This window comes from Mucilaginibacter ginkgonis (assembly GCF_009754905.2).
GTDB lineage: Bacteria > Bacteroidota > Bacteroidia > Sphingobacteriales > Sphingobacteriaceae > Mucilaginibacter > Mucilaginibacter ginkgonis.
The window spans coordinates 2,820,261-2,877,931 of sequence record NZ_CP066775.1 but is presented as its reverse complement, the minus strand read 5'-3'; the positions used below and the strand labels follow the sequence as shown (position 1 = coordinate 2,877,931).

48 protein-coding genes and 1 tRNA gene (2 of these 49 cut by a window edge) are annotated in these 57,671 nt (G+C 45.0%); 29 read left to right on the top strand and 20 right to left on the bottom strand.

Annotation, left to right across the window (positions count from 1 at the left end; translation table 11 throughout):
• The 3 genes from GO620_RS13355 to GO620_RS13345 all read right to left on the bottom strand — a co-directional run.
• Positions 1–254: the beginning of a sensor histidine kinase gene (locus GO620_RS13355; protein WP_198173622.1), read on the bottom strand. The gene continues 883 nt to the left of window position 1, outside the view; 254 of the gene's 1,137 nt are visible here — the first part of the coding sequence; its start codon is at positions 252–254; its stop codon lies beyond the left edge, outside the window.
• Between the two features lie 88 nt (positions 255–342).
• The gene (locus tag GO620_RS13350; protein ID WP_157526887.1) at positions 343–957 is read right to left on the bottom strand and encodes a hypothetical protein; all 615 of its coding nucleotides are present in this window, start codon (positions 955–957) and stop codon (positions 343–345) included.
• Between the two features lie 30 nt (positions 958–987).
• Positions 988–1,233 carry a hypothetical protein gene (locus GO620_RS13345; protein ID WP_157526888.1) on the bottom strand — a complete coding sequence of 82 codons (246 nt, stop codon included), beginning with the start codon at positions 1,231–1,233 and terminating at the stop codon, positions 988–990.
• Between the two features lie 330 nt (positions 1,234–1,563).
• On the opposite strand from GO620_RS13345, the gene GO620_RS13340 reads away from it, so the two are divergent.
• Genes GO620_RS13340 through GO620_RS13315 form a run of 6 tightly spaced genes read left to right on the top strand, consistent with a single transcriptional unit; the run spans position 1,564 to position 6,699 of the window.
• On the top strand, positions 1,564–2,763 hold the full coding sequence (locus tag GO620_RS13340; RefSeq protein ID WP_157526889.1) for a DUF2252 domain-containing protein: 1,200 nt from the start codon (positions 1,564–1,566) through the stop codon (positions 2,761–2,763).
• Complete coding sequence (locus GO620_RS13335; protein WP_198173623.1) at positions 2,756–3,232, top strand: inorganic diphosphatase; 477 nt, start codon at positions 2,756–2,758, stop codon at positions 3,230–3,232. The genes GO620_RS13340 and GO620_RS13335 overlap by 8 nt, the downstream gene beginning before the upstream one ends.
• Positions 3,233–3,276: 44 nt before the next feature.
• The gene (locus GO620_RS13330) at positions 3,277–3,834 is read left to right on the top strand and encodes a YciE/YciF ferroxidase family protein (RefSeq protein WP_157526891.1); all 558 of its coding nucleotides are present in this window, start codon (positions 3,277–3,279) and stop codon (positions 3,832–3,834) included.
• A gap of 46 nt (positions 3,835–3,880) precedes the next feature.
• Entirely contained in the window at positions 3,881–4,378 is a 498-nt protein-coding gene (locus GO620_RS13325) for a CinA family protein (protein WP_157526892.1), read from the top strand.
• A complete protein-coding gene (locus GO620_RS13320) occupies positions 4,362–5,150 on the top strand; it encodes a mechanosensitive ion channel family protein (RefSeq protein ID WP_157526893.1) in 789 nt (262 codons plus the stop codon). Before GO620_RS13325 ends, GO620_RS13320 begins: the two co-directional genes overlap by 17 nt.
• Before the next feature lie 7 nt (positions 5,151–5,157).
• On the top strand, positions 5,158–6,699 hold the full coding sequence (locus GO620_RS13315; protein ID WP_157526894.1) for an FAD-dependent oxidoreductase: 1,542 nt from the start codon (positions 5,158–5,160) through the stop codon (positions 6,697–6,699).
• Between the two features lie 54 nt (positions 6,700–6,753).
• On the opposite strand, the gene GO620_RS13310 is transcribed toward GO620_RS13315, so the two are convergent.
• Both GO620_RS13310 and GO620_RS13305 read right to left on the bottom strand, forming a co-directional pair.
• The gene (locus GO620_RS13310; RefSeq protein ID WP_157526895.1) at positions 6,754–7,047 is read right to left on the bottom strand and encodes a hypothetical protein; all 294 of its coding nucleotides are present in this window, start codon (positions 7,045–7,047) and stop codon (positions 6,754–6,756) included.
• A 100-nt stretch (positions 7,048–7,147) separates the two neighbouring features.
• Positions 7,148–7,648, bottom strand: a complete 501-nt coding sequence (locus tag GO620_RS13305; RefSeq protein WP_198173624.1) for a DUF892 family protein — start codon at positions 7,646–7,648, stop codon at positions 7,148–7,150.
• Between the two features lie 230 nt (positions 7,649–7,878).
• On the opposite strand from GO620_RS13305, the gene GO620_RS13300 reads away from it, so the two are divergent.
• Entirely contained in the window at positions 7,879–8,703 is an 825-nt protein-coding gene (locus GO620_RS13300) for a phosphatidylinositol-specific phospholipase C/glycerophosphodiester phosphodiesterase family protein (RefSeq protein WP_157526897.1), read from the top strand.
• Positions 8,704–8,812: 109 nt separating this feature from the next.
• Here GO620_RS13300 and GO620_RS13295 read toward each other — a convergent pair.
• Together GO620_RS13295 and metG are read right to left on the bottom strand one after the other, a co-directional pair.
• Positions 8,813–8,884: transfer RNA gene (locus tag GO620_RS13295), tRNA-Arg, on the bottom strand.
• A gap of 105 nt (positions 8,885–8,989) precedes the next feature.
• The gene (metG, locus tag GO620_RS13290) at positions 8,990–11,059 is read right to left on the bottom strand and encodes a methionine--tRNA ligase (protein WP_157526898.1); all 2,070 of its coding nucleotides are present in this window, start codon (positions 11,057–11,059) and stop codon (positions 8,990–8,992) included.
• A gap of 44 nt (positions 11,060–11,103) precedes the next feature.
• On the opposite strand from metG, the gene GO620_RS13285 reads away from it, so the two are divergent.
• Positions 11,104–12,006, top strand: a complete 903-nt coding sequence (locus GO620_RS13285; RefSeq protein ID WP_157526899.1) for a S66 peptidase family protein — start codon at positions 11,104–11,106, stop codon at positions 12,004–12,006.
• A 48-nt stretch (positions 12,007–12,054) separates the two neighbouring features.
• Here GO620_RS13285 and GO620_RS13280 read toward each other — a convergent pair whose 3' ends face one another.
• The 7 genes from GO620_RS13280 to GO620_RS13250 all read right to left on the bottom strand — a co-directional run bounded on the left by GO620_RS13280 (position 12,055) and on the right by GO620_RS13250 (position 25,326).
• On the bottom strand, positions 12,055–13,503 hold the full coding sequence (locus GO620_RS13280; RefSeq protein WP_157526900.1) for a RagB/SusD family nutrient uptake outer membrane protein: 1,449 nt from the start codon (positions 13,501–13,503) through the stop codon (positions 12,055–12,057).
• Between the two features lie 17 nt (positions 13,504–13,520).
• Positions 13,521–16,718, bottom strand: a complete 3,198-nt coding sequence (locus tag GO620_RS13275; protein WP_157526901.1) for a SusC/RagA family TonB-linked outer membrane protein — start codon at positions 16,716–16,718, stop codon at positions 13,521–13,523.
• Positions 16,719–17,088: 370 nt separating this feature from the next.
• The gene (locus GO620_RS13270; protein ID WP_157526902.1) at positions 17,089–18,858 is read right to left on the bottom strand and encodes an ABC transporter ATP-binding protein; all 1,770 of its coding nucleotides are present in this window, start codon (positions 18,856–18,858) and stop codon (positions 17,089–17,091) included.
• A 70-nt stretch (positions 18,859–18,928) separates the two neighbouring features.
• The gene (gene frr / locus GO620_RS13265) at positions 18,929–19,492 is read right to left on the bottom strand and encodes a ribosome recycling factor (RefSeq protein WP_157526903.1); all 564 of its coding nucleotides are present in this window, start codon (positions 19,490–19,492) and stop codon (positions 18,929–18,931) included.
• Positions 19,493–19,615: 123 nt separating this feature from the next.
• On the bottom strand, positions 19,616–20,113 hold the full coding sequence (locus GO620_RS13260) for a lipocalin family protein (protein ID WP_157526904.1): 498 nt from the start codon (positions 20,111–20,113) through the stop codon (positions 19,616–19,618).
• Between the two features lie 138 nt (positions 20,114–20,251).
• Positions 20,252–22,549 (bottom strand): beta-glucosidase BglX, encoded by a 2,298-nt coding sequence (gene bglX, locus GO620_RS13255; protein WP_157526905.1) that lies wholly within the window; start codon positions 22,547–22,549, stop codon positions 20,252–20,254.
• A gap of 71 nt (positions 22,550–22,620) precedes the next feature.
• Positions 22,621–25,326 (bottom strand): DUF5686 and carboxypeptidase-like regulatory domain-containing protein, encoded by a 2,706-nt coding sequence (locus GO620_RS13250; protein ID WP_157526906.1) that lies wholly within the window; start codon positions 25,324–25,326, stop codon positions 22,621–22,623.
• 562 nt (positions 25,327–25,888) lie between these two features.
• On the opposite strand from GO620_RS13250, the gene GO620_RS13245 reads away from it, so the two are divergent.
• The 18 genes from GO620_RS13245 to GO620_RS13160 all read left to right on the top strand — a co-directional run bounded on the left by GO620_RS13245 (position 25,889) and on the right by GO620_RS13160 (position 50,925).
• The gene (locus GO620_RS13245) at positions 25,889–26,401 is read left to right on the top strand and encodes a DUF4402 domain-containing protein (protein ID WP_157526907.1); all 513 of its coding nucleotides are present in this window, start codon (positions 25,889–25,891) and stop codon (positions 26,399–26,401) included.
• A 137-nt stretch (positions 26,402–26,538) separates the two neighbouring features.
• Positions 26,539–27,375, top strand: coding sequence for a fimbrial biogenesis chaperone (locus GO620_RS13240; protein ID WP_157526908.1), 837 nt, complete (start codon positions 26,539–26,541; stop codon positions 27,373–27,375).
• Positions 27,376–27,508: 133 nt separating this feature from the next.
• Positions 27,509–35,956 carry a beta strand repeat-containing protein gene (locus tag GO620_RS13235; protein ID WP_200230113.1) on the top strand — a complete coding sequence of 2,816 codons (8,448 nt, stop codon included), beginning with the start codon at positions 27,509–27,511 and terminating at the stop codon, positions 35,954–35,956.
• Complete coding sequence (locus GO620_RS13230; protein ID WP_157526910.1) at positions 35,953–36,477, top strand: DUF4402 domain-containing protein; 525 nt, start codon at positions 35,953–35,955, stop codon at positions 36,475–36,477. The genes GO620_RS13235 and GO620_RS13230 overlap by 4 nt, the downstream gene beginning before the upstream one ends.
• A gap of 38 nt (positions 36,478–36,515) precedes the next feature.
• Positions 36,516–39,158 carry a hypothetical protein gene (locus tag GO620_RS13225; protein WP_157526911.1) on the top strand — a complete coding sequence of 881 codons (2,643 nt, stop codon included), beginning with the start codon at positions 36,516–36,518 and terminating at the stop codon, positions 39,156–39,158.
• Positions 39,159–39,195: 37 nt separating this feature from the next.
• Complete coding sequence (locus tag GO620_RS13220) at positions 39,196–39,618, top strand: DUF1810 domain-containing protein (RefSeq protein ID WP_157526912.1); 423 nt, start codon at positions 39,196–39,198, stop codon at positions 39,616–39,618.
• 55 nt (positions 39,619–39,673) lie between these two features.
• Entirely contained in the window at positions 39,674–40,447 is a 774-nt protein-coding gene (locus tag GO620_RS13215) for an HNH endonuclease (protein WP_157526913.1), read from the top strand.
• A gap of 49 nt (positions 40,448–40,496) precedes the next feature.
• Positions 40,497–41,048 carry an HpaII family restriction endonuclease gene (locus tag GO620_RS13210; protein ID WP_157526914.1) on the top strand — a complete coding sequence of 184 codons (552 nt, stop codon included), beginning with the start codon at positions 40,497–40,499 and terminating at the stop codon, positions 41,046–41,048.
• Positions 41,049–41,050: 2 nt separating this feature from the next.
• Entirely contained in the window at positions 41,051–41,368 is a 318-nt protein-coding gene (locus GO620_RS13205) for a hypothetical protein (protein ID WP_157526915.1), read from the top strand.
• Positions 41,365–42,219: an N-acetylmuramoyl-L-alanine amidase gene (locus GO620_RS13200; protein WP_157526916.1), complete on the top strand. Its 855-nt coding sequence runs from the start codon at positions 41,365–41,367 to the stop codon at positions 42,217–42,219. Before GO620_RS13205 ends, GO620_RS13200 begins: the two co-directional genes overlap by 4 nt.
• 778 nt (positions 42,220–42,997) lie before the next feature.
• The gene (gene hemC, locus GO620_RS13195; RefSeq protein WP_157526917.1) at positions 42,998–44,572 is read left to right on the top strand and encodes a hydroxymethylbilane synthase; all 1,575 of its coding nucleotides are present in this window, start codon (positions 42,998–43,000) and stop codon (positions 44,570–44,572) included.
• Positions 44,573–44,666: 94 nt separating this feature from the next.
• The gene (gene hemB, locus GO620_RS13190; protein WP_157526918.1) at positions 44,667–45,638 is read left to right on the top strand and encodes a porphobilinogen synthase; all 972 of its coding nucleotides are present in this window, start codon (positions 44,667–44,669) and stop codon (positions 45,636–45,638) included.
• A 145-nt stretch (positions 45,639–45,783) separates the two neighbouring features.
• Entirely contained in the window at positions 45,784–47,109 is a 1,326-nt protein-coding gene (hemL, locus tag GO620_RS13185; RefSeq protein ID WP_157526919.1) for a glutamate-1-semialdehyde 2,1-aminomutase, read from the top strand.
• Position 47,110: 1 nt separating this feature from the next.
• A complete protein-coding gene (locus GO620_RS13180; protein WP_157526920.1) occupies positions 47,111–47,980 on the top strand; it encodes a sensor histidine kinase in 870 nt (289 codons plus the stop codon).
• A gap of 12 nt (positions 47,981–47,992) precedes the next feature.
• A complete protein-coding gene (locus GO620_RS13175) occupies positions 47,993–48,700 on the top strand; it encodes a response regulator transcription factor (protein ID WP_200231158.1) in 708 nt (235 codons plus the stop codon).
• A complete protein-coding gene (locus GO620_RS13170; protein WP_157526922.1) occupies positions 48,700–49,224 on the top strand; it encodes a tetratricopeptide repeat protein in 525 nt (174 codons plus the stop codon). The genes GO620_RS13175 and GO620_RS13170 overlap by 1 nt, the downstream gene beginning before the upstream one ends.
• Positions 49,225–49,250: 26 nt before the next feature.
• Complete coding sequence (hemE, locus tag GO620_RS13165) at positions 49,251–50,273, top strand: uroporphyrinogen decarboxylase (RefSeq protein WP_157526923.1); 1,023 nt, start codon at positions 49,251–49,253, stop codon at positions 50,271–50,273.
• A 166-nt stretch (positions 50,274–50,439) separates the two neighbouring features.
• On the top strand, positions 50,440–50,925 hold the full coding sequence (locus tag GO620_RS13160; protein ID WP_157526924.1) for a CopD family protein: 486 nt from the start codon (positions 50,440–50,442) through the stop codon (positions 50,923–50,925).
• Between the two features lie 2 nt (positions 50,926–50,927).
• Here GO620_RS13160 and vapC read toward each other — a convergent pair whose 3' ends face one another.
• The 4 genes from vapC to GO620_RS13140 form a co-directional block, all read right to left on the bottom strand.
• Entirely contained in the window at positions 50,928–51,347 is a 420-nt protein-coding gene (gene vapC / locus GO620_RS13155; RefSeq protein ID WP_200230081.1) for a type II toxin-antitoxin system VapC family toxin, read from the bottom strand.
• Positions 51,328–51,474, bottom strand: coding sequence for a hypothetical protein (locus GO620_RS13150; protein ID WP_200230055.1), 147 nt, complete (start codon positions 51,472–51,474; stop codon positions 51,328–51,330). Before GO620_RS13150 ends, vapC begins: the two co-directional genes overlap by 20 nt.
• Positions 51,475–51,544: 70 nt before the next feature.
• Positions 51,545–52,087: a GNAT family N-acetyltransferase gene (locus tag GO620_RS13145; protein ID WP_157526926.1), complete on the bottom strand. Its 543-nt coding sequence runs from the start codon at positions 52,085–52,087 to the stop codon at positions 51,545–51,547.
• Positions 52,088–52,092: 5 nt separating this feature from the next.
• Positions 52,093–53,355, bottom strand: coding sequence for a metal-dependent hydrolase family protein (locus tag GO620_RS13140; RefSeq protein WP_157526927.1), 1,263 nt, complete (start codon positions 53,353–53,355; stop codon positions 52,093–52,095).
• A gap of 103 nt (positions 53,356–53,458) precedes the next feature.
• On the opposite strand from GO620_RS13140, the gene GO620_RS13135 reads away from it, so the two are divergent.
• From GO620_RS13135 to GO620_RS13125, 3 genes are all read left to right on the top strand, one after another.
• A complete protein-coding gene (locus GO620_RS13135; RefSeq protein WP_157526928.1) occupies positions 53,459–53,797 on the top strand; it encodes a hypothetical protein in 339 nt (112 codons plus the stop codon).
• A complete protein-coding gene (locus GO620_RS13130; protein WP_157526929.1) occupies positions 53,794–54,609 on the top strand; it encodes an outer membrane beta-barrel protein in 816 nt (271 codons plus the stop codon). The genes GO620_RS13135 and GO620_RS13130 overlap by 4 nt, the downstream gene beginning before the upstream one ends.
• A gap of 73 nt (positions 54,610–54,682) precedes the next feature.
• Positions 54,683–55,681, top strand: coding sequence for an ABC transporter ATP-binding protein (locus GO620_RS13125; protein ID WP_157526930.1), 999 nt, complete (start codon positions 54,683–54,685; stop codon positions 55,679–55,681).
• A gap of 116 nt (positions 55,682–55,797) precedes the next feature.
• On the opposite strand, the gene ilvA is transcribed toward GO620_RS13125, so the two are convergent.
• A complete protein-coding gene (gene ilvA / locus GO620_RS13120; protein WP_157526931.1) occupies positions 55,798–57,048 on the bottom strand; it encodes a threonine ammonia-lyase IlvA in 1,251 nt (416 codons plus the stop codon).
• Positions 57,048–57,671, bottom strand: partial view of a 2-isopropylmalate synthase gene (locus GO620_RS13115; protein WP_157526932.1) — the 3' portion only. The gene runs 540 nt beyond the window's last position; only the last 624 of its 1,164 coding nucleotides appear in the window; its start codon lies off the right edge, out of view; the stop codon is at positions 57,048–57,050. Before GO620_RS13115 ends, ilvA begins: the two co-directional genes overlap by 1 nt.

Sequence of the window (57,671 nt, the reverse complement as noted above, 5' to 3'; positions counted from 1 at the left end):
ACCTTTTGGCCGCTCGACACTTTTGAGATGATAAACTCCTCTTCATGCATACGGTCCTTGGGAATGATCAGAGAAATATGGCGGCCAATGGCTTCCTCTTCTGTGTGACCAAATAGCTTTTGTGCAGCTGGGTTCCAGCTTGTTATGATACCGGCAAGGGTTTTACTAACGATAGCATCGTCAGATGAAGATACAATGGAGGAAAGCAGGGCGTGCCGCTCATCACCTGAGGGGGAATGAGGGTCAACAGTCATGTTCATACATTAGGCAATAACGGAAATTTAATTCAATTGCATTTGCACAAACTTTAAATTGGCACAACAATTAGGAGTGGTGTGACTCTTAAATGTCTCCGATAAGGCCGTTAACCAACTTTTTCCATTGGGGCCCGGCTAAGCCAATGCGTGCGCTTAAGGCAACAATTGTGTTACGAATCTTGTCATGCATACCCACACCGTTATTATTTGGCATTTCGTTACGGCCATGTACACCTGCCGTTACCGTACAGCCAATACGCTTTACAATAAACGTACTCGTAGAAACTTCTTTGTAAAAATGTGCAATTTGTGCATCTGTATTATGCGGCTCGGGGATCGGCCTCACGGTAATCGTTACAAATTCCTCATCGCCTTGGGGAGACTCCAGGGTGTCTATTTGCTCTACCATTACCCATTCTAGCCCGTCACCTGCATTTGAGCCCGGTATAGGCAAGTCAATAGCTATTAGGGCGCCTTCAACAACATATCCACCCGTTGGATCACCCTGATTATTAAATAACTGAAACTTTGAAGAGCCCGGGCCCGCATAATTATGCCACTCGTTAACGTTGAATAACCGGGCGACCGATTTTTTGTAAAAATCATGCGCTTCGCTTATATCAGCAAATGTTTTCTGCGCTGTAAAGTCGGTAGCTCTGCCGTCTTCTTGTGGCGGTATCATATCTGATGCAGTCTTCATACAAACTGATGGCTTGCTGTTCCTGCTGGGTTATTGATTTTTTACCCTGCCGGATGGATCAGCGTTCCCGTGGTTATAATTCTTGCCTTTGGTAGAATCCTTTCTGTCTTGCGTAATGGTGGCGGTATCCCTTATTGCTTCGGTCCCCGCGCCAGTAACGCTTGATGTGTCCTTGCTATTGCCAATGCTTTTCTGATTGTCATTCGGGCTGCAAGCGGTAACACACATTATTGACGCTACGATTGCTGTAAATGCCGCTTTGCGATATGATTTCATCTGATGAAGATTATTTGGTTTGTATGTGACGCTCGACGTTTTGAAAGCCACACATTACATACAACCTAAAGTTGTTCAATCTGTTTTTTAATTAATTAAATTATTTAAAACGACAAGGCGAAACCTTTTTTGTAAGAAATGGTTAAAAACTACACTGACTTTTAGACCCTGAAACTCTTTTATCCTACCGGATATGTTCGTGCCGAGCCAATTTCTTAAATGATAGTAGCTGATAAGGTTTTAGTCGGTGCGATGGCTGCATTTAAATATACATATGAAATACACTAGTTGCTGTAGCTGTAGCCGTAGTACATACGGAGGAACTGAATCATGAACGCATTGCAGGAACGCATAAGATCTTTCAATGCAGGGCTATTGCCCGACATGGTGCAGTCAAAATATAAGGCAATGACCGATGACGCCTTTAGATTTTTTAGGGGGACATGCCATCTTTTTTATGAAGATCTGAGCAACGTACAACCCTTGCCGCTATCGCCGCTAAGCTGGATATGTGGCGATTTGCACATAGAGAACTTTGGCAGTTATAAAGGCGATAACAAATTGGTTTATTTCGACCTGAACGATTTTGACGAGGCCGTGTTAGCGCCATGCGGTTATGAAGTGGTGCGTATGGTTACAAGCATTTTCATCGCATTTGACCAGTTGAAGTTCGAGCCCGAAAAAGCTTCGAATATGGCGCAACTATATCTTAAAAGTTATTCGGCAACATTGGCCAGGGGCAAAGCCATCAGCATTGAACCGCGCACGGCGAAAGGGATAGTATGCGATTTTCTAGAATCGGCAGAAAAAACCAGTTATAAGCACTTATTAAAAAAGCGCACAGTAAGTAAAAAGCAGCGCATAATGTTATCGCTCAGAGATGAACGTCATTTTAAACTGGACAAGGAACTGCGCGCCGAATTGAAGGAACACATCAATGAGTGGATACAAACCAGCAGCGACGGGCCTTATAATTACAAAGTTATCGGTTGTGTTTTCAGACTGGCTGGTACGGGCAGCGTTGGCTTAAAACGATACCTGTTCTTGCTTAAAAGCACCAATACAAAAAACCATTACTTGCTGCTGGATATGAAGCAGAGTAGAAGTTCATCCGTGCAGCCTTATCTTACTACTCAGCAACTGGCTTGGCCAACAGAGGCAGAAAGGGTGATAAATATACAGCAACGCATGCAAAGCACGCCCGCATCATTACTCAGCACAACAACTTTTCGTGGCGATTCATATATCATCCAGGAATTACAACCTGTAAAGGACACCATAAAATTTAAACTGCTGGATAATTATCGCGACATGTACCAGGTGATAGATGATATGGCGGCGCTTACAGCATCAGCACAATTGCGTTGTGGCGGTATGCAGGGATCAGGTACCATTGATGACCTGATGGCATTTGGTGCAGATGAGTCATGGCAGGAAGCAGTGCTTGACTACGCCAGAAATTACGCGCTGACTATGAAAGACTATTACGCCGAATTTAAAGCTGGCTATGAAAGGGGGCTTTATGAATAAGACAGTTAATGTGATGATTGAATGTCCCAAAGGGAGCAACTTCAAGCTGGACTTTGAGCCTGAAAGCCACACTTTTCGTTTAAGTAAGGTGCTGCCTGCCGGACTTGTTTTTCCATTCGATTTTGGGATGATACCCAATACGAAAGGGCAGGATGGCGATCCGTTAGACGTGATCGTGGTATCAGAACTCGCCACTTTTCCGGGATGTATTATTGAAGTACGCGTTATAGGTGCGCTGCAAGCCATCCAAACAGAGCGCGACGGCAAGACAATGCGCAACGACCGCTTTATTGGCATTCCGATGGTGTCGCAGCTTTTCTCAGAGATTTTGGACATCAACCAACTGTCCGAAAATATTTTAAATCAGGTAGAACACTTTTTTAAAAACTATAACGATCAGGCTGGCAAGAATTTCGAGGTTATCGCCCGCCTCGGCGCAGAAGAAGCCAACAAGCTGGTTTATCAATAATAGCAACAAAACAAACACTACTATAAACATCAAATTTTAAAATCATGCCTACAAAAACAACGAAGAAAACGGCCGCAGCAGCTGCAAGCCGTTCAGAAGAAGCGGAAAGCGCTTTAAAAGAATTATTTGTCGATGAGTTGAAGGATATCTATTGGGCAGAGAAGCACCTGGCTTCAGCACTGCCTAAGCTGATCAAAGGCGCAACATCAGAAGATTTAAAGCAAACCATCTCTACTCACCTTGAGGAAACAAAAAACCAGGTGACAAGGCTTGAAAGTGTTTTTGAGTCTATTGGCGAAAAAGCAGCCGCTAAAAAATGCCTGGCCATGGAAGGTTTGCTAAAAGAGGCGACCGAACTGTTAGAAGATACAGACAAAGGCACAGAGGTGCGCGATGTAGCTATTATATCTGCGGCGCAAAAATGCGAGCATTATGAAATCGCGTCTTACGGTACTTTACGCACACTGGCCGGCACTTTAGGCTACGCCGAAGCTCAAAGCTTGTTGGACGAAACTTTAGCCGAAGAGAAAAATGCCGACAGCCTGCTTACCCAGGTTGCAGAAAATTATGTAAACGAAGCTGCAGCTTCTGAAACTGAATAGACAGATCATTAAAGCTAAGGCCTTTCGGCCTTAGCTTTTCTATAACATGGCCAACACCCGTATATTAACATGCAGCAAACTGCTTGCAGAAAAGGAACTTACTATAGCATTTGCCGAAAGTGCTACAGCAGGTTGGCTATGCTCTGAATTTGCCCTGGCGCCGGAGTCGGGCAAGGTGCTTAAAGGGGCAATAGTGTGTTACGACGCGCTTTTAAAAGAAACTATTCTTGGGGTACCGAAATCTTTGGTAGACAAATTTACGCCCGAGTCTGAGGAGGTGACCAGGCAAATGGCAGTGGGCTTATCCAAAATTATAGAGGCAGATATTTATTTGGCCGTTACCGGCCTTACAACACCCGGCGGCAGCGAGACTCCCGAAAAACCGGTAGGCAGTATTTTTTTAAATGGTCTTTTCAAAGGTCAGCCTATCGCGTTTAGACATGTCTTTTCGGGAACATGTGAAGAAGTCATCCAACGAACAATTGTTGCAGCCGCAGAATTAATTATTAGTACGATACAAAGAGAAGATGAAGCAGGAATTTAATCTCGCCAAATTTTATGATAACGCTTACGACTGGGTATTGCACTACGGCCCAAGGCTTATCGTTGGCATCCTGGTATTATTTGCAGGTTTGTGGTTGATACGGATGCTTTTAAACTGGTCGCATAATAAAATGCACCGTAAAAATGTCGACCCAACTATAAAACCCTTTTTGCTTGACGTTTTTGGTGTTGCATTACGGCTCATCCTGGTATTAGCTGTTATGCAGATAGTTGGCATACAGATGACGCTTTTCGCGACGTTGGTCGGAACCTTTGGTGTGGCTGTAGGCCTTGCTTTATCAGGTACGCTGCAAAACTTTGCGAGCGGATTATTGATACTCCTGTTAAAGCCTTTCATCGTCGGCGACAATATCATAACCCAGGGGCTGGAGGGAACAGTTACATCCATTCAACTATTTTATACGCTTGTTAAGACTTTTGATAACCGGGATGTGATAGTGCCAAACAGCAAGCTGTCGAACGAGGTGATCATCAATATAAGTCGTGAGGGAAGCCGCAGATTAGACATCCAATTAAAGTTTGGGAAAGACATTCCGTTAGCTCAAGTACGTGATGTGGTGAATAAGGCGATCGACAAATGTGAAAACGTATTGGCCACGCCCGAACGCCGCATTGGTGTAGGCGAAATACAACCTGATGGCTACCTACTCAACGTTAACGTTTGGGTTAACGCTCATGGGTTTCAGGACACCCGTCTGCAGTTGAATGAGAAGCTTTTAGAAGATCTGGAGGCAGCACAGTTTTATAAATAAACCAACCATGAAAAACTTAAAGGAAGAACAAGTGACTCCGCACGACGGGCAACAAACCAGTCCGTGGGATTTGACGCCATTACAAATAAAGGAGCACGCCTTAAATATACAAAGCCAGGTATTTGACGTAATCGTTATCGGCGGCGGGATAACAGGCACCACGACAGCATTGTTATTACAAGAAAGCGGGAAAAAAGTACTTATTGTTGATGCCTACCAGCCCGGCTTTGGTACAACCGGTGGTACAAGTGCGCACATCAATACTTTTGCAGATACCACATATAAAGAGGCAGCAGACGCGTTTGGCAATGATGGGGCAAAGCTTTTTGCTGAGGCGGTAAATGAAGGTTACGACCTCATCAAAAACCTGATAGACAAATACAGTATTGAATGTGACTATGCCGAGAAAACAGGCTATTTGTATGCTGAAGATGACGACCAGGCGAAACAGCTCGAAGATGTTTTCAACGGTATGAATGATGTTGGTGTAGACGCCGGTTACATTGACAAAGTACCTACACCGGTGCCCTATCAAAAAGCTTTGCTAATTCCCGGGCAGGCACAATTTCATCCTGTAAAGTATTTGGACGGGCTGCTCAACGCTTTTCAAAAAGCGGGCGGTGTCTTGCTGAACGGGACCATGGTTGATGGTCTTGAAAAATCTGACAATGGCTTAGTTGTAAAGGCCGGCGAAGTAGAATTTAAGGCAGCGAAAGTAGTTTACGCCACGCACATTCCGCCAAAGATCACATCATACAGCTTTAGATGCGCACCATACCGCAGTTATGTATTGGCTGTTAAACTGAAGAGCAGAACTTACCCTGATGCGCTTATTTATGATCTGCAAGAACCCTATCATTATTTTCGTACACACGAGATTGATGGCGAGCAATTGCTGCTGGTAGGTGGTAATGACCACAAGACGGGGCATGATGACCCGGAAAAAGCATTTGCCGATCTTGAAAAATATACACGTAATTACTACAACGTGTCATCGGTAAAATATAAATGGTCATCACAATATTACATTCCCGCGGATGGGTTGCCGTACATCGGCGAAATGTCTGAAGCGCCCGAAGGAGTGTACTGTGCCACCGGCTATAATGGAAATGGTATGATGCTGGGCAGCATTGCTGCCAGGATCATAAGCGACTTAATTGTTATTGGCGAAAGCAAATACCAGGAAATTTTCAGCCCGGGCAGAATCAAGCCTATTGCAGGTATTACAGATTTCATCAAAGAAAACGCAGATGTGGCGCTTCACTTTATTACAGACAGGTTTAAAATTAAAGACACAGACTCGTTGAAGCGTATTCGCAATGGAAGCGGAAAGGTTGTTGAGTTAGACGGTGAGAAGATAGCTGCTTACCGCGACGATACTGGTACCCTGCACTGTTTGAATCCTGTTTGTACGCATGCAAAATGTATAGTTGACTGGAACGCGGCAGAAAAAAGCTGGGATTGTCCATGTCACGGAGCCCGTTTTGATATTGACGGTAAAGTATTGACAGGACCGGCCGACCGCGACCTGGAAAAGCTGGAGATATAGGTTGAAACAAAAAATCCCGCTCAAAGCGGGATTTTTAATCTTCAAAATTCTTAATTAGGCTGTAGCACTCGGCTCGTCAGCATCCTGGGCATCGTCGTCTAAATCTGCGTCATCAAGATCGGCGTCTTCTACATCGTCATCATCGTCTGCAAAATCTCCGTCGTCGTCAAGCGTTTCATCTTCAGTGTCATCGTCAAGCGCGGTGTCGTCCTCATCAACTAAGTCATCGTCCTGATCAAGGGTATCATCCTCGCCCGGTTCGTTGAGGTTGTTCGTTGTTGAATCATCATCATACGCAGAAGCAAAGTCATTTTGCTCTTCTAACGCCGTTGCATTTAATGTTTCCATGGTTTTGATGTTTTTGTTTGATAAGTCAACACATCAATAGGCGCAATGTTTACCTAAATTTTCTTTTTTAGAAAAATTTTATCACAAGGATATAAAATTATTAATCCCGCAAAAAACGCTGGTTGATGACGGTCATTAATTTACGGTCGTCATTTGCAAGGTCTATATTCTCTTTTAGCAACTGGATGATGTTTTGATTATCCATCTTCTTCGCGATCATCATCAGTATTTTAAAAGAGCTCACTTCAAGGCTTTCCATATTTTGCATATAAAAGAGGATACTCAGATCGCGCATTATCCTATCATCCTTCTGCCTGAAAATTGTTTCATAAAGGTCATTAAGAAGGCCGCTGCTCCCCGAACGGGAAGTAGGCATGTAAGTGGCATTTAAAGCGCGGTAGATCTCCAGCATATTTTCAATTTGTTGCTGTATGTCTTCCAATGTTTCTATGGTGGCATCGCGCAGGTCTATAAAATCTGCATGATCGGCAATGGAGGGTAATTTTGCAGATATATCGAGTTTAGCCCCGTAAATTCGGTTAAGGTGTTCTAAGAAATATTCTTTTAATTGATGATTGTCCAGTTTCTCGGGTGATGGCATCTTACGTAAGTGTCTTAATATGAAGATGTTTGTGTAACACATCAAGTCTTAAAAAGATTTAATTATTATTTGCCTGAATTTATAACAACAAAGTTGCGCGTGCAGCGCTCCGCAACAAGAGCATGGCCCAATTAAACTTTATTCTTAACATAAAAGTGCTTAACACTTTATGATGGCGTAATCATTTAGATACATTGCGGCGGTAATTTCGCGTTAAATAATTACTGACGATGCAGACAGCAAGCCATTGCCCTAAGCACCTAAAATTATTTATCCTGCTTGCCCTGATGATAATCGGCCATGCCGCCCGCCCCCAAACCCCTTCTTTAGTTAATGCTTTCGCCCATAACGATTACTGGCATAAAAGACCATTATATGACGCCCTGGAGAATGGATATACGCACATTGAAGCCGATGTTTATCTGCGCGAAGGAAAATTGGTGGTAGCCCACATACTGCCCTTTTTGCATCGCAACAAAACGTTAGAGAAGCTATACCTCAAACCTTTGGCAGATTGTATAAATGGTAAAAGTACCCAGGCAGCATGCCCATCTTACCCCGTTATGCTAATGATAGACATCAAATCTGATGCTGACGAAACTTATCTGGCCTTGCAAAAGTTGCTGGAGAAATACCGGTCTGTAATATCCGGCTACGAGAACGGACAATTTGTACAGCGTAAGATCACGGTAGTGCTTAGCGGCCATAAGCCATACCGATTATTAAAGTCACAAACAGACAGGCTGGCTTTCATTGACGAAGACCTGATGAAGAGCCGGCAAGACACACTAACCCATAACATTTACCAAACCGCAAGTTGTAAATATTCTAAACTGCTTACATGGGATGGTCGCGGCGATATATCAAAGGCCGAGCGGCAAAAGCTATGTGATTTGGTGGCAGTTGCGCATCGTTTCGGTAAAAAGGTAAGACTTTGGGCATCGCCCGATAAGAAGAATGTATGGCAGGAACTGCTTAGTTGTGGCGTAGATCTAATCAATACTGATAAACTAGTAGCGCTTAAAGACTTCCTTACCTCAGGCCCAATTCAGTAGCTTACCGTTCTTTACGCAGTTTATCGCGGTGCGTGGCACCCCAGTTCGAGAGTGCCAGCAGCACATCGCCAACAAAGAAGCCCTTTCAATATTGAAAGGGCTTCTTATGTGGTCCCGACGAGAATCGAACTCATATCAAAAGTTTAGGAAACTTCTATTCTATCCGTTGAACTACGGGACCTGTTTAATGTGCAAATGTAAGAAAATGTGCGAGTTTGCAGATTTCAAAATGTGCAGATGGTAATCTAACAAGTTAATCCGCTCTTGACACTTTTGTATTTGTTTTTTATTTAATGATTGACCCGGCGACAGTTTGATTCGCTGGTGCCACGAATTCCAGTTTGCCTTCCGGATTTTCTGCCATAAGGATCATACCTTGCGAAAGGATCCCCCGCAGTTCGCGCGGTTCAAGGTTTACCAGGATGCTTACCTGTTTGCCAATTATCTCATCAGGTTCAAAATGTTCTGCAATGCCGGATACCACCGTTCTTGTATCAATACCTGTGTTGATGGTCAGCTTCATCAGCTTCTTGGTTTTCGGAACCAACTCAGCTGTCAATACTGTACCCACGCGTATATCCATGGCCGCGAACTGGTCGTAATTGATATTTTCTTTAGCAGGCTGTATCTCGTGAGTCACTTCGATTTCAGCTAGCGGTTCTGCGATGGCTTGCGCTTTGGCATTTAGCTTATCTATTTGTACTTGGATCACCTCATCGTCTATCTTTTCGAATAATAAAGCAGGCTCACCAAGTTTATGACCGTTAGCAAACTTAAGTTCACTATCAAAGGTGATCATCTCGGCAGGTAGGTTCAACATCATAAGCAATTTGGTCACAGTTTGCGGCAGGAAGGGCTGCAGGCCAGTCGCCAGGTGGCCAATCAACACCACGCAATTATGCAAGGCATCGCGCGTTGTTTCCGGGTCGCTCTTAAATGTTTTCCATGGCTCTTTTTCGGTAAGGTAGCGGTTGCCCAATCGCGCCATTTCTATTACCACTTGCTGTGCCTGGCGGAATTTATACGCTTCGAAACTAACCTCTAACTCGTCGTATAAATTACCCACAGAACTGCTAAGACCTTCATCAGTAAAATCAACGTCGTCATCGGCAGTGATCGTTCCGTCGAAATACTTATGCATAAGCACCATTACACGGTTTACAAAATTACCGAGGATGGCTACCAACTCGTTATTCACACGTGCCTGGTAATCTTTCCAGGTAAATTCACTGTCACTGGTCTCAGGTGCAATAGCTGTCAGATAATAACGCAATTCGTCGGTCTTGCCCGGGAAGTCATTGATGTACTCATGCATCTCGATACTCCAGCCCCTGCTGGTCGACATTTTGTCGCCCTCCAGGTTCATAAATTCATTTGCCGGAACATTTTGCGGTAAGATGTACTCGCCCTGCGCTTTTAACATCACCGGGAACACAATGCAATGGAACACGATATTATCCTTGCCAATAAAGTGTACCAGCTTGGTATCATTACTTTTCCAATAAGGTTCCCAGTCTTTGTTGTTATCAATAGCCCATTGTTTAGTAGCGGATATATAGCCAATTGGCGCATCAAACCACACATATAGTACCTTGCCATCTGCATCTGCCAATGGAACTTTTATGCCCCAGTCCAAATCGCGGGTTACCGCACGCGGGTGCAGGCCGCCATCTATCCAGCTTTTGCACTGGCCATAAACGTTGGTTTTCCAGTCGGAAGCATGGCCGTTCAGTATCCACTCTTTTAAAAAACCTTCATATCTATCCAACGGCAGATACCAGTGTTTAGTAGGTTTTAATACGGGCTTTTCGCCGCTCAATGCAGAGTGTGGGTTGATCAGTTCTTCCGGGCTTAATGATGTGCCGCAGCGTTCGCATTGGTCGCCATAAGCTTTTTCGTTACCACAATTAGGGCACGTGCCGATAATGTAACGGTCGGCAAGGAAAACATTGGCAACAGTATCAAAATATTGGTCAGACACCTTTTCTACAAAATCTCCTTTATCATATAGCTGCTTAAAAAACTCCTGAGCGGTCTCATGGTGCAGTTGTGAACTGGTGCGGTGATAAATGTCAAAAGAGATATCCAGTTTTTCGAAACACCATTTTATCTGCTCGTGATATTTGTCTACAATAGCCTGCGGCGTGGTGTTTTCTTTCATCGCCTGGTTGGCAATGGCGGTGCCATGCTCGTCAGAACCGCAAACAAAAACAATGTCGCGTTTTTTGAGACGCAGGTAGCGGGCATAAATATCTGCAGGGATGTACGCCCCCGCCAGGTGCCCTATGTGTTTTGGGCCGTTAGCGTAGGGTAAAGCGGCCGTAATGGTATATCTTTTATAATTTTGATCTTCCAAAGTGTTAACGCGTTATTTTAACTTGGCAAAGATAATTTATAAAAATGAGCATAAGCCCCCCGTACCTTAAAAAAGGCGACCTGGTTGCCATTATCTGCCCGGCAAAAAAGCCGCAAACACAAATGGATGATGCATTAGCGCTACTAAGATCGTGGGGATTGCGGGTGGTTTTAGGCGATACATTATCGGCCACCTGGCACCAGTTTGCAGGGGATGATGCCTTGCGCACTGCTGATATGCAAAAGTTTATAGATGATACCGAAGTTAAAGCCATTTTTGCGGCGCGCGGTGGCTATGGTACTGTGCGGATCATTGATGAAATAAATTTCGATGTATTAAAAACTAACCCGAAATGGCTTGTTGGTTTTAGTGATATAACCGTGCTGCACTCGCATGTATGGGCTAATTATGGTTTGCAAAGCATCCACGGGCAGATGCCGGTAAATATTCCGGACGCAAGCACTCGATCTTTAGAAAATCTACGAAAGGCATTATTTGGCGAAGAGCTGAGCTATCAATTTAATACCAGGGAGGCCAACCGACCCGGCTCTGCAACAGCTGAAATAATCGGCGGCAACTTGTCGCTATTGGTAAACATTTTGGCGTCGGCTTCTGATTTTGATTATTCCGGCAAAATTCTTTTCCTGGAGGATGTGGGGGAGTATCTGTACTCGATAGACCGAATGCTATACACCCTGAAACGTGCCGGCAAACTCAAACATCTGGCGGGGTTGATTATCGGCGGATTTACAGGATTAAAAGATAATGACATTCCCTTTGGCTTTACAGTTCCGCAAATCGTAATGAACCTGGTGAAGGACTATGACTACCCGGTTGCATTCGATTTCCCGGCCGGTCACGTAGACGATAATAACGCACTTATTCTTGGCCGTGAGGCAACGCTGCAAGTAAATACATCATCAGCAACATTAAAATTTAGCGCATAAAAAAGCCGCCCTGTCGGGGCGGCTTGCTCAATAGGCCATTTTGGGCAATTATCTGCCTATAAGTTTGTTATACAATTGCTCATTACCAGACATTGGCCAGATGTAAGCCGGGTCTGTAGCAGCTACTGCAGGTATACTGGCATTTTTAGATGGGATGGTGAGTTGTAAACGCCATTCATCATTCCAGCGCAAGCCCTCTGCTAAAAACTCTATATTCCTTTCCTGCACTATGGCATTGGCAAATGCGGCAGGTGTAGCAAAACTTGCAGCTGTATACACTGTACTGGCATCAGAGCGACCACGAACCGCATTAAGCAAGGCCAAAGCCTGCGCGTCTATGGTGTTTGTGCTTCTAACGCGTGCTTCTGCTAAGCTTAATAGAACTTCAGGATAGCGTATAACCGGTGCCCAGTCCAGATACGGCGAAGTGCCGGGATATTTAAGTGTGTAGCTTTTGCTGTTTTTAACAGTAATTAAAGCGCGGCGTGCATCGGTAGACTTCCACGTTGCATCTGCTAATACACCGGCGGGGTTTAAATAAAATTCAGATGAACCCAAGCCCGAAAAGTAGTCTGCCAAGGCATTTTGGCTCCCAACAGGCTCTGTAGTAGTAAATGGCATTGAGAGTATAGACTCTGTAGTGGTATAGGGCGCTTTATAAACGTTAGCTACTGCGGTTTGCATAGTATTAGCCACGCCGGTTGTTGCGGTGAAAGGCGCTGTTGCACTTACAATTTTATTGGCTTCTGTTATTACACTTGAATACTGTTGCATTGCAAGGAACACCCTGGTCTTAAACGCAATTGCGGTATTTCTATGCGCGCGTGTGGTGTTGTTGGTGGCATCGCCGTAGGTAAGTGGTAAACCGGCTTCTGCGTCATTTAGGTCTGAAACTACCTGCGCAAACACTTGTGCAACCGTTGACGGGGCCAGATCATAACTTGCAAATACAGAATTGCCTGTTAGGCGTAAGGGCACACCCGGGCTTGCGCCGTTATCCTTAGCGAATGGCGGGCAATACATATTTAAAAGTGCGTAATAAGATGCAGCCCTTACAAACTTTGCTTCTGCAATATAATTTGCAGCCAACGTTGCCCCAACTACTGACGATCCTTTTGCCGCCATGCCCTCTAAAAACAGATTGCAGTTGTTGATAGTAAAATAAGCCTGCGACCAAAGGTTCAGTACTTCAGAGCTTGTACTGTTAACAGTTTGGGTCCATGTTTGATATGCCGTAACAGAGTTAGATGTGTTGTTTAGCCAATTTTCTGCTTTAACGTCATTATAAACTTGTAAACGGCCACCATAAAATTGGCCACTGCGCATATTTGAATAAAGCCCCAGTACCTGGCTAACCACACGTGCCGACGTAGAGAACGGCAGATATTGATCATCCGCTACAACCTGCGTCGCCGATGCGGGGTATAATTTATCTTTTTGGCAAGAGTAACTACTTAGTAACGCTACGCCTATGATGAATAAAAATCTCTTTTTCATTTCTTTTAAATTAAGCATTAGAATTTAAGTGAGAAACCTGCTGTGAATGTTCTGCCATTTGCAGCTGTATTACGGTCTACACCAGGGGTGCTATTAGCTGTTCCGTTTGAACCAACTTCCGGATCAGGTCCCGGATATTTAGTTATCACAAACAGGTTATACGCAGTTGCGTATATTCTTAAGCTTTGCAAACCAATGTGGCTTAACACGGATTTTGGTAAGGTGTAACCCAGATTTACGGTCTTCAACTTTAGGAAGTCGCCTCTATATGTATTAAAATCTGTTGGGAATGACGTACCGTTAGATACGTTATCACCAAAAACAACCTTAGGAAATTTAGCCACTTGTCCGGGTGTTGTCCAATGATCTAAAATGTCTGTGGAGTTGTTCCAGAAACGCTGATCTGTCAAAGTAGCACCTGTGCCATAATACAAGTAAAACCCTAACTGAAATGTGAAGGTGGTACTTAAATCGAAGTTGCCGTATCTAAAGCTGTTGTTAAAGCCTCCGACAAATTTCGGAACAGCATTGCCATAATCTGATGCGTCTGCAGATTGATTAATTGTATTTGGCGTACCGGCAGCAGTCAAGTATGGTGTGCCGTCCAAATTATACCAGTGTTGCGTGCCGGTAAAGGTGTACTCGATCTGCTTGCCGGCAGCATTCAGGAAAATGCGGCGGCCGTTGTTTGGATCAATGCCGGCGGTTTTGATGATGTAAAGGTCGCCAACAGATCCACCTACACGGTTAATGTTTGCTGTTTCTAAGCTCGAAGTTGAATAAGTAAACTGATCTGTTCCGGGAATTAACGCTGTAATGGTGTTTTGATTAAACGCAATGTTGAAGTTAGACGTCCACTTAAATTTGGGAGTGCGAATGATGTCTGCGTTTATATTTACCTCATAACCTTTATTATACATAGAACCGATGTTTACGTAAGGGTTGCTGGCCAAACCCGCAGATGGGGCGGTAGGCACGTTAAAGATCAAACCTGTAATGTCGTTTCTGTACAAGCCAACCTCGGCTGTAACGCGGTCATTAAGGATACCAAAATCTAAACCAACGTCAGTTTTCTGGCTTTTTTCCCACCTTAACAAATTGTTGCCATTTGCATTGGGCCCCAATGTAGGGTTGCCGTTATACAAACCGCTTGAGTAAAAAGTTGTACCAGCAAAATCTGGCAACCCCGCGTTGTTACCAACAGAACCGTAACTGGCTTTCAATTTAAAGCTGCTAAATACTTTATCGGCACCAATTCCTGTCCAGAATTTTTCTTTGGTAACTTCCCAACCGGCACCTACACCCGGAAAGTAGCCATATTTGCTGTTTGACCCAAATGCAGAATACCCATCTTTACGTAAAGTACCTGTCAGGAAGTATTTCTGATCGAAGTTGTAGCTTAAACGGCCAAAGAATGAAACGAGGTAATTCCCAGTATTTTGATTGGTACCTGTACTGCTTTGTACTACGTTGACAAACCCTGATTGGATCTGGTTGAATGAAGGATCTGACAATATGGACCTTTGTAAACCGAACCCATAAACGGTAGTATTTTGCTGCTCATTACCTAATAATAAGCTTACCGCGTGCTTTGCAAAGAACGTCCTGTCGAACTGTATGGTATTGTCCCACACGTAACGCTTGTTTTGCAGGTAATTATCCGTTGCGCTGGCAGAGTTTACCTGCACACCATTACTCACAGAGAAGTTTGAGATAGGGTTAAAAAAGGTATCGTTGTTGCTATACAGATAGTCAACGCCGTATTGCGTTTTAAGAGTAACCCATGGCGCAGGGCTTACCTGTAAGTAAACATTGGCAGCGGTATGGTTTATCTCATTATTGGCCCTGTCCAAGTCTATAGCAGGCTGAGGGTTTGGATAGCTAATAGCGTAACCCGCGTTGTTCATCAAACCAATGCCTGCACCGCTTGGGTTTAAGTTGTAAGTGCCATCATTGTTATAAATACCCAGGTTGGGTGGCAGCAGAACAGCTATACGCCCAAGACCTGCTGTGGCATAGGCCTCGCCGTTTAAAGAGCCAGACGACGTTGCTGCAAGGTTAAGCTGGTTTGCATAGCTTAACTTGGCGCCGATAGTAATGTACTTATTAGCTTTATGATCAACATTAAACAACATGCCTTTGCTTTCGTAATCATTTTTTACAATCACACCTTGCTGCTTAGTATAATTAACAGATCCGTAATAAGTGGTTTTATCGGTACCTCCCGATACGCTGATAGAACTATTATACGAATGGCCTGTACGATAAACCACCTTTGTCCAGTCGGTGTTAATAGGATTGCCGTTGGCATCTGGCGTTAATGTTGTAAAGGCCAAAGCGCCGTTTGCAGCATTTGTATTATACAACCCTGCGTTAACTAAAGCCTCATTTTTAAGATTTACATACTGAAAAGCGTCAAGCACTTTTGGTAACCTGAAAACTTTTGTCATACCGGCCCATGAGTCTACGCTAACGGTTGCAGATCCCTTTTTACCTTTTTTGGTTGTGATCAACACCACACCGTTGGCTCCACGGCTACCATAGATGGCAGTGGCCGAAGCGTCTTTTAAAATAGAAACGTCTTCGATGTCATCAGGATTAATGTTCGCAAGCGCGTTGCCGCCTGATTCGCCACCGCTGAAATCGCCTGTGAAGCTTACCACCCCATCAACAATGATTAATGGCTGCGAGCTTAAAGAAATTGAGTTAGTACCACGAATGTGAAACACCGGTGGGGTGTTCAATACCCCGTTCGGAATTGTGATCTGCACACCCGCAGCTTTACCGGCTAGTGCCTGCTCAAAATTTTGAACGGGCTGCTGTGCAAGTTCAGAGCCTTTTACCTGTGCAATGCTACCCACGTTCTCTCTTTTAGATTGCCTGCCATAACCAACCACCACCACTTCGTTAAGGTCGCTGCTGCTGCCAACCAGTACAACGTTTAATGGTCGGTTGCCTTGTGGTACAATTGTTTGACTGGCAAAACTAATGTAAGTGAAAACTAAAGCATCGCCTTGCGGTACCTTAATAGAGAAGGTACCGTCCACTTTAGTTTGAGTACCGGTTTTGGTACCTTTAACAATTACACTTACTCCCGGAAGCGGTAAGCCATCGTCTTTTCCGGTAACCGTACCGGTTACCGTTCTGGTTTGGGCAAAGGCCACCTGGCCTATCAATAGCAATACCCATAAAACACTAAGTAAAGTTTTTTTCATGCGTAATTAAATTAGTTGAAATCCAATTTAGATTAAGATTTCAATAAAACAAAACCTAATACGATGAAAATATGATAATTAATGGGAGTTTAAGATAAAAATGTATTAAATTATTTAAGAAATTGGTAAAAAACTCCGACGTCAAGCTAAAAACATTAAATATGGAGCTTAAAATATGCTCTGAATTTTTAAATAATGAAATAATTACGAAAATCGCGATTGAAAAGGTAAATATTTAATCAATACCTACTTTTAAGTATGAATTTATCTAGTGGAAATGAACTTTCGTAAAACTTTGTGTGTCAATAAGTAGCGCTACCTTCATCTTTTTAAATGTCTAATACACAACTAAATGAAGAAACGGCAAATGTTATAGAACATTTGCCGTTTCTTCCAATGTATATTTTTCACCGATCTGCTGTCGCCACATGGCGTAGTACAAGCCTTTTTGCAGGAGTAGTTCGTGGTGCTTGCCCGATTCTACGATATGCCCTTTCTCCAGAACGTGGATGGTATCGGCATGCATGATGGTAGATAGCCGGTGTGCTATAAGTATCGTTATATGATCCTGCTTTTCTGAAACATCGCGGATAGTTTGCGTGATCTCTTCTTCAGTGAGTGAGTCCAGCGCCGAGGTTGCTTCATCAAACACCAAAATATCCGGCCTGCGCAATAATGCACGTGCTATGGATAAACGCTGCTTTTCTCCGCCGGAAACCTTTACGCCGCCTTCTCCGATCACGCTGTCAAGGCCTTTATCTGCCCTGGCCAACAAACTTTGACAGGCGGCACGGTGCAGTACGTTCATACACTCATCGTCCGTCGCATCCGGGCGCACGAATTTCAAATTTTCTCTAATGGTGCCCGAAAATAGTTGTGTGTCCTGCGTTACAAAACCAACGCGTTCGCGCAACTGGTCAAGGTCGATCTCGTTACTTGGCACATCGTTGTAAAGAATGTCGCCTTCAAGCGGTTGGTATAAGCCAACCAATAGTTTTACCAGCGTAGTTTTACCCGAGCCTGACGGCCCAACAAAGGCGATGGTGTCACCTGTATTGGTTTCAAAACTGATATGATTAAGCGCGTTACGGTTCGCGGTAAGGTGTTTAAATGTTACCTTTTCAAAAGCAAGTTTCTTTAGCTTCTCGATCAAGACCGGTTTTGCGGGCTTCTTATCTATCGGTATACTTAGTATACGCTGGAAGTTGCCAAGCGACACCTCAGCTTCGCGCCAGGTAAGAATCACGTTTCCTAATTCCTGTAGAGGATTGAATAAGAAGAAAGAGTAGAACAAGAAGCTAAAATATTGTCCAGGCGATATGGTAGTATTAAAGATCAGTATCAACAACACCACAACCATAGTGCTGCGAACAAAGTTAACCGTGGTCCCCTGCACAAAGCTCATGCTGCGCACATACTTTACTTTTTTAAGCTCCAGGTCAAGGATCTTGTAGGTAGTATTATTTAACCGTTCTATTTCCTGGTTCACCAGCCCAAGGCTTTTCACTAATTCAATATTACGCAACGACTCGGTAGTTGAGCCTGCCAGCGCTGTAGTTTCACCAACAATTTTTCTTTGGATGGTTTTGATCTTCCGGCTTAAGGCCATGCTGACAAAAGTGATAACTGGAATGGCCGCGAAATAAACCAACGTTACCTTATAACTTACGCTTACCGAATAGACTATAACGAAGATCATCCCGATGAAACTGATGAATAACACACTGATAAAGGAGGTGATGAACTTTTCACAATCAAGACGGACCTTTTGCAGTATGCCCAGGGTTTCACCGCTCCGCTGGTCTTCAAATACCTGAAAAGGCAGCTCAAGGGAATGCTTCAGGCCATCGGCATACATTTTAGCGCCAACTTTCTGTACGATAATGTTGGTGTAATAATCCTGCAGGTTTTTGGCGATGCGCGATACCATTGCCGCGCCAACAGCCAGGCCCACCAAGCCCACAGCACCCCATACAAATTGGTTGTATTGTAAAGTGGTGCGTTTTTCAATAAAGTTGTCGACAATACGGCCGGTGATGTAAGGGTCTAAGAGCGAGAAACCCATGTTAACGCCTGCCAACACAAGGGCAAGCACTACAACCCATTTATAGTTTGATAAGTAGTTTAAGAGTACCTTCATAAGTTTTGCAAAAATAAAAAAGGGAATGGCGCAAAGCGCTCATTCCCTTTAATTTGACATTGGGTTTATGTTAAACCGTCATGATATCTTTTTCTTTAACCTCGCTAAGCTTGTCAACTTTAACGATATAAGTATCAGTGAGTTTCTGAACTTCGCCTTCGCCGGTTTTCATTTCGTCTTCAGATACGCCTTCAGATTTTAGCTTGCGGATCTTGTCATTAATGTCTTTACGGATGTTACGTACAGATACTTTGCCGTTCTCAGCCTCAGCTTTAACCTTTTTTACCAAGTCGCGGCGGCGTTCTTCTGTCAACGGCGGAACATTAATACGGATGATGACACCATCATTTTGTGGGTTCACGCCCAGGTCGGCTTCCATTATGGCTTTCTCAATGGCGCCTAACAATGATTTTTCCCATGGCTGTACAACAATGGTACGTGCATCAGGCGTGTTTACACTACCTACTTGTGCCAAAGGAGTTGGCGAACCATAATAATCTACCAATATACCATCAAGCATAGCAGGGCTGGCTTTGCCTGCGCGTATTTTGCTCAATTCGTTATCAGCATGGTCTATCGCCTTATCCATTGCAGATTTAGCGTCGTTTAATAATGATTTTATGAGTTCGCTCATGAGTAATAAATTTTGTCAAAAATAACAAAAACTATCATTTAAGCTAAGCGGTGTTACAACTGCAGAAAAGGCAGCAGGCAATCCGGATGGGTAAGGTAACGGTTAACGATATAGGCACAAACCTTACGCATGATGGTGTTGTGAGGTAAGTTTAGCAACGTCGTAACCCTTGGCTTTGCAACGGGCTACTATTTCTTCGTGCAGTTTCTCATCCATCTCTGGCTTGCGCGACATAATGAAAAGAAACTTTTTATCCGGGTGGCCAACTACTACGTAAGAATAATCGTCTGCAACCTCTATCACCCAATAATCTACTTTAAAAGGCCACAGAAACTGTGCTTTGAACTGCCCGTTTGCAACATTCGCAACAGGGAACAACTTCGATCGGTATGTTTTAAGATCGCCATCTTTGTGTGCCTCAGTAAGTACGTTATAATAACCGTCTTTATTTAAGGTATACATTGTGGTGGTTTGCTGGGTATTCTTATCAAACATGGTTGGTATAGAGTACAGCGAATACCACTTGCCCGCAAACTTATTCAGTTCTATAACCGGTACGGGTTTGTTTGCCGGACTAAAAAACGATACCAGCGATAAAGCTATTGCAAACAATGTTTTCATAGGTAGATGGTTGATTGTTTTACTTGTAGATGTAGCGTCGGTTTGTAATAATTAACGGAATAGTATGCTGTCCGGATTTTGCAGGCACAAAAAAAGCCCCGCAGTTTCCTGCGAGGCTTAAAATAAATTATGGCGCTGTTATTTAACCCACTGTACAGATGCCTTATGCGTATCTGCTGAGTTGGTGCCTATTTCGATATTGAATTGTCCTGGTTCCCAATCGTAAACCAGTTTATTATTAAAGAATTTAAGGTCTTGAGTGGTGATGTTGAAAGTAACGTCTTTTTGCTCGCCGGGCTGTAACATGATCTTTTTAAAGTTTTTTAACTCCTTTACGGAACGGCTGATGGTGGCTACCGGATCGCCAACGTAAAGTTGTACGGTTTCTTCGCCGGACAATTTACCGGTGTTTGTTACGGTGACTGTCGCAGTAAGCGTTTCATTGCCTTTTAAATTGGTCTTGCTCAATTTAACAGGGCTGTAGCCAAATGTAGTATAGCTTAAACCGTAACCGAACGGGAATAAAGGGTCGTTAGATATATCGATATAATCTGAACGGAACTTGGCATTTCCTTTTCCGCTGAAGGGACGGCCTGTGTTTTTGTGCGCGTAGTAAATAGGTATTTGGCCTACACTGCGCGGAAAGGTTGCGGTGATCTTACCCGATGGATTATAGTTACCAAATAATACATCGCCAATGGCATTACCTGCTTCTGTACCCGGCGCCCAAACATCAAGCATGGCATCAATGTGATCATTCTCCCAGGTTAAGGTTAACGGGCGGCCGTTAAATAGCACTGCAACAATTGGTTTGCCTGTTTTAACCAGTGCACGCAATAGCTCCTGCTGCGTTTCGGGGATACTAATGTCAGAGCGGCTTGATGATTCGCCGGTCATATTGGCCGACTCGCCAACTACTGCCACAACAACATCTGCTTTCTTAGCCGTTTTCACAGCCTCGTCTATCATGTCCTGCGCGGGGCGATCGTCGCGCTGTTGCTTCATACCAAAAAACCAAGCGCGCTCATTTAGCAACGAGTCATCTGTGAAATTTGACCCGCGGGCGTAAAGTACCTTTACATCTGGGCCGGCAGCGCGTTTAACACCATCAATAACACTTACAGATTTATTAGGGTCGCCGGCGATAACCCAGGTACCCAACATTTCTGAGTGATTATCTGCCAACGCGCCAATCAGAGCGATGGTGCCCGACCTTTTTAATGGCAGCAACTGACCTTTGTTTTTCAGCAACACAAAAGAGTGTTCTGCGGTTTCTTTAGCTGCCTGGCGGTTGGCGTTTGTCAAAACGTTCTTTGCTTCGCGCTCCGCGCTAATAGATTTATACGGATTGTCAAACAATCCCAGCTTGTACTTCGCTTCGAGCACACGGCGGCAGGCCATATCGATTTCGGCTTTGGCTACCTTGCCTTCGCTTAAAGATTTTTTCAAGGTCTTTAAAAAGCCCTCGCCAACCATATCCATATCCAGGCCGGCCTTTAATGCCAGTGCCGACACTGTTTGCAGGTCGCCAAGGCCGTGGTCACTTAATTCGTTAACAGAAGTGTAGTCTGAAACTACAAAGCCTTTAAAGCCCCATTGTTTGCGCAGCAGATCTGTAAGCAGCCATTGATTGGCTGTTGCCGGAACGCCGTTAATTGTATTGAAAGAACTCATAAAACTACCCGCGCCCGCGTCAAGTGCTGCTTTGTATGGCGGCAGATAGTCCTGGTACATTTTTATAAGGCTCATGTCTACTGTATTGTATTCGCGACCTGCCTCAGCGCCACCATACAAGGCAAAGTGTTTTACACAAGCCATTACCGCGTCGGCGTTGGTCATGCTGGTGCCCTGGTAGCCTTTGATCATGGCCTTTGCTATCTGCGAGCCTAACCATGGGTCTTCGCCAGAACCTTCCGAAATGCGGCCCCAGCGCGGGTCGCGCGAAATATCAACCATTGGCGAGAATACCCAATTTAAACCTTCTGCTGTGGCCTCGCTGGCCGCGATCTTTGCAGCGCGCTCTATCAAGGGCATATCCCATGTTGCCGACATACCCAACGGGATAGGGAATATAGTGCGGTGGCCGTGAATTACATCTAAACCAAATATCAGCGGGATATGCATACGGGTGTTATTCACCGCTAACTCCTGCACCTTGCGCACCTTGTCAACACCGTACAAACCGAAGATGCCGCCAATGTTACCCGCCTTTATTCCGGCTTCGACACCATTATTTACCACGGCACCTGTAGTAGCCTGTCCGCTGGTAACCAGGTTAAGCTGGCCAATTTTCTCGTCGAGCGTCATTTTAGACATCAGTTGCGAAACGAACTGATCCATTTTATTAGCATGCGCGCCTTGCTTTTTTACCTGAGCGAAGCCGCCAAAGGTAACCACGCACAGCAGTGCCGCCGAAGTATATTTTTTGAAGTTCATAATTGGTTTTGGTTAGCTGATAAGTGTGCAAGATACAATTGGTGTGCAACTTACACAAATGCGTGTCGCTACTACAAATCCGGACTGAAGCTTAGCTTAAGACCATACGGTGTCACGCCCGGGTGGTCCAGGTAGTTGAAACGTTTGATCACATCTACACGGATCAGCTTAAAGATATTACCTATACCCACACCGCCTTCTAAATATGGTTTACTTCCCAGCGAATAAGTTCCGGTGCCGCTGGCACCACCTGTTGGGAAACGGTATAATCCAATAGAATATGCTGGGTCATTCTCTTTACGTACGCCACCGATCAATGCTTTGAATGACAAGTACTCGCGCCATTTTAAATGCTCTATCAGCGGAATTTTGTTCAGGAAAAAGCCGTTGAAGTTCTCGGTGTAGTTGATACCCGCGTAATGGTCGCTCACAAATTCCAGGTAATACATTTTGTTGTATGCATCAGGATCATATTCCAGCGACTGGTTAGCAGGGGAGATGTTCAACAGCGGGAAAGGCACCTTGCCGCCTAGGTAACCGCCCAGCAGCGTAACGTCTGCCGTGCCTAACTGAGAATAATAAAAACGCTTGGCAATGTTTAGCTGTACGTTTACGTAATTGTAATTGCTATGAAAAACATTGCTCAGGCCTTTATCTATTTGCAGGTTGATAATGGGATACTTGCTGTAAATGGTGTGGCGGTACTGCGTGCCTTGTATAAACTGCTCATGTGGCGCGTAACGCAGGTGCAAGCCAACCTCAGTTGTACTTAAAGTATTAATGACTGTGCCCGCAGGGTCGTTAAGTTGATAGATCAATGATCCTGCCGCTTGTTGATTTTGGTTTTTCAGGCTTACCTGGTAAGAGAAGTGATTGAGAAAATCCTTTACGTAGTCCAGGCGCACAATACGGGTGTATTGAAAATAATCGCTTACGCTCGACTGGAAGGAACCTAATGGTGTAGAACCGCTGGTAACAGAATTGCTTTGCCCCGGTCTGCCGATATCATAGAAATAGCTGACCTTAAAATAATCATTAGGGTATCGGTAGAACGGTGTCTTATTGAGCGAGAAGTACGTGGCAGCGTTAAATTTAAATTGCTTGTCCCGCGTTCCGTAGGCACCATAGCCCTCTAAATAGATGGTGCTATCCAACTTTGGCGTACTGCGGCCGCCTAACTGAAAACGCGAACCTTCTACCGGGCTGTGAAAATAAATATCCCCGATCTGTCCGATCTGGAAGGGACCTGTGTTAGCGTACCCGCCGGTTATGGTTGACGCCCACCAATTTAAACGCTTATAAGACTTCATAGTCTCCAGTCTGCTGATGTGCGCGTACGCGGTAGATTGTTGTTTATTAAGACTATCTGTACGGTTACGGTTCCAGAAAGCAGTATCCAATTTGACCGAATTAGCCGTTACCTGCTCACTTTTACCCTCATAAAACGCGGGGCTTCGGGGCGCGTTAAGTTTGTAATTGGTATAGTTTACCACCCTGTCGCCAAAAATGCTCAAGCCTTTGTTTTTAAATAGCCCAAAGTCGGCTTTTACGTCGCTTTTCTTTAAATAATAACGACCGTCGGGGTAGTCCTCAAAATCGAGATGCACATTTAAACTGCGCATAAAGTTGATATTGATCTGATGGTTCACATTCAGGTCGCAACCTTCGACCGCGTAGCGTCCGTTCAGTGTAACATATAACGTACCTTCAAACAACAGGTCGCCTTTATTACGGGGCGTAAAGCTTAGTTGAATAAGTTTCCCTTTATCAGTATTGATGGTGTCGGTAATAAAGAACTTGTAATAGTTGGGAGAATGATCGGCAATAGGGCTTAAAAATTGATTAGCCACAATGAAAATGTTGTTCTCATAAATGTCTATAGTGTTACCATAAAGCCTGTTGAGGTAAACGCCCAACCCGGCGGTGTCTATAAATTTAAGCACGTTGCTGGCTTTTTGAGCCGTTACGATTTCGATAGTTTTCTCGGGCTGCTTGCGGTAGAAATGTTCAGACAGCTTTTCCGATAAGTAAATAGGAATGGATGTTTGCGGCTTGCCGTTAATTTTCTGCAGTGTGTCTACCATAAAACTATATGGTCGCAAAAAGCCACTTTTTAATAAAGACGGCGGAAAGTTGTAAACCGAAAAACCTATGCGTTCATATTGATCAAACTGAAGATAATCGCTGCTCTGTGCACGGTTTAATGCCTTGTGGTCTATTACTTGTTGAATGAGTTCGACGGCAGGGTTGCCTTTATTTCTGTATGGTTGCTTCTTGCCCGATTTAACCACTACCTCTTTTAACTGCGTGGTTTTGCCCGAAAGCTTTATACTCAGCTCGTTAAGTTTACCGGGCTGGATATTTCTGGTAACGGACTGATAGCCTACCGTGCTAAAAGTCACTTTGGTATAAGAACCTGAGGCGGTCAGCCAAAACTCACCATCGTCGTTGCTGTCTGTGCCGTAGCCGGTACCGTCAAACTTAATGCTAATGAATGATAGCGGCTTGCCTGTTTTGGCATCTACTACCTTACCCTTAACAGATGTGCTGATCCCGGGCTGAGGAGTAGTGGCTGTCTGTACATGCGCGGTGTCTCTCTTAGCCGAAATGGTGTCTTTTCTGACGGTATCTGCTACCTGGGCATTGGCGACAGCTATCCGTGCAACAAAAAAAATGATAAAGCAATACTTGTACTTTAAAAGAAAACGGTGGTTGGCTAACCTATACTGATATTTTAAACGGGGTAATTTAAAATGATGATGCAAAATGATGAACAAATGGTAAATAAATAAGCTTTTGGGTAATTATCTCTGCATCGTTATCTGTTACTGTTTTGCTAAATATAGCATAAAACTTCACAACGCTGCTATCAAAGCAATTTTGTTAACCCCTATAACGCATTTTTAGCTTAAAAAGTTTAGGCAGGTTGCATCTTTTGCAACAAACTTACAGCCGGTAATATTTAATATCACAGGCCAAGGCATCAGGTAAAAAAATGGTTGCCCAATAAGTTAATAAGCGATGGTAACTTGCTCATTTTGTGGAATTTTGTCGTTTAAGGTTATGTGGAATTAAAAATTAGTAAAAATATTTTCGCCCCAAAATTCCCCATAATTCCACAGTGTAAAATATAAAAACATTGTTCAAGCTGTTATTAAGCGTGTTTTGTGTAATTGGTACAGTTATAGCCAGTTAACTATGCTTGTTCTTTATAATATAATTTCAAGGGCTTGATTTTTCACTTAGCAAATTATTTATTAACATTGTATCGTAAATAGCCTAAGAACATTTAAACAATTAATAAGAAACTATCAGATTAACACTCTTAAACAAACCAACATGAAGAAATTATTTACAATTGCTGCTTGTGCTTTCGGCCTTATTTTAATGGCTAACACGGCATCTTTCGCTCAGGCATCTGCAACTGCTACAGCTACTGCAACCATTGTTACCCCAATTGCTATTTCTAAAACTACAGACATGAGCTTTGGTAACATAGCAGTCGGTGCAACCGGCGGAACAGTAGTGTTACCTGCAACAGGTGCACGTACAGTTACAGGTGGTGTTACTTTACCTGCAACTACCGGTACTGTGGCTGCAGCGGCATTTACTGTAACCGGTCAGTCTGGTTATACTTACGCCATTACATTGCCAGGTACTTCAACTACATTGTCAAGTGGCGCAAATACCATGACTGCTGCAACATTTACAAGCAGCCCATCTGGTACAGGTACACTTACTTCGGGTACTTCAACTTTAACAGTAGGTGCTACTTTAACGGTAGGTGCAAGCCAGGCTGCAGGTACATATACATCTGCAACACCATTTACAGTTACTGTAAACTATAACTAATATTTTTAACAAGAAAAGATATCATACAAAAAAGGCGTATATTCACTATACGCTTTCTTTGTATAAAGACTATTTTAGCATAAGCAAAACGGACTAATTAAAGAGCTGACCCCGATTAACACTGATTTTTTTCTTCTATGAGATATTTCTACGCGGTTATTTTTTTAGCGCTGATAAACCTCCCCCTGGGTGTAAAAGCACAAGGTAACTTATTAATAGTACCGCGGCGTGTAGTGTTTGAGGGAGCAAAAAGGGTACAAGAACTTAATCTGGCCAACACCGGTATTGACTCTGCCCGCTTTACCATCTCTATTATTGAGTACCGTATGGAGAAAGACGGCAGTTTTAAAGAGATCACCGCTCCGGACTCTGGTCAGTACTTTGCAGATAAATTTGTCAGGTTTTTTCCGCGTTCTGTGTCTTTAGCGCCTAATGAAGCGCAAACTATAAAATTGCAGCTTGTAAATACAGCACAGTTACAAACAGGTGAGTACAGGTCGCATATTTATTTCAGGGCTGTACCTAAGATCGACAATTCGCCGATCATAGATAAATCTAAAGATTCGGCCGCGATAAAGGGTGAGATCAGCATTAAATTGCTTGCACAGTACGGTCTATCTATCCCGCTAATTATCCGCGTGGGTCAGCAAGACCTTAAGGTATCGATGACCAATCTTATTGTTAAATACCAGGATAACAAGCCGGTGCTGCAATTGGATATTAACCGCAGCGGGAATGTATCTGTGTATGGTGACATTAAGGTAAATTATGTTGCCGATAATGGTACAGTATCGTCGCTGGGAATTATCAGAGGATTAGCCGTTTATACCCCAAATGCTGTTCGGACAGTAAATATTGCGTTAGAGCCAAAATCGAATCAAAATCTTCATAAGGGAAAATTGCAGGTGATATACACCGCACAACCCGAGGCCAAGCCGCAAAAATTTGCAGAGACCGAATTGCTGCTGAAATAGCAATAGAACGCGTTTTTATTAAGCTCCTGATATAAACTGCCGGGTTAAACACCAGGCGGAATATGCCAATTACAGTCGCTATCTAAGCATTGCTATGAGTATGTGCCAACGGTTTGTGAAAGCAATTGTGCTTGTGATTACTATAATTGCAGGTATAACTGTCGACGCCCGCGCGCAGCTTTCCGGTACATTCACCATACCCGGCGATTACGCTACTATTTCTGCAGCTGTCACCGCACTTAATACCAGTGGTGTTGGCACGGGCGGTGTAACGTTCAACATAGCTGCAGGATACACCGAAACCTTATCTGCAACAATTTCATTAACCGCTACCGGTACATCGGCAAATCCCATCATCTTTCAAAAGTCCGGCAGCGGTGCTAATCCACAGATCACTTCATACACCGGAACAGCCGTGGCCAATACCAGCGGTACAACACTTGTGCTTGACGGTATATGGCGATTTGTAGGGTCTGATTATGTAACGATAGACGGTATAGATCTGGTAGAAAACGCCGCCAATACTACCAATGCCCAGCAGATGGAATACGGCTACGGCATGTTTAAAACTTCTACAAACGGATGCCAGAACAATACCATTAAAAATTGCAGTATTTCTCTCAGTGCAAGCAATAACGCTACCGCAACATCGGCTACGGGCCCGGTGCCTAATGGTTCTACAGGGATATTGATCACTAACGCCGTGTTTACCAATAGTAACGCGGCTTTAGGTATTAATACTGCTATAGGCCCAAATTCTAATAACGATATCTATTCAAATACCATTAGTAATTGCTTTAACGGGATAGAGATTATAGGTTACAACGCCACGGCGGCAAACATTCCTTACGCTGACGCCGGCAATGACATAGGCGGAAGTTCTGCCGCGACAAAAAACACGATAAGCTACAGTTACAACACGGCGGTTGCAGTCACTACCGTTTCTGCGGGGATTTTTGTATCGGGCCAGCAGGGTGTCAATATTGCCAATAATGTTTTAACCAGCGCCCTATATCCGGGATTAGTGAAGGGTATTTATCTTGGGCCCGCTGTAAGTGCGAGCGCGACTGTAAACGCAAACACTATCACAGTAAACGGCGGGAACGCGTCAACCCTGGTTACGGGAATAGAAAACGCTTCGGGAAGCACGGCTGCATCAAACACTGTTGCCATCACAAATAATAATGTTGTTAATGGCAGTTACGCTTTCAGCCTTGCTGCCGCAGGCAATTTTTATGGTATTTACAATACTTCCACGGCAGCCACATTAAGCATTCTTAATAACACTTTTACCGGTAATACTGTGGTTAATACAGGCACAAGTTCGGGCAACAATATTCCAACGCTTGCAGGCATATTTAATAATGCCGCTTGCGGTACGCTTACCATAACGGGAAATATAGTCGCAGACAATACCTTAACCAACAGTTCTACAACCGCAACCGCAGGCAGGATTTATAGTATTTACAATGGATCTGGGGTAACCACAACAATTTCTATTACAGGTAACAGCCTGGGGTCTCAAAGCCTTAGTTTATCATCCTTTAACCTTGATGGAGCCAATACTAACACCGGTACCAGTGTACTTGTCTACAATAATGGCGGCGGTTCTGCTGCAACACTTACAATTACCGGTAACAGCTTTTACAACCCCATAATATCAACTACGGTGGCCAGTACAACGGCGTTATCTTGCATTACCAGTGGGACAACCGTTGCCGCCAGCAACATCAGCAATAATGTTTTTTATAATCTTAACCCGAATATAACAGGTGCGCTTACACTAATTACCAGTTCTGCAGCTGTAACCGGCGGTACCCTTGATATCAATAGTAACAGCATATCCGGGACTTTAAGCAAAACCGCTGTTGGATCCATTACATGTATAGCCCTTACCGGAACGTCAACCGGGGGTACCATCAATCATAATAACAATAACTTCTCGAACATTACGGCCAATGGCTCGTCGGGTATTTTGGGGATAAACCTTACAGACAACAGCGCTGCTAATACCACACGCACAATACAAAACAATGTGTTTAATGCGTGGAGCAGTGCTAACACCGCTACAGGCGCACTAACCGGAATCTCGATGAGCAACAGCGGCGCATCCGGCAGTAACACACTCATAGTGCAGAACAACAGCTTTACGAACTGGACGCCGAGCGGAACAAGTGCTACAAACGGAATAGCGATGACACTTTCAGGCACGTCTAACACCGTAAATGCGTCTGTATCAAATAATACTATAAACACCATTACAAACGCCGGCACAGGCACTGTTACCGGCATAAGTGTAACATTGTCGGGCGCTACAAATGCCACTGCTTTAACGGTACAAAAAAATACAATCACAGGATTGACTAATAATGCAAACGCTGCTATAGTTGGCATTACGCTGCCAAGTGGTGTGGCAACCGCGACCGGATCCATTTTGGTTTCTTCGAATAACTTAAGCAGCTGGACAAACAGTGGTACCGGGACAACAACAGGCATCACTTCGTCAATAACCGCTACGAGCACTTCTGCCATAGTAAATTTTCAAAACAACATACTTAGTACTTGGACTACAGGTAACGGTGCTATCACCGGTATAATTGCCAACATAACACCTAACGGCAATGCGGTGACAGGAAATCAGCTTAATGCTATAAGCGGCGGCACAGGTACTATTACCGGGATCACTACAGCTGCGGGTAATCCAAATATATGGGGGAATACCATCAATGGCTTGTCCGGAACAGGTTCTGTAAATGGCATAAGCGCAACGGCAGGCGCAAGCGGTACTATACAAGAGATTTATAAAAACCTTGTATATGGCATATCTACAACCAGTACCACGTCTCAAACAGCAAATGGTATTTTGGTTTCCGGTGGTACCATAAATACCGTAAATGTTTATAAAAATAAAATCTATGACATCGCCAATACCAGTAGCGGGACGGCAACCGCGTTAGCCAACGGCATTATTGCGACCGGCGGCGCAGGTGCAGCTGCAGGTACCAGCCCGGCTACACCTTTCATCTGTAATATTTATGATAATGTAATTGGTACGATAACAGCACCGTCTGCAAGCAGCGCCGAAGCTGTAAGAGGTATAAATATCAACAACTCCTCTACCACGCAAACCAACTATAACGTTTATTTTAATAGTATTTACATCACCGGCACGTCAAGCGGGACCAATTTTGGCAGTACGGGTGTGTATGGTATCAACAATACTACTGCCAGCAGCGCGGCGGTAATATTAGACCTGAGAGACAATATTATTATTAACCTGGCGACGCCAAAAGGCACAGGTAAAACAGTAGCATTGCGGCGGAGCGGCACAACCGGCGCCGGGACGAGTACAAATTATGCTACTACCTCGAACAATAACTTATTTTACGCGGGAACGGCATCTGTAAACAACCTTCTTTTCTACGATGGTACAAATAGCTATCAGACCATCGCTACTTTTAGGGCTGGTACAAACATATCCCCACGTGAAACTGCCTCTGTATCTGAAGACGAGACCAGCTTTTTTATCAGCACTACACCATCGTCAGTTTCGTTTTTACGTTTTACGCCAACGGCGTCGCCAGCCGCAAAAAACGCGGGTGCCAACGTGAGTGGGATCACCGATGATATCGATGGGGAGATTCGCCAGGGCAATACCGGCTACATAGGCAGTAGCACAGCGCCAACCATTGGTGCCGACGAAATAATCAACGACGTAACCAAACCTGCGATAACTTATACCGCTCTTACCACACAAACCGTGTCAACCGGTATTAGCTTAACATCGGTAACGATAACCGATGCCAATGGAGTAAATACCATTCCGGGTTATAAACCCAGATTATACTATAAGCGTTCTGTCGATAACAATACTTATGTCGACAATACTTCCGCTACTAACGGCTGGAAATATGTAGAGGCCACCGGAACCACGTCGCCGTTTACTTTTAATATAGATTATACTTTGCTTTTTGGCGGCGGCACAAACGCGGGTGGTAACATTCAATACTTTGTAACCGCGCAAGATATCGCGGCTGCGCCGAACGTGCAGATCAACTCGGGCACCTTTGCTACTACACCTGCGAGTGTGGCACTGACATCATCGGCTTTTCCTTTAGGCGGAACCATCAACAGTTATAACGTTTGGTTTAATGGTACTTATAATGTGGGCACTACAGGTGGCTATACCTCGCTAACCAATACCGGTGGTTTGTTTGATCAGATCAACACCTACGGCATGTCTGGCAACGTAACGGTAAATATCACAACCGATCTTTCATCTGAAGCCGGAACAGTAGCTTTAAATGCCTGGACAGAGTCGCCTGCTTCAAGTAATTACACATTAACCATTCAGCCCGACGCGACAACTTTGCGTACCATCAGCGGCAGCGCTTCTACAGGTTTAATACGCTTTAATGGCGCAGACAGGGTAACTATAAACGGAGGAACTAGCAAAAGCCTGCTGTTCAAAAATACCTACACGGCCACTGCTACAGGTAGCACGGCTTTCACCTTTGCTAACAGTGCGGTAAGCAATACCTTAAGCAATCTGGAAGCGGATGCTTATTCCACAAACGGTGTCATTTTTTTCAGCACCGGTAATGGCACGATTGGTAATAACAATAACATAATAGATAACTGCAATATAAACGGCACAATTTCTACAAGTACATCCGGCACAGCAATTATTTCTACGGGAACGACAACCGCAGGCCAGGAAAATACAGGCAACACGATATCTAACAGCAATATTTACAGTTATCTTAATCGTGGGATTGACCTTACGGCAGGAAACTCCGGCTGGACAATCACTACAAATAATCTTTATAATGCAAGCGTAACAGCGGGCGCTTTTGCGGCAGGTACGCAATTGTATGGTATACGGGTGGCAACAGGCACCGGGTACACTATCAACGGAAACAGCATTGGCGGTACAACATCAGGTGCGGGCGGAGCTAACGCGGTTTACACTTCAACGGGCAACCTGTCTTTTACCGGTATATCGCTTACAGCTACCACAACGACAGCGTCTGTTATCAAAGGCAACGCTATATCTGCCATAAGCATATCAGCGGTACCAACAGCGGCATCGACATTAATTTTCAGGGGGATAGAAACTTCAGGAGCGAATATTACTGTTGGCGGCACATCAACTGCCGATGGAAACATCATCGGTTCTAAAACCGTAAACGGCTCTATTGCCGTTACAACTACTACTGCTACCGCTACATTTACGTCTATTTTTAACGGCATTAGCCACGCGGCCACAGGCGGCACCATTAACTACAACCAAATTGGCGGCATAGACATTAATAATGTTGGCGCGGCGCCGGCACCTTCTACAGTGCAACTCATTGCAGCTACTAGTACAACCGCACCAACGCAGATCAACAACAATATAATTGGCAGTGCAACCCTTGCAAATAGCGTAAGGGTATTGTCAACGTCCACAGCGACTACCACATCGCTGGCAGGTATCGTGCTCGCAAGTACTGTGGCTTCGCCTGTGGCGGTCAGCAACAACCGTATCGATAATATCAGCAACCTCAGTACTACCTCTTCGGGGAGTTTTACGGGTATCAGCAGTTTAACAACTAACAGCGCGGCTGTGCTTACCATCCAGGCAGATACAGTGCAGAATATTACAGCGGCTGCTAACGCAAACGCGGGATCTACTTTTTACACGGGTATTTCTGCGGTTAGTCCGTCTACCATCAGCAATAACGTGGTAAATGCCTTTACCTATCCTTCTACCGGGACTGCCGCCCAGATTGTAGGTATTAATAACGCCGGTGCTTACAAGTTTACGGTATCTAATAATACCATCAGCAGCTTGACCACATCTTCTGCTAAGGCTGATGCTACTATTGAAAGCGGTGCACCATCTTTAGCAGCTGTTGCAGGGATCGTTAATACAGCGACTGTAACCGGGCAGAATATAACAGGTAATATGATCTTCGGGTTAAGCTCAACAGCTACAAGCGCTACCGCGGTAGGCATCATTGGTATTGGCGTCTCAGGCGCGCCTGCCGGCACGCATACTATAGCCAATAACCGGGTTTACGGTTTAACCAATTCGGCTACCAGTACATCCGCAGGGTTGGTTGGTATACTTGCGACAACGACATCGGGCACCTACAACGTCTACAATAACATCATCAAACTAAGTAACGGCGCCGCGACGAACAACGTTAAAATATTCGGTATAAGCGCTGGCGGTAACTCGGCCAGCGGGCTGGTAAACTTGTACTATAATTCTGTACAGATAAGTGGTGCGCCCGGTACGGGCAGCGCTAAAAGTGCAAGCTTTATAAGGCCATTGACCAATGTAATTAGCCTGATGGATAACATCCTGGTAAATACCCGGACGGGCACCGGTCCGAATTATGCTGTAAGTAATCCGGCCGCCACTCCGGCCAGCGGATGGTCATCAACGGCATCAGATTATAACGATTTTTACGCGAGCACAGCCGCAAACCAGGGTGAATGGGGATCGGGCGTTGCCAGGACATTTGCCACCTGGAAGACATCATCCGGCGGGGACAGCCATTCAGTCAACGCGGCGGTTACATTCGTTGCCTCGACAGCAGACCTGGTACCTGACGGCAGCACCAACTGCGCCATTTATGGTACCGGCACGCCCATAGCAGCTGTCACCACAGATATCGCGGGAGCCACCCGCAACGCTACCACACCGGACATGGGTGCTTATGAATTTGTGTATACATCGACAACGGTAACATGGACAGGTAACGCGGGTACCAGCGATTGGACAAACTCACGCAACTGGTGCGGTTATGTGCCAACAAGCGGTACGGACGTGATCATAGCCAGTGGCGCAGCCATATATCCAACTTTGCCAACCGGGACTTACATTGCCCGTAACCTGCAGATACAAAGCGGTGCGTCGCTGACTATTACCACGGGTACGCTTCAGATTGCAGGCACTATCACAAATAGCGGCACATTTACAGCATCTAACACGGCGGCTACAGTAGAGTTGAACGGCTCAACCGCGCAAACCATTCCGGCAGCCACGTTCGCTACAAATACTTTAGGTAACTTAAAAACCAATAACTCCGCAGGTGTCACCCTTGGCGGTGCTTTGAGCGTATTGAGCGTAGTTTATCCAACACTTGGCACTTTTAACGCCAATGGTAACCTTACACTTGTATCGAGTGCTACCCAAACCGCCTTGGTTGACGGCACGGGCGCAGGCAGCATTACAGGCAACGTTACCATGCAGCGTTACCTGGCATCGGGCTATGGATACAAGTATTTCAGCTCGCCGGTACAGGCAGCGACTGTGGCATCGTTCTCGTCTGTCGTCGACCTGAACGCCAGTTTTCCTAACTTTTACAATTATACCGAGGCTAATGCCAATACAGGTTTCGGAACCTATACAACAACCACTAACCCATTGACTCCGTTTGTTGGCTACGCGGTAGATTTCGGTTCTGCTACAGCGGCTAAAACAGTTGCCATAACAGGTGTAGTAAATGATGGCGCATTAAGCCAAACGATCTATAACACAAATCAAACATATACGCAAGGCTTTAACCTGGTAGGCAACCCATACCCGTCGCCCATAGAATGGTCGGCGACAAGTGGGTGGACGAAGACCAATATTGATGACGCGCTTTATTACTTCGACTCGGCAAGCCCGAGCGGGGCCAACCAGTATGATGGTACCTATAGCACTTACATTGGGGGGGTGTCGAGTGATGGTATAGCTACTAATCTTATCGCATCTATGCAAGGCTTTTTTGTGCACGTGTCGGATGGTGCTTACCCTGTGACCGGCACTTTAGGCGTTACAAATGCGGTAAGGGTTAATAATCTCACTGCCTATTTCCATAAATCCAACAGCTTTAAAAGCAATAGCATAACACGCTCTTTGGTGCGGGTTACCGCGGCTTATAGCGGAGATGCTAAATCGGCGGACCCTGTGGTTGTTTACACTGATTTTGGGGCTACGCCGACCTTCAACAAGGCCCTGGACGCCGTTAAGCTGATGAATACCAACGACAATGTGCCCAATTTTTATGTACAGCGGGCCGGCACTTTAAGGCTGGCCATAAACGCGCTTTCAAAAATGGACACCGGCACAATCGTTCCGCTAAGCTTAAGGCTGCCGAAAGATGGTAATGTTGACTTTACGCTTGCTACCGCGGAGAACCTGCCGGGTGGGGTTAACCCATACCTTTACGACGCGCGCATCGGCAGGCATATCGCCTTAAAAAGCGGATCTAAATACAGCATTAAACTTGCCGCCGGCACTTACGACAATCGCTTCTTTATCACCTATAATGACAAAGACGAGAACATTGCGCCTGACGCGGATAACTTCTATGTGTACCGCAAAGATGGCCACGTTTTCGCCAACATACGTTATGTAGATAACCAGCCGGGCGACGTGTCGTTAGTAGGTATTACAGGCAATATCATTAGCAGGCAAAAAATAAACGGCAATGGCATTTATGACCTGGGTAGCCCCAAGGTGATCGGCGTTTACGTGATCAGCTTTATGTCGGGCGGAAAAATGCATGCTAAGAAAATATTTGTACCAGAATCACAATGAGAGCCGATCCAATTAAAATAATTCCGACGAAGAACGTAGCATTAGCTACGATTACGTTCTGCATGCTGATGCTATGCGCCTTGATATCTTTCGCGCAGCCGCAAAAACCGCCGCGCCCCATAAAGGTGACCATTGGCAATGCACAGGGCTTGCAGTTCGGCGCGTTTTCACAGACAGGATCAGGCGGAACGGTGCAGGTAACCTCAACAGGTAGCCGCTCATCAAGCGGAAGTATCATTTTACTTAATCTGGGATACACGTATGCGCCGGCCATTTACAATATCGATTCTGAACCCGGTGTGGTAGTGACAATTGTGAACGGCAGCGACGTAACACTTACGGGATCTGGCGGTGGCACTATGTCTTTACATTTGGGTTCATCTACCCCGACGTCGCCATTTGTGGTGCCACGTACACCCAGCCCTTACCCGGTTTACATAGGCGGTACCCTTACCGTTAATACCGGTAGTGTGCCGGGCAACTACACGGGATCTTTTAATATAACCTTTGTGCAGCAATGATCTTGATGTTGCACCTTTCTATGCCCACCCTTTAATAAATGTTTGCAAGAGATAGACGTTATCGCAATTTCTTGTTTCAAACTAAAGCGTTTGCCGCGCTAATAGCCGTTTTGCTGTTTTTTTTGCCCGATGCTAAAGCGCAGATCCAAAGCGACTATGACGAGGTACCGGTCGCTTTTAACGTTCAAAATGTTGATAATACACAGCTGAATATACTAGTAAAGGATGAGAAAGCTTACCTGCCCGTAAGCTACGTTTTCGACTTCCTGAAGATAAAGAATGTGCCCTCCGCCGACCGCGATTCGCTCACCGGTTTCTTTTTAAGCGAAGCAGATACGTACAACATCGACCGCTTGCACAGTGTGATCAATTATAAAGGCAAACCTTTTCCGGTTGTTGAGGGCGGCTTGTTTAAGTCTGCTGGGATGCTGTACCTCGAGTCAAGCTACTTTGGGAAGGTTTTCGCCCTAAACTGCAATTTCAATTTCCGTAACCTCACTATCAACGTAAACACAGAGCTGGAACTACCGGTAATGCGCGAAATGCGTTTAAATAATAGCCGCGCGAATGCCCTGAAAGTCGGCGTGGCCACCCGTGCCGACACGGTAGTTAAGCGCACCTATCCTGCGTTCAAATTCGGCATGGCAGACTGGTCTGTCATTAACTCTCAGGAAACCAACCTGGGAAATACTTCCCGGGCCTATTTAGGCTTGGGTGCAGTGGTTGCCGGCGGTGAGACTAATCTTAATTTAAATTACAGTACCGTTGACCATTTTGACAAGCGCAACCAATTTTATTCATGGCGGTTGGCTAATAATGATAATGCTGCACTGCGGCAGATCGTAGCGGGCAAGGTGTACGCCACATCAATTTCTTCTATTTACGCCCCGATATTAGGAGTAACTTTAACCAACACGCCTACTACCTTCAGGCGGGCTTATGGAACCTATACGTTGACCAATACCACCTTTCCCAACTGGATGGTAGAGTTGTACGTGAACAACGTGCTGGTCAGTTTCGTCCGTACAGATGCCGCGGGTTTGTACACCTTCCAGGTGCCGCTGGTTTACGGTTCATCGCAGATCAAGCTACGCTTCTATGGTCCGTCCGGAGAGGAGCGGTATACCGAGCAAAACATCACGATACCATACACATTTTTGCCGAAAAAAGAATTTGAATACAATGTAACATCGGGTGTGGTTGATGATGGCACGAATGCGAAGTTTGCCCGCCTTACCACAGGATATGGCCTTAGCAGCCGGGTAACGGTGGGCGCCGGTGCCGAATACACGTCGGCCAATACCACAGGTATTATTCTCGACTCTCTTAAGACCAAGAACAACGGCAACTTCATCCCATTTGCTAATGTGTCGGCAAGGGTATTTAAAAACTTGCTGGTATCGGGCGAATACGACTATAATGTGCGCACCCGTTTGGTAGCTACTTATAATCTGCTGTCGGGCTTGCAGATAGAATATAATGATACCTGGTACAAACAGGGGCAAACCGCCATTGCCAATACGTTTCTCGAAGAGCGTAAGGCTATCGTCTCCATCCCATTGCGCAGCCGCTCATTCGCTGCCTTTACCCGTTTCACCTTCGACCAGATCTTGCTGCCCGGCTCTTACTACGCCACTGCCGACTGGCTTATATCCGCCTCCGCGGGGAAGTTTCTGGCAAGTGTGAATACCTACGGTGTGTTGGTGAAAAGTTCGGCGCCATACCTGTACTCAAACTTCGCGTTTACGCTCACGCTCTTCAGGCAGTACCTGTTTACCCAGCAGGTGCAGGTAGAATACCGTAACCGCCGCATTGTAAATTTTAAAGACCAGATAGAGCGCCGGCTATGGCGAAATGGTTACATGAACTTCTCGATAGAGAACGATTTGAATGCAAACCTGCCTACTGTCGAATTAGGCTTTAGATATGATCTGCCTTTTGCGCAAACTTCGGCGTCTGTGCGGGCTAATAAGGCCTTCACCCGGTACACGCAATCGGCCAATGGCAGCATGATCTATGATGGGAAATCGGGCTATACCGGTTTTAAAAATTACACCAATGTGGGCAAGGGTGCCTTGAACGTCATCGCCTTCTTAGACCTGAACGAGAATGGTAAAAAAGACCCGGGCGAACCGCGTGCTTCCGGAATAAAGCTAAAGCTTAACAGCGGCAGGGTAGAGATCAACACCCGCGATACCAGCGTACGTATTACCGACCTGGAGCCATACATTAATTACCTGTTAGAGATAGACCCGCTGAGCTTTGAAAGTATTGCCTGGCGATTGAAGAAGCACAACTTTAGTGTCGCGGTAGACCCTAACCAAACCAAAGAGATAGATGTGCCGGTAACCATATCCAGCGAGGTATCGGGCAGGGTAAGCTTTATCGAGGATGGCGAAGACAGGGGTGTAGGCCGCGCAATTGTTGGGTTCTATAACAACGCGGGCAAACTGGTAGCCCGGACCACAACGGAACAGGACGGCTACTTTAGCTATATGGGACTGTCCCCGGGTGATTATTATGCCAAAATAGACCCCGACCAGCTGAAAGAAATTAACTTTGAATCGACGCCGGAGAAACTCGATTTCCACATCAGGCGCACCGTTGAGGGTGACACTGTGGACAACCTGGCTTTCTTACTAAGGGAACTGCCAAAGAAAACCAAGCCGGCAAAACCTTAAACGGCGAACCAATTACCAACTGCTGCGTTTACTTTTCATGGCAGCACAGTATGATCTCAATGGGTTTCTTAAAGCACAGGCTGGTGACTATGCAACCGCGTTGGCGGAAATAAAGGCCGGGCGAAAACGCAGTCACTGGATGTGGTACATATTTCCGCAGATTGCAGGCCTTGGCCACAGCGACATGGCTAAACATTACGCCATACAAAACCTTAGCGAAGCCGAAGCTTACCTGCATCACCCCACACTGGGCCCGCGACTGATTGAGATAAGCAAGGCACTGTTAGACCTGCCCGGCAGCAACGCCACCGCTATACTCGGCACGCCGGATGATATGAAACTACACTCGAGCATGACACTGTTTAGCCTGCTCAAAAACACCGACCCTGTGTTTCAACGAGTGCTGGATAAGTTTTTTAATGGTGAAAAAGACGAACAGACAGTAAGGAGGGTGGGGTAGTTCAAGTAATTAATTGATTGAATAGTTTTAAATTGTTCACTCAAAATAATCACTGATGAAAGACGGCCAATCTCTCTGGACTAAAGAACAATCCATTCTAGCTATCAACTTGTATTGTAAAATCCCTTTTGGACAGATGCACAAAGGGAATAAGGATGTTATTGAACTTGCTTCTTTGATTGATAGAAGTCCAAGTGCTGTAGCAAGGAAGCTAGGAAACTTTGCGAGTTTTGATGTCAAACTTCAACAGAGAGGAATTAAGGGTCTCGAAAATGTAAGTAAGTTAGATAGAGAAGTTTGGCAGGAATACATGCATAATTGGGACGAGCAATTTATTGAAAGTGAAAAGTTGCTGGCGGCAAAAAAGCACACCAGTGTCGAGAAATTAAATGGAATTGATCTTGATAATTTAAAAGAAGTTGAAGGTAAAGAGCGGCAGCGAATGGTCATAGTGAGAGTTAACCAATCACTTTTTAGAAAAATTGTCCTGTCAAACTATGATAATCGTTGTTGCATAACGGGATTAAATATTCCTGAATTAGTTATTGCAAGTCACATAGTACCGTGGAGTAAACATAAAACGGATAGGCTCAACCCTAATAACGGCTTGGCGCTAAATGCGCTACACGACAAGGCTTTTGATTGCGGCTTACTGACAGTTACAGAAGATTTAAAAGTAAAAGTTTCTACACGCCTTCTAAAGGGAAAAACGCTTGAAGCAATCAAAGACAATTTCTTAAAATATGATGGGGGATCAATTTTAGAGGCAAAGAAGTTTCAACCCTCTCCAGAATTTCTTAAAATTCATAACGATACATTTAAATCATAGTTCACTTATATCCGATTGACAGGTAATATTTGAGTAAATACTTTTGGAGATGATGAAAAGTCGTCCGCCACTCTCTTTTTTATTTTATGACTCACAAATTGATCGATTCGAAATTTCCAAAAGCACCCGGCAAATATTGAAATTAGTCGCAGCATTTACCAACAAATCTAATTTCAGCAAAGCGACAAGAGTATTCAAAGGACATTATAGCGATCCAATACTCTATAACAATTTGGTATTAGTTGAATCAAGACTTCCATTAATTCTCCAACATTTCGGTTTCAGAAATTTAAAGCAGAGCTGTTCGCGAATGAATTTGAGCACTATTAGCAACAATAATCCCTTACGAATACACAATGCCGTAAAAGACTTTTTTTATAAAAACGCGTTTAAGCGGCTCGCATATCATTTGTTCGTGGGGATGACATCAACAGAAGTATGGCACGGGCAGCCGACAACCACTGGGTTATCGATAATTCTTGAACGCGCCGGCAAATTTTCAGAGGTTCACATCTACAACCTAAGCCTTTTAGAAGAATTTCTTTTTAGAAAAGCGCGTATCAAAGGTAATGGAGAATTTGTTGAAATCTTTCACGTATAACCATGCCCAACATCAAACTTAACTATCTCTACCGCGACGCAGGTAATTATAAAAACTATAGTTCTGTTGTTTTTGGAAACAAAGACCAAATATCGGTCGCTTCTGTCAACCAAATTGTCAACAAATGTTTAATTGATGACGAGTTCTTTTACGCCAATGAGTGGCAAGTGCCGGACTTACATTTCGCGCAATGGGACAATGATCTTGACCATACCTTTCATGAATTTGAAAGCATAGAATTAACTGACGAACAGTCTAATTGTAACTTAGATATTAGCGAGTGGTTAAAATCTCTCCAATCCGCTATCTTAGCCCCATGAAACGCATTTGTCTTGCTGTACTTTCTTTAGTTATTCTGGCGTCGTGCTCGTCAAAAAAGCATGTGGTGGTAAATACCGTTCCGGTTGATAACAGCGTGTACGCGGCTACCAACAAGGTGTATACCCACCAGACCGACAGCCTATTGAAGATAATCGGCAACGAAAACCCGCCGATGCTGATAGACAGCACGGGCGGTACGGTGCCGGCCGAATGGGTAGGTACGGTAAACTTCGGGATGCGCAAACCTAACTATGTAATTATCCACTATACGGCGCAAGATTCGGTGCAGCAAACACTGCGCACCTTTACGCTAACCCGCACTGCCGTAAGCGCGCATTACGTGGTGGCCAAAGACGGTAAAATATTCCACATGGTTAACGATTACCTGCGCGCCAACCAGGCAGGGGTAGGCAAGTGGGGCAGCATCACTGATATGAACAGCTGTTCTGTAGGCATCGAGATCGATAATAACGGCAGCGAGCCGTATACAGGTCCGCAGATCAAAAGCCTTGTGGCGCTGCTGGTTTACCTAAAGAAATCATACAATATCCCAACTGCAAACTTTATAGGCCACCAAGATTGGGCGCCAAAACGCAAACCCGACCCGGGTCCGTATTTCCCATGGAAAACCGTAGCGCAATACGGCATAGGCTACTGGAGCGACTACATCGTAGTCCCCGCACCCGAGCATTACGACTATGTAACTGCCTTACGTTTGATCGGCTATGACACCAGCAATCTTAAAGACGCGGTGATCGCGTTTAAACGTCACTTTGTGCAAAGCGATGTTACGCCTGCTGTAACTCCGCTAATGCTAAACATTCTGTACAACGTCGCCGGTAAGTATTGAACCAGTTGATTACGAGCATCTTAACAGAAATTCTTTATGGCTTCCCGCCGGTACCGGAAAAATGTCAGTGTAACACCCTGAAACACTTGTGTTACAGTTTTTCGTCAAAAGCCACAAATCTGAAACACTGACACAGTTGTGCATCGTTGATAAACAGTAACTTACATCGCTGACAAAATAGCGTCAGATACTAATAAGTCAGTATTTGTAAGGAAACTGTCACATGTTACACCCGTCCGTCAGCTGACGGATCAGGGTTTTGGGTTGTTTGTAAGTAATTGCGGATAACACATCCCTAACCCCTCTCAAGAGGGGAGCATTAGTTTTTAAGGTAATACCATAGTTAATGGAACGGTCAATTGCAGTCAGATAATATTCCCGGGCTGTAATGTCAGCGCGCAGCTTCGGTGATAAATTGCTGCGGGCACTACGCCAGTGGGTTGAGGGCCGACGCAGCAATTTTGCAGGGCAAAGGCTTTGTGCGGCAAAAGAAGCCTTGCGCTGACTTGGCAGTTATTCACCGTTGTTTGATTTACTGGTGTTCATGAGATCGCTGCGCTTAGTTTTGGTTCTTTTGTTGCTAAGACAAAAGAACATGAGAAATTTATGTGAAATTGCTTATGTCCTTGTGATTAGTTAGCGTCAACCTTTTCCCAAAGAGAAATCTAATGAGGTCTCACCGTCAGCCCTGCCTCACAATGCAATAAAAATTATCTTACTATAAACGCAAAAACTAAATTTGTAGTCCGGATAATAATCAGGAAAAAAACTACACTCTTTGGAAAGAAAATTACTTATAGGTACACGCGGAAGCGAGCTTGCACTATGGCAGGCCAACTTTGTAAAGAACGAACTGAAGAACATTGGTGTTTCGGCCGAGCTGAAGATCATAAAAACTCAGGGCGACCGCATACTTAACCTTAGCTTCGATAAGCTGGAAGGGAAGGGGTTTTTTACCAAAGAACTGGAAGAAGAACTGATGGCCGGCACCATTGATATCGCGGTACACTCGCACAAAGACCTGCCTACCGAGCAGCCGCCCGGCCTTATCATTGCCGCGGTTTCTGAGCGTGAAGACCCTGCAGAGCTGCTGCTGATCCTGAAGGACTGCGTAGACGTTCACCAGCGCCTGTCTGTAAAATATGGCGGTATGGTGGGTACGTCATCCAATCGCCGTAAGGCACAGTTGCTGGCAATTCGCCCCGACCTGGAGATAGATGACCTGCGCGGAAACGTGAATACCCGTATTCAAAAACTGCGCGATGTTAGATATCATGCCATTATGCTGGCCAAAGCAGGTGTAAAGCGTTTGGGCTTAGACCTGAGCGAATTTATGGTTGAAGAATTACCGCCAACCGAGCTGATCCCGGCCCCGGCACAGGGCGTACTGGCCATCCAGATCCGTGAGAATGATGCCTGGTTATATGAGAAGCTGCAACTCATCAACCACCCCGATGTAGCTGAACAGTTAGCCATAGAGCGTACGATATTAAAAAGTTTCGGTGGTGGATGCCATTTGCCATTAGGTTGCTATTGCCGCAAACACGAGGGCAATTATCAGGTATTTACTTCCCTGGCAGAAGATGAAGAAGATTTTCCGGACCGATATTTCCTGGAAACACCAACGCTTGATGGCGTGGTCGAGAAGGTGCTGTCTAAATTCCAAAAAGATCGCAAGCTGCCAAAACGAGTTTTCATCTCGCGCGAGCTAAATAACCAAAGCTACTTCCGCAGGGCGTTAGAGAAGCACAACATCGAAATCGAGGCACACTCGATGATCCGCACGGTGCCGATCATCAACAGGTTCGATTCGCATATTCTACAGCACGTCGATTGGGTATTCTTCAGCAGCAAAAACGCGGTGGAATACTTCTTCAGGCTGGAGCCGGTTTTTCCGCACGAGGTTAAATTCGGGGTGATGGGTGCAGGGTCTGAAGATATGCTGCGTAAGTATGGGCACTTTGCCGCTTTTGTAGGTCAGAGCAATGACTCGGCCGATGTGGCCCGCGAATTTGCGAAGCTGGCTAATGGCAGCAACATACTGTTCCCGGGAGCGCTGAATCCTATGCGCAGTATACAAAGAGGCTTATCTGCCGATACCACAATTGTCGACTTGCCGGTTTATGAAACTGTGGACGATGAAGATGCTTCGGCATCGTCTGCAGATATACTGGTGTTTACCAGTCCGTCAAACGTAGAAAAGTACTTTGAGGGTTACCTGCTGGATAGTAATCAGCAGGTGATCGCTATTGGTAAATCAACCGGTAATAAACTTGCCGAATTAGGAATTAAATATACACTACCCTTCTCGCCCGACGAAATAGGCTTGGCAGAAGCGGTGTTTGGATTGTAAAAGAAGTCCGTGGATCATAGTTCTTGGTTCATGGTAGATAGACTACTGGTTTATGGCTATCCAGCTATGAACCATCAACTATGAACTCGAAGAAATGCTACAAAGACCAAGAAGGAACCGCAAGAGTGAAGTGATACGCCAAATGGTGCAGGAAACGCACCTGAGCGCGGCCAACTTTATTTTTCCGCTGTTTATTGTCGATGGCAATAATATAAAGACAGAAGTATTGTCTATGCCCGGCATCTACCGGTACTCGGTGGATAATCTGCTGCGGGAGATTGAAAGCTGCATGAATTTGGGTTTAAAGGCGTTCGATCTTTTCCCGAATATCGATGAGCAGCTGAAAGATAAGTTCGCTACAGAAAGCCATCGTGAAAATAGCTTGTACCTGCGCGCTATCAGCGAAGTTAAAAGACATTTCCCCGAAGCATGTGTAGTTACCGACGTAGCTATGGACCCTTATAGTAGCGACGGTCACGACGGGCTGGTAGAGAATGGCGAGATACTCAATGATGCCACTCTCGAAATATTAGGTAAAATGGCCTTGGCCCACGCACGCGCCGGTGCCGATATAATTGCACCGTCTGATATGATGGATGGCCGTGTTGGCTATATCCGCGAGGTACTGGATGATAATGGTTTTAGCGAGGTTTCTATCATGTCATACTCGGCTAAATATGCAAGTGCGTTCTATGGCCCTTTCAGGGATGCTTTGGGTTCTGCGCCTAAGTTTGGTGATAAAAAAACTTACCAGATGAATCCGGCTAATCAGCGGGAAGCGTTGATAGAAGCTCGCTTGGACGAGTCAGAAGGTGCCGACTTTTTAATGGTTAAACCCGCTTTGGCGTATCTGGATGTTATCAAACTGATTAAAGACGATACAGAGCTGCCAGTAGCAGCTTACAATGTAAGCGGCGAATATGCTATGATCAAAGCCGCTGTTAAAAACGGCTGGCTTAATGAGCAGCGTGCTATTACAGAAGTATTGATGAGTATACGCAGGGCGGGTGCAACCTCTATTTTAACGTATCACGCTAAGGAAGTGTTGGAGAATAAGTGGTTGTAAAAGCCTCACCCAACCCTCTCCGAAGGAGAGGGCTATAAAATAAAGGTTTGTCATCCTGAGTGAAAGGAAGGATCTTATGCGTCAATGCATTGCTGAATAAGATTCTTTACTACGTTCAGAATGACAAAAATTTGAATTAAAAGTATTGGAAACACAAAATAATATAAACGACATCAGCCGCGAAAAATCTGCGGAACTGTACGAGAAAGCCAAAACATATTTCCCGGGTGGGGTGAATTCTCCTGTGAGGGCTTTCAAGTCGGTATATGGCACGCCGCTTTTCATACAAAAAGGTGATGGCAGCCATTTATGGGATGCTGATGGTAATGAGTTTATAGACTATTGCTGCTCATGGGGGCCGCTTATCCTGGGCCACAACAATGCACAAGTTAGAGAAAAGGTTATAGAAGTTTTGCAGAATGGCATGTCGTTCGGTGCGCCTACTGCGCTAGAAAATGAACTCGCAGAGCTAATCCTTACAAACAACCGTTTTATTGAGAAACTGCGGTTCACCAGCTCGGGTACAGAAGCGGTTATGTCTGCCATCAGGCTGGCACGCGGTTATACCAAACGCGATAAGATATTAAAGTTCGAGGGTTGTTATCACGGTCATTCAGATTCGCTGCTGGTAAAAGCAGGCTCAGGCCTGGTTACCTTTGGCGAAACATCATCGGCAGGTATCCCAAAAGCATTTGCCGATGAAACCATCGTCGTCTCGTTAAACGACACTAACGCATTAGACGCGGCCTTTGCAGAATTTAAAGGCCAGATCGCAGCGGTGATCATAGAGCCTATCCCCGCTAATAACGGATTGTTATTACAAGAGAAAGCCTACTTACAATACCTGCGGGAAATTTGTACGCAAAACGGTACTCTGCTAATTTTCGACGAAGTAATCTCGGGCTTCCGTGTTGGTTTTGAAGGTGCAGCAGGATATTACAACATCCAGCCGGATATCATTACTTACGGCAAAATCATCGGTGGCGGTTTGCCGGTGGGTATGTATGGTTCCTCTGCAAAAATAATGGATCATATATCGCCTGTTGGTACTGTTTACCAGGCCGGTACGCTATCAGGCAACCCGGTGGCCATGGCAGCAGGTATTGCTCAGCTAAACCAGTTGCTGCAACCCGGATTTTATGAGGCGCTGAATAATAAAACAACAGCCTTTGCTAATGCCATACAGCAATATGCAGATGAAAAAGGTTATCACTTTAAAGTATATCAAATAAGGTCTATATTCTGGTTCGCGTTTACAGATGCCGAAGCTATCCGCGCAGCCGAAGAAATAAACCCGGCAAGTATGGTAGATTTTAAGGTGATGCACCGCGAATTATTGAACCGTGGAATTTACCTGGGCCCATCGGGTTATGAGGTGGGTTTTATCTCGTCTGCGCATACTGACGATGACCTGGCCAAAACCAAACAAGCTATTTTTGAAAGTCTCGACATCGTATTTAATAGCAAATAATATGAAAAGGCCTTTTGTAATTTTTTATGCACTCATCATTTATGCCATAGCAGAACTATTTTGGTGGGGTTATATGTTAGTGCGCCTGCAGCCTAACCGCTTCGGCATGATCATGGGCGAAGGGTCGGTATTTATTGTTGTGTTTTTGGTTGGTGCCATTAGCCTGCACAAGTCCATCAATAAAGAGCGCAAGTTGCAAGACCAGAAAAGAAACTTCCTGTTGTCAGTAACGCATGAGCTTAAGTCGCCCCTGGCATCTATCAAACTATATTTGGAAACTATTCAGAAGCGCAAGCTCGAACATTCCCAAATCCTTGACTTTGCCGGAAAATGTCTTTTAGATGTTGATAGGCTGAATGATATGGTGGAGAATATGCTGTTGGCTGCCAAAATAGAGAATAGCTCATACACTTTTCCCAAAGAGCAATTTAACCTGTCTATGCTGGTTGACGGGGTAGTAAACCGCTTACAGATAAACCGCTGTGATTTTAAAGAACAGCTGATCAACGCGGAGATTGAACCAAAGGTTGAGATCACAGGCGATAAGTTCGCGCTTACATCTGTGGTGACTAATCTCATAGAGAATGCTGTTAAGTATTCATCGCCATGTGCAGAGGTGAATGTAAGATTGTTTAGAAAAGATGGTGAAGTTTACCTGCTGGTTGCAGACCATGGCATAGGCATAGCCGATAATGAAAAAACACGTATTTTCGATAAGTTTTACCGTGTAGGGAGTGAGGATACCCGCAACACAAAAGGGACAGGTTTAGGTTTATACATTGTAAAACAGGTTTTAGACAAGCACCAGGCCCGTATAGAAGTTAAGGACAATGTTCCGGCGGGAAGTGTTTTCGAAGTAGTATTTGGATAACCTAACAAACACATCATGTCAAAAAAAAGAATTCTATTAGCCGAAGATGAAGAGCACCTGCTCGAGGCCATCAAACTTAACCTCGAACTGGAAGGCTACAAAGTATCTACAGCTACTAATGGCAAAAAAGCCTTACAAATATTTAAAGAAGAACGTTTTAACCTTATCATACTGGATGTGATGATGCCAGAGGTTGATGGTTTTGTAGTTGCCGAGACAATCCGACTGGAGAACTCCGAGGTGCCGATCATGTTCCTTACGGCGAAGAACACCAACGAAGATAAAATTGCCGGTCTAAAGAAAGGTGCTGATGATTACCTCACCAAACCTTTTAACCTTGAAGAGCTGATATTGCGCGTAAACAACCTGGTTAAACGCAGCCTCAAGGGTGAGGACCTTAAAGAGTTTAATAGCTATAAGATAGGTGAAAAAACTATCCATTTTAATTCATTTGAGTTAGTTAATGGCGATGGCTCTATCACCCCGCTAACTAAAAAGGAAACCATGCTGTTGAAGCTGCTGATAGAGCGCCGTAACGAGGCGGTATCGCGCGAGCAGATCTTGGAAACGGTTTGGAATTATGACGTTTACCCATCAACCCGCACCATAGATAATTTCATCCTTACCTTCCGTAAATACTTTGAACCGGACCCTAAAAACCCAGTGTATTTCCACTCTATCCGCGGGGTGGGTTATAAGTTTACAGACAGCCAGCATTAATGTTAACCAACCAGGCAAGGCTAATTATAGCCGGCGTTTTTGCTTTAATGCTGGCATTCTTTGTTTACGAACAGGTTTATCAGCTGGCCGGCGTGGCGGGCATGTTCATTGTGCTGCTTATATGGGGTTACTTTAAAGAGGGCCCTGTAGTTATGGCTGCCAAGACCTTTTACGATAAGGATTACGATAAAACAGAAAAGTTGTTACTATCTGTAAAGCACCCAAACTGGCTAAATCGTAAACGCCGTGGTTTCTATGAATTTATGCTGGGTAGCATCAGCCTGCAGCGGCAGGATTACGACTCGGCTGAGCGGCATTTCGAACTTGCCGCCCAATACCCCTTGCGGTCTGTAAATGACCATGTGGCAGCATTGGCGCATGTGGCCAACATTAGCGTTCGCCAGCATAACTATGAAAAGGCCGAAGCTTATTTGGGTCTGGCCGAAAAGCACTACGATAAGACAACGGCCAAAATGAAGGCATTGCTTGAGCGCATTAAAGCAGAAATTAAACAACACCAATAAACAAAGCGGCTTTGCTGCAACTATAAATGAACGATCTATTTTTAAAAGCCGCTTTTTCTAAACTTACCGAGCGCCCACCTGTGTGGATGATGCGCCAGGCGGGACGTTTTATGCCTCAGTACTGGGAAATAAAGAATAAATATTCTTTCCTGGAAATGTGTAAAACACCCGAAATAGCGGCTGATGTAACCATGCTGCCTGTCGATCTGCTGGATATCGACGCGGCTATATTATTTTCGGACATCCTGGTAACCGGCGAGGCCATGGGCGGGCAATTGAGCTTTACGCAAGGAGTAGGGCCCAGGTTTGCTAACCCGGTGCGCACCCAGGCGGATGTTGACGCGCTGGATACCGAAGTGGTACATAAACTGCAATATGTAGCCGACGCGATAAAAGTAATTCAGCAGAGGCTGAACAGCCGTATACCACTAATAGGTTTTGCAGGTGCACCGTTTACGGTGATGAGCTATTTGGTAGAAGGCGGATCGTCTAAAGACTTTAAGTTGACTAAGTTGATGCTGCACAACCAACCCGAACTGGCGCATCAATTGTTGGCTAAGATCGCTAAAGTAACCGCCGGATATTTAAACCTGCAGATAGCTGCCGGCGTAAATGCTATACAAATATTTGACAGTTGGGCGCAAGCTTTAGCCTGGGACGACTACAAAGAGTTTTCGCACCGTTATATCGCAGAGATCATCAGCAACCTCGATAGAAAAGATATACCGGTTATTTCTTTCTGTAAAGGCAGCTCGGTATTCGCCCCGCTGATGGCGGAAGCTAAGCCCGATGTGATCTCTATCGATTGGAACGCCGACCTGCTGGATATCAAGAAACGTTTGCCGCAAGGCATCGCGGTTCAGGGTAATCTTGACCCGCATATTTTATATGCTGACAAGGCGGTTATAAAAGACCGTATCTATCGTTTGTTTGACAGGATGAAAGGTGAGCCGGGCTTTATCTTCAATCTTGGCCACGGTATTATGCCGGACATTCCGTTCGATAATGTGAAGTATGCGGTTGACGTGATAAAGGAATACAGATATTAGTTCTTGTCATTCTGAACGCAGTGAAGAATCTTATGCGTAAATGCAGACTGAATAATCCCGATAGATATCGGGATTCGCGTTGCTCAGAATGACAAATTGTAAAATCCACTATTAGCACGTGTATCTCTACATAAAATCCATACACATCATATTTGTAGTCTGCTGGATGGCGGGGCTCTTTTATATTGTACGGCTTTTTATATACCATACAGAGGCGCAAGCCAAACCTGATGCCGAGCGCATAATCCTTTCCACGCAGTTTGAATTGATGGAGCGAAAACTGATGAATATCATTACTACGCCGAGTATGCTGCTTACACTGGCTGCTGGTATAGCTATGTTATTTATAGCTCCTGCATGGCTGCAGCAACCATGGCTGCACATAAAATTGGCTTTCGTTGGCGGACTGATTGTTTACCACATCATCTGCATCCGTAAAATGCAGCAAATGCGACGGGGCATTTACACCTGGACTTCAACCCAACTACGCATCTGGAATGAAGTGGCAACGTTGTTTTTGTTTGCCATAGTGTTTCTGGCAGTGATGAAAAACGCTGTGAACTGGATCTATGGTGTGGTTGGCCTTATCTTACTGGCCATGATCTTGATGTCTGCGGTGAAGATATATAAGTATTTCAGGCTGAAAAGATAACGCTACAGTTCAATAAGCTTCACACCGCTGTTTTCGGCAATGAACCTAAAGTCTTTGTCGTCCTGTAAAAGGTAAGCGTCGTTCTTAATTGCAAATGCCGCAATCAAACAGTCGTTAGGCTTTCTTATAGTTATGCCCTTTTTTCTTAATATTCGGAAAATTTCTGCCGCATCTTCGGCCATTTCGTAAGGGTCATCAGCCATGCGTACTAAACCTGTTAAATAAGAATCGACGATCAATCTTTCCGCATCATTGGCAACACCTTGCAAAACGTCCTGAACAATAGTTGGACAGGTAGCAATGGGTGAGGTTAGTAACGTTTGCCGCAAATAATTACTATACGGGGTTTCTATTCCTCTAAAAAAACTTATCCAAACAGAAGTGTCTACCAATATTAACTTACTATTTAAAAGCCTCATCATCTAACTCAACTTTGCCCCATAAGTCAAGCAATCGTGTTTGATTTTCTAACCTAACGAGTAACTCTAGACCTTTTTCTACAGCCTGCTTTTTAGTCTTGATGTCATGGATATTTAATGCCTTGGCCATCAACTTGTCATCGATGTCAATATTTGTCCTCATGTGTATAAAGTTATAATTATATACACATAAATGCAAATCAATTTGTGTTATTTAACACATACGTCTGATACTTGCCATCATCATCATGCCCATTCAGATAAGAGTATGCCGGGTCTATTTTAAAGCCTGCCTTTTGCAAAAGTTTGATAGAATTGTGGTTATCAGTCCGCGGGAATGCCGTAATTACTTTCGCGCCCATCATGTCGAAACTGTAACTAACCGTACTTGATATGGCTTCCTGCATAAATCCTTTGCCTTGATATTCTGGCAACAGTTCGTACCCGATTTCTGCAATGCCTTTTCCCTTGTCGAAATTATAGAGGCATATTGTACCCACCAAGGCACCTGAGTCTTTTATGGTGATAGCCCAATACTGACCATCTCCGTTAGCTGTTAGTTGATTGATGCTGCTTATGAATGCGGCAGCTTCATCTATCGTTGTTGATGGCTTCCTGTCCAGATAGGTATTAACACTTTCATTACTTCGGATAGCCAGTATGGCTTCGGCGTCTGTGGCCTGTAACGGGCGCAGATGCAAACGTGTTGTAGTGATCTCGGGATGTGTGGCGCTGATATTCATTGCTGCTATTGTTTATAAATGATGCCGTCTTTCATCACAAACTTTACCTGTTTCACCGTTTTTATATCGTTTACAGGGTCGCCATTTACGGCAATAAGGTCGGCAAGGAACGTCGCTTTTATCTCGCCAAGATTTTTGAGCCCGAACACGTGCGCGTTAACTGAAGTCGCAGATTTAAGTACGTCTGTCGCCTGCATGCCGTATTCATTCATTAATATCATTTCGCGGGCATTATCGCCATGCGTAAAAACGCCCACATCACCACCCATACAAATAGTGACTCCTGACTTCATGGCGTCTGTAAACATAGCATGTTTTTGCTTAACACCGGCCGGCTCAGTGTCTTCACCTTTTTTCCAGCCGCGATAGCCCGCTATCGCTTCTGTAGCTGCAAGGGTTGGGCAAAGCGCAATCCCTTTTTCTTTCATCAGCTTAAACGTTTCAAGCATGCCGCCATCGCCATGTTCAATGGTGGTTACCCCCGCTGCAATGGCGCGGCGCATGCCCTCATCTGTCGAGGCATGAACAACTACGGGGCGGCCGCTACTAGCGGCAACTTCAACCGCCAATTTCAATTCCCCAGCGGTGAAAGTGGGCGCCGCCGCTCCATTTAATCCCCAGCGATAATCTGCATAAAGTTTTATCACGTCAGCGCCATAGCCAATCTGCGAACGCACGGCACGCGTAAGCCCGTCAACGCCGTCTGCTTCTTCGGCGCCCTTGGGTATGTCTGCCTCTGCTACAGCGCTCTTAGGTCCATAGCTTCCTGTTGCAACGATCGCGCGTGTGGCCACCAACAACCTGGGGCCAGGCATAACGCCTTTGTTAATCGCCGCTTTCAGACCTACATCGTCATAACCAGCACCCTCGGTACCCAAATCCCTTGCCGAGGTAAAACCTGCCATTAAAGTTTCACGGGCATGTCCTACAGCACGGGCGGTGCGCTCGGCCCGGCTCTCTGTCAAAACCTGGTCGTTCCAGCTAACCTCGTTGTATGGGTGCAAAAATAAGTGCGAATGCCCTTCAATAAAACCGGGCAATAGTGTTGTGCCTTTAAGGTCGATAACAATAACATCCGCCGCAGGCTTAATGTCTTTTGCTTCACCGACCGCCGTAATATGTTTCCCCTCTACCAATACCCACCAGCCACTATGCATTTGGTTGCCATCAAAAACACGGTCGGGCTTAAGCAAGTATTGCTTTGCCGGCTGGGCAAATACTTTTGCTACAAATAAGGCAAATAGGATAACAATAGCGACCTTTTTCATGATAGCTAAATATAGCCGTATTTGGTATATGTTAAAAAAAGTTAAACGACACTGTCACTTTTACGGGCCGGGCAACCTCTTTATTTTGAGAAGATTATAAACCATGCATGATAAAGAGCTAGATGAACTGTTTAGCGACAAACTAAAACGACTGGAAATGGAACCCGATGGCACCGTATGGAAAGGAATTATACTGGAGCTTGATGATGTAAAACTTAAAGACAAATTTTGGCAGGTAATCGGCATGGCTGTGATCATCGTATCTATTTTGGCTGGCAGCCTTTACTTTTTGCTTAAGAAAAATGACCTTAACCGCGAACAACCGCAAACAAATCCTTCCACGATTGTTGATAAGCAGGATATAATATCGCTTGCCCATAAACTTGAAAAGGTGTACCGGCAGCACCACAAAGATAAAATAGCCTATAATTGCTGTAAATGAAATACATTCTGCTTTTCGCTTTAGCTTTTTTTACGATGTCGGCACATGCATGGGACGTTGATACTGTTAAAACAAAAAGGGATACAACAAAGAAACACGGTTACCACATTTTCTTTGACAAGGACAAGCGCAAAGAAAAGGTCGAGTCGGCCCTTGATACTACGCCTGTTAAAGAACATTCAAAAGCACCCGGCTTTTCGATAGGCATTACTCTGGCGCGCCTGGATCTGGGTTTGGCCACGCTGGTAGATAATGGCAGTTTTACACTCTCGCCGCAAAACAGTTTCTTAAGCTACCGCTCATGGAAAACCAGCAACGTCGGCTTTGACGTCGCACAGATGGGATACCGCTTCAGCAGTGGCTTCAGGATTTACACGGCTGTTGGCTTTGATTGGACATTGATACGTTTGCGTCAAAACATCACCATTTTGCCAAGCACACCCGTTTTGTCATACCGCGTTGACAATATCGACTATTCTAAAAACAGGTTCTCGGCAAGTTACCTAAGAGTGCCGCTTACCTTTGAGTTACGCTCGCACGAGGACGCGTCAGGCCATTCATTCAAATTTGATATAGGCCCTGAATTTGGACTGCTGATAGACGGACGTGTAAAGCAGATCAGTGCCGAAAACGGCAAGCAAAAATTCGACAATGGCTATCATTTTGCCAAATGGCGCTATGGCGGCGTTGCAAGGGTGGGCTATGGGCCGGTAGGGATATTTGGCAAGTACTATTTTAATGACATGTTCCAGGACAGCCCCGCCCAGGCCGGACTCAAGAATTTCTCTTTCGGCTTAATGCTCGGGTTTTAAAATAGTCTTCGATTTTCGTATCATTGAGGCCCTGTTTCAACAGGTTTTTGTTGCACTTTTCCAGACCCGGGCAATGTCAGATCAACCACTTTTACAAGCCGTTTCCGTTAGCAAGATTTATAGCGGCCGCCATGGCGCAGGTGTGCAGTTCGCTGACCTTGATGTTAAACCGCATCAAATCACTGCTATAATTGGTGAAAGCGGCAGTGGTAAAAGTACCTTGCTTAAATTGCTATATGGCTTGCTGTCGCCGCAAAAAGGCCAGATCCTCTACAAAGGCGAACCGATATTAGGTCCGCACGATAAGCTGATCCCCGGTCATGACAGCATGAAAATGGTAACCCAGCATACGGACGACCTGAACCTTCATGCAAGCGTTTGGGACAACGTTGCCCACCTGCTGCCAAATACCGACTTGCAAGCAAAACAACAACGCACTACAGAGCTTTTAAAACAACTGAAGCTGTTCCATATGGCCGACAAGCGCGTGGTGGAATTAAGCGGCGGCGAGAAACAGCGTGTTGCAATTGCCAAAGCTTTGGTAACAAGCCCCGAGGTATTGTTTTTAGATGAACCCTTTAATCAGGTAGATACCTCTTTCCGTGAAGGTTTACAGCGCGACATCCGCCGCATTGTAGATGAAACTGGTTTAACAGTAGTTATGGTTTCTCATGACCCGGCTGAGGTACTTTCTATGGCCGACGAACTGATCGTTTTGCGCAATGGCGAAATAGTGGAGGCAGGTAAACCCGAAGAATTATATACCAATCCCGTAAATTTCTACACTGCCACACTGCTGAGTAATTGCAATGTTGTTGAAGGGGAAGAAGCCAAAGAGTTGGGTATAAAAACTAACCTTTCGCGGGTGGTCATCTATCCCGAGTGGATCAGCATCGATAAGAAAATGCTTTCTAATAAATGGAAGGTAATGCAGATCTTGTTCAAAGGGCCTTACGAAGAATTGTGGTTAACTTATAACGATCTTAACATACGCGTATTCAATTTGCAGTTGGGTAAATTCCCGATAGGGAAGGGAGTAAGCATAAAGGTGAACAAGTATAAAGCGTTTTAGGACAACCCACACATCATTGCGAGGAGCGCAGCGACGTGGCAATCTCTTAGATTTTATGCTCAGATTGCTTTCCCGATGAATCGGGACAGGCTGTGCATCGCAATGACGAAAGACAGTTAGACCAAATACTCAAACAACGTTTGGTCTCTGTTTAACTCGATAACAGAAAAGCGTTTTTCTTCCATTCGGCGCAGCAAGTCGGGATAATCCTCTGAAGATTTTAATTCGATGCCTACCAAGGCAGGCCCGTTCTCACGTTCGGTTTTCTTGATAAATTCGAAACGGGTAATGTCGTCGCCGGGGCCTAACACCTCGCTTACGAAAAGTTTAAGTGCGCCGGGGCGCTGTGGAAAGCGGACTATGAAGTAATGCTTCAAACCCTCGTACAGGAGCGACTGTTCTTTAATATCCTGCATACGGTCGATATCATTATTACCACCGCTGACAACGCAAACCACTTTTTTACCCTTTATCTGATCTTTAATCAAGTCAAGTGCAGCGACAGAAAGAGCGCCTGCCGGTTCAACTACAATAGCGTCTTCGTTATAAAGTTTAAGAATGGTGGTACATACCTTACCTTCCGGAATGAGGAGCATGTCGTCTAATACTTCCCGGCAAAGTTCAAAAGTCAACTCGCCCACGCGTTTAACAGAGGCGCCGTCTACAAAACGATTTACCTGCGATAAGGTTACTGGTGCACCCGCTTCTAAAGCTTTGAACATCGACGGCGCACCCTCGGGCTCAACCCCTATTAAAGTAATCCCGGGTTTTTGCTGTTTTAAATAATTGCCTGTACCTGCCGCCAATCCGCCGCCACCAATAGGCATCACTACAATGTCTGTATCGGGCAGGTCTTCCAAAATCTCTACACCAACAGTTCCCTGTCCTTCAACAATGCGCTCATTGTCAAATGGCGGAATAAAAGTCATTTCGTGCGATTCGGTGTAAGCCAAAGCCTCTTTTAAGCAATCATCAAAAGTGTCGCCTACCAATATGATCTCTATATTGCCGTTACCAAACATCTGCGTTTGTTTAACCTTTTGATTTGGTGTTGGCTCGGGCATAAAAATTACACCGCGTGTTCCTAAACGTTTACAGGAATAGGCAACGCCCTGAGCGTGGTTACCCGCACTGGCGCAAACTACTCCGCGGCTCAGTTGCTCATCCGTCAGCTGGCTGATCATATTATAAGCGCCGCGCAGCTTATAGGAACGTACTACCTGCAGGTCTTCACGTTTTAAGTAAATTTCGCAATCAAAGCGTTCAGACAAACCTCGATTTAGCTCAAGCGGGGTACGTTTAACAACGCCTCTTAACCTTTTGGCAGCAGTAGAAAAATCAAGGGTGTATTTGGTCGCGGTTTCCATTATTGCTTTACCAGGTCGCCGGTCATCAAACTTTGCAAATCGTTATCGTTTATGTCGAGCTTGTTATCTGCAAGGTGCAAAAACTTGTTATACGCAATAGCTAATTCGTCTTTGGAGAGCGTATAGCCCAATCTTTCTAAATGGAATTTTAACGCGTGGCGGCCACTACGCGCGGTTAGTACGATACTGGCATTAGGGAAGCCTACATCCTCAGGACGGATGATCTCGTAATTCTCGCGGTTCTTCAGATAACCATCCTGGTGAATGCCGGAGCTGTGCGCGAACGCGTTACTGCCGACAATAGCTTTATTTGGCTGAACAGGCATACGCATCTGGCTGCTAACCAGGCGGCTTATCTCATAAAATTGTTTGGTGTTGATGTTGGTATGCAGTCCAAGGACAGCATGTGTTTTTAGCACCATAACCACCTCTTCTAAAGATGTATTACCCGCCCGCTCACCAATGCCGTTAATTGTACCCTCCACCTGGCGCGCGCCATTTTGCAAGCCTGCGATTGAGTTTGCCGTAGCCAGCCCCAAATCATTATGGCAGTGCACAGAGATGATAGCTTTATCGATATTCCTTACATTCTCTTTCAGGAATTTGATCTTCTCACCATATTG

Excerpts from the sequence above, each read along its gene's own strand:
- GO620_RS13350 (WP_157526887.1), bottom strand. The coding sequence starts at position 957 with ATGAAGACTGCATCAGATATGATACCGCCACAAGAAGACGGCAGAGCT.
- GO620_RS13345 (WP_157526888.1), bottom strand. The coding sequence starts at position 1,233 with ATGAAATCATATCGCAAAGCGGCATTTACAGCAATCGTAGCGTCAATA.
- GO620_RS13340 (WP_157526889.1), top strand. The coding sequence starts at position 1,564 with ATGAACGCATTGCAGGAACGCATAAGATCTTTCAATGCAGGGCTATTG.
- GO620_RS13335 (WP_198173623.1), top strand. The coding sequence starts at position 2,756 with ATGAATAAGACAGTTAATGTGATGATTGAATGTCCCAAAGGGAGCAAC.
- GO620_RS13330 (WP_157526891.1), top strand. The coding sequence starts at position 3,277 with ATGCCTACAAAAACAACGAAGAAAACGGCCGCAGCAGCTGCAAGCCGT.
- GO620_RS13325 (WP_157526892.1), top strand. The coding sequence starts at position 3,881 with ATGGCCAACACCCGTATATTAACATGCAGCAAACTGCTTGCAGAAAAG.
- GO620_RS13320 (WP_157526893.1), top strand. The coding sequence starts at position 4,362 with ATGAAGCAGGAATTTAATCTCGCCAAATTTTATGATAACGCTTACGAC.
- GO620_RS13315 (WP_157526894.1), top strand. The coding sequence starts at position 5,158 with ATGAAAAACTTAAAGGAAGAACAAGTGACTCCGCACGACGGGCAACAA.
- GO620_RS13310 (WP_157526895.1), bottom strand. The coding sequence starts at position 7,047 with ATGGAAACATTAAATGCAACGGCGTTAGAAGAGCAAAATGACTTTGCT.
- GO620_RS13305 (WP_198173624.1), bottom strand. The coding sequence starts at position 7,648 with ATGCCATCACCCGAGAAACTGGACAATCATCAATTAAAAGAATATTTC.
- GO620_RS13300 (WP_157526897.1), top strand. The coding sequence starts at position 7,879 with ATGCAGACAGCAAGCCATTGCCCTAAGCACCTAAAATTATTTATCCTG.
- GO620_RS13285 (WP_157526899.1), top strand. The coding sequence starts at position 11,104 with ATGAGCATAAGCCCCCCGTACCTTAAAAAAGGCGACCTGGTTGCCATT.
- GO620_RS13280 (WP_157526900.1), bottom strand. The coding sequence starts at position 13,503 with ATGAAAAAGAGATTTTTATTCATCATAGGCGTAGCGTTACTAAGTAGT.
- GO620_RS13275 (WP_157526901.1), bottom strand. The coding sequence starts at position 16,718 with ATGAAAAAAACTTTACTTAGTGTTTTATGGGTATTGCTATTGATAGGC.
- GO620_RS13270 (WP_157526902.1), bottom strand. The coding sequence starts at position 18,858 with ATGAAGGTACTCTTAAACTACTTATCAAACTATAAATGGGTTGTAGTG.
- frr (WP_157526903.1), bottom strand. The coding sequence starts at position 19,492 with ATGAGCGAACTCATAAAATCATTATTAAACGACGCTAAATCTGCAATG.
- GO620_RS13260 (WP_157526904.1), bottom strand. The coding sequence starts at position 20,113 with ATGAAAACATTGTTTGCAATAGCTTTATCGCTGGTATCGTTTTTTAGT.
- bglX (WP_157526905.1), bottom strand. The coding sequence starts at position 22,549 with ATGAACTTCAAAAAATATACTTCGGCGGCACTGCTGTGCGTGGTTACC.
- GO620_RS13245 (WP_157526907.1), top strand. The coding sequence starts at position 25,889 with ATGAAGAAATTATTTACAATTGCTGCTTGTGCTTTCGGCCTTATTTTA.
- GO620_RS13240 (WP_157526908.1), top strand. The coding sequence starts at position 26,539 with ATGAGATATTTCTACGCGGTTATTTTTTTAGCGCTGATAAACCTCCCC.
- GO620_RS13230 (WP_157526910.1), top strand. The coding sequence starts at position 35,953 with ATGAGAGCCGATCCAATTAAAATAATTCCGACGAAGAACGTAGCATTA.
- GO620_RS13225 (WP_157526911.1), top strand. The coding sequence starts at position 36,516 with ATGTTTGCAAGAGATAGACGTTATCGCAATTTCTTGTTTCAAACTAAA.
- GO620_RS13220 (WP_157526912.1), top strand. The coding sequence starts at position 39,196 with ATGGCAGCACAGTATGATCTCAATGGGTTTCTTAAAGCACAGGCTGGT.
- GO620_RS13215 (WP_157526913.1), top strand. The coding sequence starts at position 39,674 with ATGAAAGACGGCCAATCTCTCTGGACTAAAGAACAATCCATTCTAGCT.
- GO620_RS13210 (WP_157526914.1), top strand. The coding sequence starts at position 40,497 with ATGATGAAAAGTCGTCCGCCACTCTCTTTTTTATTTTATGACTCACAA.
- GO620_RS13205 (WP_157526915.1), top strand. The coding sequence starts at position 41,051 with ATGCCCAACATCAAACTTAACTATCTCTACCGCGACGCAGGTAATTAT.
- GO620_RS13200 (WP_157526916.1), top strand. The coding sequence starts at position 41,365 with ATGAAACGCATTTGTCTTGCTGTACTTTCTTTAGTTATTCTGGCGTCG.
- hemB (WP_157526918.1), top strand. The coding sequence starts at position 44,667 with ATGCTACAAAGACCAAGAAGGAACCGCAAGAGTGAAGTGATACGCCAA.
- GO620_RS13180 (WP_157526920.1), top strand. The coding sequence starts at position 47,111 with ATGAAAAGGCCTTTTGTAATTTTTTATGCACTCATCATTTATGCCATA.
- GO620_RS13170 (WP_157526922.1), top strand. The coding sequence starts at position 48,700 with ATGTTAACCAACCAGGCAAGGCTAATTATAGCCGGCGTTTTTGCTTTA.
- hemE (WP_157526923.1), top strand. The coding sequence starts at position 49,251 with ATGAACGATCTATTTTTAAAAGCCGCTTTTTCTAAACTTACCGAGCGC.
- GO620_RS13160 (WP_157526924.1), top strand. The coding sequence starts at position 50,440 with ATGGCGGGGCTCTTTTATATTGTACGGCTTTTTATATACCATACAGAG.
- vapC (WP_200230081.1), bottom strand. The coding sequence starts at position 51,347 with ATGATGAGGCTTTTAAATAGTAAGTTAATATTGGTAGACACTTCTGTT.
- GO620_RS13150 (WP_200230055.1), bottom strand. The coding sequence starts at position 51,474 with ATGGCCAAGGCATTAAATATCCATGACATCAAGACTAAAAAGCAGGCT.
- GO620_RS13145 (WP_157526926.1), bottom strand. The coding sequence starts at position 52,087 with ATGAATATCAGCGCCACACATCCCGAGATCACTACAACACGTTTGCAT.
- GO620_RS13140 (WP_157526927.1), bottom strand. The coding sequence starts at position 53,355 with ATGAAAAAGGTCGCTATTGTTATCCTATTTGCCTTATTTGTAGCAAAA.
- GO620_RS13135 (WP_157526928.1), top strand. The coding sequence starts at position 53,459 with ATGCATGATAAAGAGCTAGATGAACTGTTTAGCGACAAACTAAAACGA.
- GO620_RS13130 (WP_157526929.1), top strand. The coding sequence starts at position 53,794 with ATGAAATACATTCTGCTTTTCGCTTTAGCTTTTTTTACGATGTCGGCA.
- GO620_RS13125 (WP_157526930.1), top strand. The coding sequence starts at position 54,683 with ATGTCAGATCAACCACTTTTACAAGCCGTTTCCGTTAGCAAGATTTAT.
- ilvA (WP_157526931.1), bottom strand. The coding sequence starts at position 57,048 with ATGGAAACCGCGACCAAATACACCCTTGATTTTTCTACTGCTGCCAAA.